This window comes from Paenibacillus jilunlii, from assembly GCF_900102965.1.
Taxonomy (GTDB): Bacteria; Bacillota; Bacilli; order Paenibacillales; family Paenibacillaceae; genus Paenibacillus_AQ; species Paenibacillus_AQ jilunlii.
Map to the genome: position 1 here is coordinate 167,896 of NZ_FNGM01000009.1, position 57,671 is coordinate 225,566.

52 protein-coding genes and 1 pseudogene (2 of these 53 only partly in view) are annotated in these 57,671 nt (G+C 51.2%); 17 read left to right on the forward strand and 36 right to left on the reverse strand.

The features are described from left to right. The 5 genes from BLQ82_RS16715 to BLQ82_RS16735 form a co-directional block, all read right to left on the reverse strand. Positions 1-378, reverse strand: partial view of an iron ABC transporter permease gene (locus BLQ82_RS16715; RefSeq protein WP_062523686.1) — the 5' portion only. It extends 1,680 nt beyond the left edge of the window; only the first 378 of its 2,058 coding nucleotides appear in the window; its start codon is at positions 376-378; the stop codon falls past the left edge of the window. A gap of 8 nt (positions 379-386) precedes the next feature. Next, positions 387-1,424, reverse strand: a complete 1,038-nt coding sequence (locus BLQ82_RS16720; protein WP_062523685.1) for an ABC transporter substrate-binding protein — start codon at positions 1,422-1,424, stop codon at positions 387-389. 225 nt (positions 1,425-1,649) lie between these two features. After that, positions 1,650-2,120 carry a C40 family peptidase gene (locus tag BLQ82_RS16725; protein ID WP_062523684.1) on the reverse strand — a complete coding sequence of 157 codons (471 nt, stop codon included), beginning with the start codon at positions 2,118-2,120 and terminating at the stop codon, positions 1,650-1,652. A 431-nt stretch (positions 2,121-2,551) separates the two neighbouring features. Beyond that, the gene (locus tag BLQ82_RS32980; protein WP_062521724.1) at positions 2,552-3,148 is read right to left on the reverse strand and encodes a sugar O-acetyltransferase; all 597 of its coding nucleotides are present in this window, start codon (positions 3,146-3,148) and stop codon (positions 2,552-2,554) included. 253 nt (positions 3,149-3,401) lie between these two features. Beyond that, positions 3,402-4,241 (reverse strand): sugar phosphate isomerase/epimerase family protein, encoded by an 840-nt coding sequence (locus BLQ82_RS16735; protein ID WP_062521726.1) that lies wholly within the window; start codon positions 4,239-4,241, stop codon positions 3,402-3,404. 440 nt (positions 4,242-4,681) lie between these two features. Between BLQ82_RS16735 and BLQ82_RS32690 the strand changes: the two are divergent. Continuing rightward, positions 4,682-4,906 (forward strand): annotated as a pseudogene (locus BLQ82_RS32690) (hypothetical protein); the annotation flags it as partial. Between the two features lie 99 nt (positions 4,907-5,005). Here the strand turns inward: BLQ82_RS32690 and BLQ82_RS16745 are convergent. From BLQ82_RS16745 to BLQ82_RS16775, 7 genes are all read right to left on the reverse strand, one after another. Further along, positions 5,006-5,659, reverse strand: a complete 654-nt coding sequence (locus tag BLQ82_RS16745) for a response regulator (RefSeq protein WP_062521728.1) — start codon at positions 5,657-5,659, stop codon at positions 5,006-5,008. Beyond that, a complete protein-coding gene (locus BLQ82_RS16750; protein WP_062521730.1) occupies positions 5,656-6,849 on the reverse strand; it encodes a sensor histidine kinase in 1,194 nt (397 codons plus the stop codon). The genes BLQ82_RS16745 and BLQ82_RS16750 overlap by 4 nt, the downstream gene beginning before the upstream one ends. Positions 6,850-6,920: 71 nt before the next feature. Then, positions 6,921-7,808 carry a diacylglycerol/lipid kinase family protein gene (locus BLQ82_RS16755; protein ID WP_062521731.1) on the reverse strand — a complete coding sequence of 296 codons (888 nt, stop codon included), beginning with the start codon at positions 7,806-7,808 and terminating at the stop codon, positions 6,921-6,923. 323 nt (positions 7,809-8,131) lie between these two features. Then, positions 8,132-10,339: an MMPL family transporter gene (locus tag BLQ82_RS16760; RefSeq protein ID WP_062521734.1), complete on the reverse strand. Its 2,208-nt coding sequence runs from the start codon at positions 10,337-10,339 to the stop codon at positions 8,132-8,134. Between the two features lie 718 nt (positions 10,340-11,057). Next, positions 11,058-11,687 (reverse strand): hypothetical protein, encoded by a 630-nt coding sequence (locus BLQ82_RS32390; RefSeq protein ID WP_074648313.1) that lies wholly within the window; start codon positions 11,685-11,687, stop codon positions 11,058-11,060. A 753-nt stretch (positions 11,688-12,440) separates the two neighbouring features. After that, entirely contained in the window at positions 12,441-13,235 is a 795-nt protein-coding gene (locus BLQ82_RS16770; RefSeq protein ID WP_074648315.1) for a TrmH family RNA methyltransferase, read from the reverse strand. 29 nt (positions 13,236-13,264) lie between these two features. Next, entirely contained in the window at positions 13,265-13,954 is a 690-nt protein-coding gene (locus tag BLQ82_RS16775) for a potassium channel family protein (protein WP_325175574.1), read from the reverse strand. 157 nt (positions 13,955-14,111) lie between these two features. On the opposite strand from BLQ82_RS16775, the gene BLQ82_RS16780 reads away from it, so the two are divergent. After that, on the forward strand, positions 14,112-14,348 hold the full coding sequence (locus BLQ82_RS16780; protein ID WP_062521738.1) for a small acid-soluble spore protein SspI: 237 nt from the start codon (positions 14,112-14,114) through the stop codon (positions 14,346-14,348). Between the two features lie 110 nt (positions 14,349-14,458). On the opposite strand, the gene BLQ82_RS16785 is transcribed toward BLQ82_RS16780, so the two are convergent. The 10 genes from BLQ82_RS16785 to BLQ82_RS16830 form a co-directional block, all read right to left on the reverse strand. Continuing rightward, positions 14,459-16,045, reverse strand: a complete 1,587-nt coding sequence (locus tag BLQ82_RS16785) for a peptide chain release factor 3 (protein WP_062521839.1) — start codon at positions 16,043-16,045, stop codon at positions 14,459-14,461. Positions 16,046-16,677: 632 nt separating this feature from the next. Beyond that, positions 16,678-18,228 carry a glucose-6-phosphate dehydrogenase gene (gene zwf / locus BLQ82_RS16790; RefSeq protein ID WP_062521740.1) on the reverse strand — a complete coding sequence of 517 codons (1,551 nt, stop codon included), beginning with the start codon at positions 18,226-18,228 and terminating at the stop codon, positions 16,678-16,680. Between the two features lie 458 nt (positions 18,229-18,686). Further along, positions 18,687-19,628 carry a YwmB family TATA-box binding protein gene (locus tag BLQ82_RS16795; protein WP_062521742.1) on the reverse strand — a complete coding sequence of 314 codons (942 nt, stop codon included), beginning with the start codon at positions 19,626-19,628 and terminating at the stop codon, positions 18,687-18,689. Positions 19,629-19,703: 75 nt separating this feature from the next. Further along, positions 19,704-20,360 carry a response regulator gene (locus BLQ82_RS16800; RefSeq protein WP_062521841.1) on the reverse strand — a complete coding sequence of 219 codons (657 nt, stop codon included), beginning with the start codon at positions 20,358-20,360 and terminating at the stop codon, positions 19,704-19,706. Positions 20,361-20,380: 20 nt separating this feature from the next. Then, complete coding sequence (locus tag BLQ82_RS16805) at positions 20,381-21,415, reverse strand: sensor histidine kinase (protein WP_062521744.1); 1,035 nt, start codon at positions 21,413-21,415, stop codon at positions 20,381-20,383. Between the two features lie 39 nt (positions 21,416-21,454). Further along, entirely contained in the window at positions 21,455-22,102 is a 648-nt protein-coding gene (gene liaF, locus BLQ82_RS16810; RefSeq protein WP_039835145.1) for a cell wall-active antibiotics response protein LiaF, read from the reverse strand. Positions 22,103-22,529: 427 nt separating this feature from the next. Next, a complete protein-coding gene (locus tag BLQ82_RS16815) occupies positions 22,530-23,234 on the reverse strand; it encodes a PspA/IM30 family protein (RefSeq protein WP_020430982.1) in 705 nt (234 codons plus the stop codon). A gap of 3 nt (positions 23,235-23,237) precedes the next feature. Next, positions 23,238-23,723 (reverse strand): PspC domain-containing protein, encoded by a 486-nt coding sequence (locus tag BLQ82_RS16820; RefSeq protein WP_062521746.1) that lies wholly within the window; start codon positions 23,721-23,723, stop codon positions 23,238-23,240. 4 nt (positions 23,724-23,727) lie between these two features. Further along, positions 23,728-24,405, reverse strand: a complete 678-nt coding sequence (locus BLQ82_RS16825; protein WP_039835143.1) for a PspA/IM30 family protein — start codon at positions 24,403-24,405, stop codon at positions 23,728-23,730. Between the two features lie 46 nt (positions 24,406-24,451). Beyond that, positions 24,452-24,754, reverse strand: a complete 303-nt coding sequence (locus BLQ82_RS16830) for an A22B family peptidase (RefSeq protein WP_039835142.1) — start codon at positions 24,752-24,754, stop codon at positions 24,452-24,454. 299 nt (positions 24,755-25,053) lie between these two features. On the opposite strand from BLQ82_RS16830, the gene BLQ82_RS16835 reads away from it, so the two are divergent. The 5 genes from BLQ82_RS16835 to BLQ82_RS16855 all read left to right on the forward strand — a co-directional run bounded on the left by BLQ82_RS16835 (position 25,054) and on the right by BLQ82_RS16855 (position 32,432). After that, the gene (locus BLQ82_RS16835) at positions 25,054-25,740 is read left to right on the forward strand and encodes a response regulator transcription factor (protein WP_062521747.1); all 687 of its coding nucleotides are present in this window, start codon (positions 25,054-25,056) and stop codon (positions 25,738-25,740) included. After that, complete coding sequence (locus tag BLQ82_RS16840; RefSeq protein WP_062521749.1) at positions 25,737-26,771, forward strand: sensor histidine kinase; 1,035 nt, start codon at positions 25,737-25,739, stop codon at positions 26,769-26,771. Before BLQ82_RS16835 ends, BLQ82_RS16840 begins: the two co-directional genes overlap by 4 nt. Positions 26,772-26,864: 93 nt before the next feature. Continuing rightward, complete coding sequence (locus BLQ82_RS16845) at positions 26,865-27,566, forward strand: ABC transporter ATP-binding protein (protein ID WP_062521751.1); 702 nt, start codon at positions 26,865-26,867, stop codon at positions 27,564-27,566. Then, the gene (locus BLQ82_RS16850) at positions 27,563-30,091 is read left to right on the forward strand and encodes an FtsX-like permease family protein (RefSeq protein ID WP_062521753.1); all 2,529 of its coding nucleotides are present in this window, start codon (positions 27,563-27,565) and stop codon (positions 30,089-30,091) included. The genes BLQ82_RS16845 and BLQ82_RS16850 overlap by 4 nt, the downstream gene beginning before the upstream one ends. Positions 30,092-30,236: 145 nt before the next feature. Beyond that, a complete protein-coding gene (locus BLQ82_RS16855) occupies positions 30,237-32,432 on the forward strand; it encodes an alpha-galactosidase (protein WP_062521754.1) in 2,196 nt (731 codons plus the stop codon). A 122-nt stretch (positions 32,433-32,554) separates the two neighbouring features. Here BLQ82_RS16855 and BLQ82_RS16860 read toward each other — a convergent pair whose 3' ends face one another. The 4 genes from BLQ82_RS16860 to BLQ82_RS16870 form a co-directional block, all read right to left on the reverse strand. After that, positions 32,555-33,094: an NADPH-dependent FMN reductase gene (locus BLQ82_RS16860; RefSeq protein WP_062521756.1), complete on the reverse strand. Its 540-nt coding sequence runs from the start codon at positions 33,092-33,094 to the stop codon at positions 32,555-32,557. A 132-nt stretch (positions 33,095-33,226) separates the two neighbouring features. Continuing rightward, on the reverse strand, positions 33,227-34,222 hold the full coding sequence (gene yedA / locus BLQ82_RS16865; protein WP_062521758.1) for a drug/metabolite exporter YedA: 996 nt from the start codon (positions 34,220-34,222) through the stop codon (positions 33,227-33,229). Positions 34,223-34,588: 366 nt separating this feature from the next. After that, a complete protein-coding gene (locus tag BLQ82_RS31515) occupies positions 34,589-34,927 on the reverse strand; it encodes a hypothetical protein (RefSeq protein WP_143013469.1) in 339 nt (112 codons plus the stop codon). Between the two features lie 113 nt (positions 34,928-35,040). Then, positions 35,041-35,607 carry a GbsR/MarR family transcriptional regulator gene (locus BLQ82_RS16870; RefSeq protein WP_074648317.1) on the reverse strand — a complete coding sequence of 189 codons (567 nt, stop codon included), beginning with the start codon at positions 35,605-35,607 and terminating at the stop codon, positions 35,041-35,043. A 219-nt stretch (positions 35,608-35,826) separates the two neighbouring features. Between BLQ82_RS16870 and BLQ82_RS16875 the strand changes: the two genes are divergently transcribed. From BLQ82_RS16875 to BLQ82_RS16900, 6 genes are all read left to right on the forward strand, one after another. Continuing rightward, positions 35,827-36,708: a carbohydrate ABC transporter permease gene (locus tag BLQ82_RS16875; protein ID WP_062521843.1), complete on the forward strand. Its 882-nt coding sequence runs from the start codon at positions 35,827-35,829 to the stop codon at positions 36,706-36,708. Positions 36,709-36,740: 32 nt separating this feature from the next. Further along, positions 36,741-37,583, forward strand: coding sequence for a carbohydrate ABC transporter permease (locus tag BLQ82_RS16880; RefSeq protein WP_062521762.1), 843 nt, complete (start codon positions 36,741-36,743; stop codon positions 37,581-37,583). Between the two features lie 34 nt (positions 37,584-37,617). Then, positions 37,618-38,964, forward strand: coding sequence for an ABC transporter substrate-binding protein (locus tag BLQ82_RS16885; protein ID WP_062521764.1), 1,347 nt, complete (start codon positions 37,618-37,620; stop codon positions 38,962-38,964). Positions 38,965-39,181: 217 nt separating this feature from the next. Then, positions 39,182-40,180 carry an HAD family hydrolase gene (locus BLQ82_RS16890; protein ID WP_074648321.1) on the forward strand — a complete coding sequence of 333 codons (999 nt, stop codon included), beginning with the start codon at positions 39,182-39,184 and terminating at the stop codon, positions 40,178-40,180. Further along, complete coding sequence (locus tag BLQ82_RS16895) at positions 40,177-40,518, forward strand: DMT family transporter (protein WP_062521768.1); 342 nt, start codon at positions 40,177-40,179, stop codon at positions 40,516-40,518. The genes BLQ82_RS16890 and BLQ82_RS16895 overlap by 4 nt, the downstream gene beginning before the upstream one ends. 137 nt (positions 40,519-40,655) lie before the next feature. Beyond that, the gene (locus BLQ82_RS16900) at positions 40,656-41,645 is read left to right on the forward strand and encodes a metallophosphoesterase family protein (RefSeq protein WP_062521771.1); all 990 of its coding nucleotides are present in this window, start codon (positions 40,656-40,658) and stop codon (positions 41,643-41,645) included. Between the two features lie 143 nt (positions 41,646-41,788). On the opposite strand, the gene BLQ82_RS16905 is transcribed toward BLQ82_RS16900, so the two are convergent. The 10 genes from BLQ82_RS16905 to BLQ82_RS16955 all read right to left on the reverse strand — a co-directional run bounded on the left by BLQ82_RS16905 (position 41,789) and on the right by BLQ82_RS16955 (position 52,903). Beyond that, positions 41,789-42,073 (reverse strand): hypothetical protein, encoded by a 285-nt coding sequence (locus tag BLQ82_RS16905; RefSeq protein WP_062521773.1) that lies wholly within the window; start codon positions 42,071-42,073, stop codon positions 41,789-41,791. After that, positions 42,045-42,890, reverse strand: coding sequence for a MetQ/NlpA family ABC transporter substrate-binding protein (locus BLQ82_RS16910; RefSeq protein WP_062521775.1), 846 nt, complete (start codon positions 42,888-42,890; stop codon positions 42,045-42,047). Before BLQ82_RS16910 ends, BLQ82_RS16905 begins: the two co-directional genes overlap by 29 nt. 69 nt (positions 42,891-42,959) lie before the next feature. Continuing rightward, positions 42,960-43,622 carry a methionine ABC transporter permease gene (locus tag BLQ82_RS16915; protein WP_062521777.1) on the reverse strand — a complete coding sequence of 221 codons (663 nt, stop codon included), beginning with the start codon at positions 43,620-43,622 and terminating at the stop codon, positions 42,960-42,962. Beyond that, the gene (locus tag BLQ82_RS16920; protein WP_083351111.1) at positions 43,615-44,376 is read right to left on the reverse strand and encodes a methionine ABC transporter ATP-binding protein; all 762 of its coding nucleotides are present in this window, start codon (positions 44,374-44,376) and stop codon (positions 43,615-43,617) included. The genes BLQ82_RS16915 and BLQ82_RS16920 overlap by 8 nt, the downstream gene beginning before the upstream one ends. A gap of 1,117 nt (positions 44,377-45,493) precedes the next feature. Further along, entirely contained in the window at positions 45,494-46,906 is a 1,413-nt protein-coding gene (locus tag BLQ82_RS16925; RefSeq protein ID WP_074648325.1) for an ADP-ribosylglycohydrolase family protein, read from the reverse strand. Between the two features lie 3 nt (positions 46,907-46,909). Further along, positions 46,910-47,866: a nucleoside hydrolase gene (locus BLQ82_RS16930; RefSeq protein WP_062521784.1), complete on the reverse strand. Its 957-nt coding sequence runs from the start codon at positions 47,864-47,866 to the stop codon at positions 46,910-46,912. A gap of 260 nt (positions 47,867-48,126) precedes the next feature. Beyond that, positions 48,127-49,065 carry an ABC transporter permease gene (locus BLQ82_RS16940; protein ID WP_062521787.1) on the reverse strand — a complete coding sequence of 313 codons (939 nt, stop codon included), beginning with the start codon at positions 49,063-49,065 and terminating at the stop codon, positions 48,127-48,129. After that, positions 49,062-50,108 carry an ABC transporter permease gene (locus tag BLQ82_RS16945; RefSeq protein WP_074648327.1) on the reverse strand — a complete coding sequence of 349 codons (1,047 nt, stop codon included), beginning with the start codon at positions 50,106-50,108 and terminating at the stop codon, positions 49,062-49,064. Before BLQ82_RS16945 ends, BLQ82_RS16940 begins: the two co-directional genes overlap by 4 nt. Further along, positions 50,101-51,663, reverse strand: coding sequence for an ABC transporter ATP-binding protein (locus tag BLQ82_RS16950; RefSeq protein ID WP_062521790.1), 1,563 nt, complete (start codon positions 51,661-51,663; stop codon positions 50,101-50,103). The genes BLQ82_RS16945 and BLQ82_RS16950 overlap by 8 nt, the downstream gene beginning before the upstream one ends. A gap of 103 nt (positions 51,664-51,766) precedes the next feature. After that, positions 51,767-52,903, reverse strand: a complete 1,137-nt coding sequence (locus BLQ82_RS16955) for a BMP family ABC transporter substrate-binding protein (RefSeq protein ID WP_062521791.1) — start codon at positions 52,901-52,903, stop codon at positions 51,767-51,769. 327 nt (positions 52,904-53,230) lie between these two features. Here BLQ82_RS16955 and BLQ82_RS16960 point away from each other — a divergent pair, with 327 nt between their 5' ends. From BLQ82_RS16960 to BLQ82_RS16975, 4 genes are all read left to right on the forward strand, one after another. After that, positions 53,231-53,989: an AraC family transcriptional regulator gene (locus BLQ82_RS16960; RefSeq protein WP_062521793.1), complete on the forward strand. Its 759-nt coding sequence runs from the start codon at positions 53,231-53,233 to the stop codon at positions 53,987-53,989. 170 nt (positions 53,990-54,159) lie between these two features. Continuing rightward, positions 54,160-56,391, forward strand: a complete 2,232-nt coding sequence (locus BLQ82_RS16965) for a helix-turn-helix transcriptional regulator (RefSeq protein ID WP_062521795.1) — start codon at positions 54,160-54,162, stop codon at positions 56,389-56,391. Between the two features lie 198 nt (positions 56,392-56,589). Further along, positions 56,590-57,099: a sigma-70 family RNA polymerase sigma factor gene (locus BLQ82_RS16970; protein WP_082722584.1), complete on the forward strand. Its 510-nt coding sequence runs from the start codon at positions 56,590-56,592 to the stop codon at positions 57,097-57,099. Positions 57,100-57,119: 20 nt separating this feature from the next. Beyond that, a protein-coding gene (locus BLQ82_RS16975; protein WP_062521797.1) for a DUF4179 domain-containing protein crosses the window boundary here: on the forward strand, positions 57,120-57,671 show its start. 972 nt of this gene lie beyond the right edge of the window; 552 of the gene's 1,524 nt are visible here — the first part of the coding sequence; its start codon is at positions 57,120-57,122; the stop codon falls past the right edge of the window.

The window sequence follows — 57,671 nt, forward strand, 5'->3', positions numbered from 1 at the left end:
CTGCTGCTGCATAGCCGGATAAGCGACCATCCCCAGAACAACCATAAAGTAAGCTCCGGCATTGATCCCCAGCGTATCTGAGGAAGCGAGCGGGTTTTTCGTTATCGTCTGCAATAAAGCGCCGGCCGCAGCAAGGGCGGCTCCGGCCAAAATACCAATCATTGTACGCGGCATCCGGATATCCCAGAGCAGATTATGCTCCATCACATCCTGGCGGTGTAATAGTCCGTTCCATACCGCAGCAGCCGGAATTTTGGCCTCCCCAAAGCAGAGGCTTAGCAGGGATACAACGAAAAGGGCGGCCAGGCCGCCCCCAAATATTCCTATCAGCCGCCAGGTCATCCCGGGTGTGGTTTCTTTGCCCGTGTTGATGTTCATATAGGTGCTCATTTCGTTAACGAATTTACAACTTCATCAACTAGGACTTTGGAGGAAACAGGACCGCCAAATACCCAAGTTGTGCTGGCCAATCCGAAGGTACGTTTCTCTTTTACAAAGGTAAGGCCGTTCCACACGGAATTGTCCTTCAGTTCATTGGAGAAAATATCATCATCCTTTTGGACGATATAGAGCAGATTGGTGTCCTTAACCGCAGGCAAGGCTTCAACTGTGGAGGTGGTAAATCCGTACATCTCGAATTTCTCCGGCTTCCAGTCGTTCTTCAGACCAATCCGGTCCAGCGTTTGTACGGCCAGCGAGTTATCTGTAAAAAGACGCAGGGTCGCTGCATTCTGATAGCTGTATGCCTGTGTCAGCACATAATTCAGGCCTTCCTTGCCTGCTGCAGCCAGCTTAGTCTTCGCATCCGCATAATGCGCATCCAGATCAGCAAGAATCTTGTCCCCTTCTGCTGTTTTGCCGACAGCGGCGGCAATGGTTTTGAAGATATTCTCCATCTCCGTATATTGGTCGCCTTGCCCTTCAGGCGGATACAGGCCGAAAATCAGTGTTGGCGCAATCGCCTTCAATTGATCATAAATCGCTTCATGGCTGTCGGTATTGGCAATAATCAGATCCGGCTTCAAGGAAGCTATCGTCTCCAGATTCGGCTCGGAGCGGGTTCCCACATCCGTCACGCCTGCATCGAGCGGTGCTTCAGACGTTACATACAGCTTATAGTTTTCGTTGTCTGCATTACCCACCGGCTGCACGCCAAGCGCAATAACATCTTCGGTAAAAGTCCACTCCAGGACTACGACCTTTTGTGCTGGCTTGTCCAGCTTCACCTCGCCTTTAGCATCCTTCAGCACAATAGGGCCTGCCGCAGCTTCACTTGGCGCATCTGTAGCAGCAGCATTTGTAGCAGCTGCGTTATTGGCTGCTCCCCCGTCCGCTGCTGAATTATTCGTGTTGTTTGATCCACAGCCTGCTGCAACCAATACGACGATGATAAGCATCATTAAGCTCAATAACCTTTTGTTCACTCCGAATATCCCCCTATATGTATAACATTTAATTGCGTTCCGTGATAACCGTTATCAGTTCATTGATAATGATTATCATTCATTAGTTATATTATACGGGATTTCGCTGAAAGTCAAAGTTAAAGTTAAAATTCAAATTAAATAGCCCCGCCTTATATTCAATCTTCTGAATACAGGCGGGGCAATAATAATAGCACTGTTTGAAGTTTTCTGTCCCAGAGGACTTTATTCACCGGCCATCTGGCGATAGCTGGTATCACTTACTACGCGGCGGGCTGTAACATAACGGTCACGGTAATAGGAATCCGAAAGTTTGCTTATTCTTACGCCTTTACTGCTTGAGGAATGTGCAAACTGGCCATCACCGATATAAATGCCTGCATGAGAAACCCCGGTACCGAAAGTATTAAAAAAGACCAAATCCCCCAGCCGCAAGTCATCCTTGGACACCTCAGTGCCGGCCTTGGCTTGAGATCCTGTGGTACGCGGCAGATCACCTGCATTAAACTTCTCCATAATATATAAAATGAAGCCTGAACAATCAAAACCAGCTGAAGTCGTTCCTCCCCATACATAAGGAGTCCCCAATACCCCGTTCACTTCATTCTCAAGACTTATTTCACTTGCGTATGTATTCGCTGGAATAGCTGTGAATAACAGCGCAGAACCTATCATCGACATAATGAACTTTTTCAGAACCCTTTGCTCCCTTCAATGCCTACGGAGTTTGAAATCCGGCAACAATTCATTAATTTTTTGTAACTATTTCTATAGTATTTTATCTAGTATCACTCTGTCAATCTTATTTCCTATTTTACCGTTTTCATTGTAAAATAATACAAAAATATACCCAGTTTATAGTATAACCTCCGCCAACAGAAGGCTAATAACCCGTTAAATAAACATTATTTATACTAAATTAATTTCTCCCTCTAGTAAGCCTATATTATAATTATATTATGAAGGTTACATAAATGTTACTCGATCTTCAATTGATGAACGAAACGAAGCACCGCAACCCGTTAGCGGTTTGCGGTGCTTCGTTTTTGAAGAGGACACTCTACGATGATGTTTAAATGACCAGCATGGCAAAATTTCAACTTTATTTTCCTAGTTAGATATTAGATTTATTCACTTGGCCTTCTCCAGGGATTGTCAGATTTTTTGATAGGTCTAATAACTTTACAAGGAACTCCTGCAGCAATAGTATTTGCCGGAATATCTTTTGTAACTACACTTCCTGCGCCAATAATACTATTTTCGCCAATGGTCACACCTTGTGTAATCTTAACATCACCGCCAAGCCACACATTGTCCTGTAAGATTATGGGGGCAGAATAGACCCCTTTCTCTGCTCTTTCAAAAGGATCTTCCGCATGATTTGCTGCGTATAGTCCCGCTCTAGGACCAATGAACACATTGTTGCCAATTTTCACTTCGTTACAATCAAGAATGATCATATCATGGTTAATATATACCTCATTACCAATAGAAATATTAAAACCGAACTCACACCGGAAATCGGATTCAATATATACATTCTCCCCGACTTCTGCAAATAAACCCTTTAGAATAGACATATCGTATTCATCATTTGTATTTACTTTGTAATTGTACTTCCTGCAAATAGATATTGCCTGTGTTCTAAGTGCAGAAATATCTGTGGCAGCATCATCATACATTTTTCCTGAATTTATCATCCGTTTGATTTCTGAAATATTCATATGGCCTCCTGAGCTTTGTAATTGTTTTAATGTTATCTTTTCAAATCTGGCAAACTATTAATATGATATACATTACCAAGTTATTCCCAAAAGTTGGTATCCATGCTGTGAGATCATTGAATTTGCCCAATTTCCTCCCTAAAAACCTGTAAAAGACCTTGCCATTTGGCAAGGTCTTTTGTTATGCGAAATCTATCATAATAAAAATTTTTGGAAAATGCCGGATATCCCCATTCCCGTTCAGCCTGCAGCTTCAATCCTTCCCGATATATTTCTCGAACGCTTCCATAATCCGCCGATCGGTTTCGTCCGGGTGCTCATAATAGCGGAAGTCGGTAATTTCCTGTCCCAATAACCCCTGATACCCATAATCGTTCAGCGTTTGGATCATGGACGCCAGCGGAAAGGTTCCATCGCCCCAAGCCAGGTGGCCGTAAGGATTCCCATCGATGAAATGGAGGTGGACGATCGACTCGCCTGCCGCATCAAACCACTGCTCCAACGTCTCTCCGGCAATGCCCATCGCCGTGGTGTCCACCATCAACCGGAAGGCCGGAGAAGCAATTTCATCCAGCATTCTTTTAGCATCAGCGAGCGTGGTCACAATCTGCGATTCTTCCGGGCGCAGCGCCTCCATGGCTATCACGACGCCTTCTTGTTCCGCTGTGCGTGCCAAATGGGAGAGCATGTCCGCGGACCTCGCCCAGGCTTCCTCTTTCGTTTCGTTCAAGTAACCGTAGCCCGAATTGACCGTCATCAACTTGCAGCCTAGCTCCGAAGTCGCCTTGACCGCATTGGTGAAATAGCTTTTGCTTTTGGCGAATTGCTCCGGGTCGGGGGCTGCGATATTATACGGATAAATAATTGATTCCGGCGTAAACGCGCCGATCGTCAAGCCGCGGGCCGCCGCCTTGCGCCGGACGCTTGTGCAGTCGGTGTAGCTTAGCGCATCCATATAAAAATGCGGCGCCCCTCCCCACAATTCGACCGTGCGCATGCCGGCCTTTTCCACCGAGTCCAAAAAATAATCCAAGGAGTAAAACAAGTAGTGAATATTCATTCCTGCAACTTGCTGACGCTGTATGCTGGGCATAGTAACAACTCCTTAATAAGAGATATAAACCATCTAGTCTGGTACCAGCATGAACCGGTAAACCCTGATCATCGCAAATCACTGTCTTCAAGTAATACGACTGAATCGGCGAAGGAGCGGATATAGGCCATGTTCTCTTCGTCGGGCTGAAGGGTAACTCCATTTTCCGTCTTTTTGTTAATCGTCCTGATCACTTTCGATACGTTCGTACTTTTCCTTTTTTGACATATCGTTATATAACGTATTATTTACAAGAACAATATAACCGCTTTCAAAACCGGTGTCAAGGCCAAAATGGTGAAATTTAGTAAGCGCTAATTAACGCGGAAAGGATGGTATCCAAAACGCTGACCGATTCAGCTTCGGGCGGCTTACAACCGTCCTTTTTAGAGACATTTTGTTTACATGTTGATCATGTCAAGAATAGACAAGGTAACTTGCGCGGAGCAAGGCGTCTGATCGCACTTGATGCTGCAAGAGGTTTGGCTGTAATCGGAATGTATCTGCAGCACTTTGCATTAAACGAATGGAATGCTTCGATTGTATCCGGAAACACGACGCTATTGTTTGTACTCTGCGGCGGCATATCCTATTCTATCATGGCACAGCGCATGAAAGAGCGTATCACGGAAGCGGCTTCATTCCGGGCAAAAATGCTTGCCCGTACCTGCCATGCGTATATTCGTCGCTGGCTGCGCAAAAACTGCAGGCTTGAAGCCTTCTTCACAATAAAACCGGCGGCTGTTAAATGGCAGCCGCCGGTTTTAAATGTCCAGGATGCCCCGCTCCAAGGCAACAGCTACTGCCTGAGAACGTGAATCCACTCCGAGTTTATTGTAAATAGTCGTTAAATGTGCTTTTACTGTACGCTCGGATATTCCCATATCAAAGGCTATCACTTTGCTTTTGAGCCCCCGGGCAACAGCTTGCAGAATAAGTGTTTCTTTGCCGGTCAAGCTGTTGGCTTCATTTTGAGATGGGACTGTCCCCTTCTCCTGCGGCCTTGCTGCAATTACGCGGTCCATAATATCTGCTGAGAGCAAGGTTTCCCCATGTACTGCCGACTCAATATTTCTGAATAGATTCTCACGGCTGGTATCCTTCAATAAATAACCCTTCGCCCCCATGGCCAATCCGCTGATCATTAAATCGTCTTCGTTATAGGTCGTGAGAATGATTACCGGAATCGAAGAGCCTTGTTTTTTTAACTCTTGCATGGTTTCCAGTCCGCCCATGACTGGCATATTTAAGTCCATCAGGATTACATCAGGATGCAGTTCCTTAATCATTGGCAGCGCCTCTGAGCCGTTTTCCGCTTCACCAACCACTTGAAATTGCTCGTTTGTCTCCAGAATTAGCTTCAATCCTTCCCGGACAACAAAGTGATCATCTACAATCAGAATTTTATATAAACTCATGTACGTTCTCCTTCAATGAGAGGTGTCTCCAACTTAATACTGGTTCCTTCTGAATTACTGTTCATATAAATTTCTCCCCCAATCAGTCTTACCCGCTCTTTCATTCCCAGCAACCCGTAATGACCGGCATCCTTGCCCATATCCTCTGTTTTAAATCCGATGCCATTATCCCTAATTCCAATAACTAGCTTATCGTTTTGCGCAGAAACGAGTACCCATACTTTATCAGCCTTGGCATGGCGGGCAATATTAGTCAGACATTCTTTCACAATATGCAAGCTGTGTTCCATCTGCAGTCTGGACAATCGTTTGTTCAAACGATAATCCTCGAATACGATGATACCGGTAGCCTGATTAAAATGTTCAATTTCATCGGCAATTGCCTCTTTGAAATTGATCTCCGGAGCTGACTTTAAACGTAAATTGTCAATCGCTCTTCGGGCCTCAGCCAGTGTCCGGCGTGCCTGCTGCATGGACTGCCTGATGATTTCATGTGCCCGTTCTGTATGTTTTTGTGACATATGCGCATCTGCAGCCTCAAGCCGCATAATGAGCCCGGCGACACCCTGTGCCAGTGTATCATGCAAATCGCGCGCCATACGCTGCCGTTCATTCGCAAGGGTTAATTCCTCCACCTTTTCATGCGCTACTCTCAAATCCTCCAGAAAGCTCTGAATTCTGAGCCGCTCTTGTACCTGCTTGAAGAACAATATTGCATAAGCCAGTACTATAATAAGCATCAGGACAAATATGGGGAGAAATACAATCATCTCCTTCTTATCCCCCACCGTCAAAGCGGAATCAAAAAAAACAATAATACTAATCAATGAAATAAATACTACTCTCTTCACACGGAATGAATAACTAAGGCTCTGAGCGATCAATATAGGCAGAAGCCCGATTAAGACGGCCTGATACCCGTCCCGCATTAAAATGGCACAGAGATAGACTAAAGCAGCTTGAATGGAGAAATAAATCCAGAATGTTTTGTGTGTGACTCTGTAAGAATTCCAATGTAAAAATACATGAAGTGTAAATAAACCGGTAAATACAGCACTCTCTAAAATCAAAGGGTCCTTAAGAAATTGCAATACAACTGTTCCAGCATATACAATGGATAACCAAATTAAAGTCGGCAGCCTTGAGGCGAATAATTCACTAATGTTTTGCATTCCTTTTTTTTCTTTCAAATTTACTCCCCCTTATCCGGGTAGAAGATAAGTTCAATTTCATTAACTATTTTTCCTGCTTCTATTGTTGTCTAAGCTATCTTTTTAGAGGGAACAATTATTGTAAGCCCTTGCGGGACAATTTTTATATTTTCAAATGAACTACTGCGCATCTCGCCATCAATACCCATCCGGGCTGCCTTCGGATCAAATTGGGTGATGCATAGCCGTTTAGTTTTAAAATACAGAACATCTGGACGTTTAATATGGGTGCGATTTTTAATATCTAATGAGAGCTGTATGGTGTTTAATAACGGACTTTTTTTGATAACAAGCACATGGAGATGTCCGTCATCCATTCTTGCATCCGGGACGATTCCTTCATGTCCGCCCACTACAGACGAATTAGTAACCAGGTATAGCAGCGCTTCTTGCTCGTTATGCAGTTCATCACTCTCTATCTTGATGCGGGTACCTTGAAATATTTTGGCAAGCTTAGGAACAGCAGATAGATAATAGGCTTTTTCTCCGAACATATTTTTGAAATACTGATTGGTAGTATAGCTGATCATATTTATCGCCCCCCCGGCAAGCACATAATGAAAATATTCATCTCCGGCTAAACCCAAATCAATTTTTTGGGTTTGCATTCCTTCCAGCATCCCGCAAAACTTATCTGCGGTATAGGGCAGACTCAAGCAATGTCCAAAATCATTTACAGTTCCTGTTGGAAGATACGCAACGGGTTTATCTATGCCAAGACGTTTTATAGAATTAACAGCATAATGAAGCGTTCCGTCACCGCCAGCTACCACAATTACATCGCATTGTTCCAAAAAAGTGCTTGTCACCGGCTTACTGTTCAAGGATGTGAAGAAAATATCTTTATCTTTTAGTGCATGCCTTCTTTTCAAACGGTCAATTACATCTGTGACAATGCTGCGTGTCTTACTATGTCCAGAAACTGGGTTGACGATCATTTTTAGTCTCATATATGTCGAAATCCCTTCATCTTTGATTTAAGGCCTCTTCTTGAATGTCATTTATATCTTTGCTCTATCCTCATCTTACATTACTGGAAACCGGGCAGCATCGTCCGAAAGGGAGCTTGATTTCTGCCCTTTTGGGCAGTTCGACCGAATGGTTCTCAACACATAAAGAAGGACAAGAGTTTATCACTCTTGCCCGGTTTTCAATATTCCGTTTCCGACTAGGCCGAATAAGCAGCCAAATATGAACCCGCGATCTATTGCTTCACTAAGAGACTAAGAGAAAAGCTGCATACCTGCGATCGTTAAACCCATTATTCTGATGGCTTAGCCAAAAATCTGATGTTAGATTCCAGCCGTTTCTTCTCTACTGCCTCCATCACTCCCTCACCTTCAACATCAAGATTCGGAAGCAGGCGGTCCAGCCACTTCGGGAAATACCAGGCTGACTTTCCAAGCAAAGTCATCAACCCTGGAACAATGAGCATTCGGACAATAAAAGCATCAAAGAGGACACCGAAGGCGAGTGCCAGTCCCATGACCTTTACCATAGGCTCTTCTGCCAGGACGAATCCGGTAAAGACAGCAACCATAATGAGTCCTGCTGCAGTTACGACTCCGCCACTGTGACGCATGCCGGCAAGCACGGACTTCTTGGCATTACCGCTCCTCTTGAATTCCTCACGCATCCGGCTGACCAGAAACACTTCATAGTCCATCGCCAGGCCGAACAAAACACCAACTACAATAATCGGCAGGAAATTGAACACAGGCGCCTCGGCATAGAATCCAAACAGATTCTGGAAATGGCCGTCCTGAACGACATAAGTTACGAATCCCAAGGTCGCACCAAGCGACAGAATAAATCCAAGTACGGCCTTAATAGGAACCAGAATTGAACGGAAGACCAACATAAGGAGTACAAAGGCAAGGCCGACGATGATCATACAGAACTTAGGCAAGGCCTGATTCAGTTTCTGAGTGATATCGATATTCACGGCAGTGCTGCCGGTGACCCCAATTTTGACATGATCCTGCTGCTCTATTCCCGGAGCCTTATTACGAATCAGATGGACAAGATCTACGGTTTCTGAATCATTGGGTCCCGTTGCCGGCATTACGGTGATCAGTGATATTTTTCCGGACGGTCCTGTAACTGCCGGGTTTACCATTACAACGTTCGGGTAAGCCTTAACCTCTTCAATCACTTTATTGAGATTAGCCGCAGCCTCTTTCCCGCCATCCGTTTCTGCTAAAATGACTAACGGTCCATGATATCCCTCTCCATAGGCTTCGCTTAGGAGATCGTAGGCACGGCGCTCCGTTTTATCCGGAGATTTATGTCCATCACTTCCAAGACCTGTCTCCATGTGGAAGAATGGCAGAGCAATGGTTGCCAGCAGCGCTACACCAAGCACAACAGCCACTAAAGGCTGCCCTGTAACAAATCTCCCCCATACATTGCCGCGGTCTGTATTCTTCTGCTTACTTCCGGTACTCTTGGAACGTTTAATCGGTGCTTTGATCCGGCCTCCCAACAACTCCAGAATCGCAGGGACTACAACAATGGACGTCACTATAGCGGTGAATACACAGAGCGCCCCCGCCATGCCCATAGCTGTAAGGAAGGGTACCCCAACAAAGGAAAAGCCGACCAGCGCAATAATGACGGTTACTCCGGCAAACACAACCGCACTCCCAGCCGTTCCGTTCGCAATAGCAATGGCTTCCCGGCGTTCATAACCTTCTGCAAGCTGCTGGCGGTATCTGGCAATAATAAACAGCGCATAGTCAATACCTACGGCTAATCCAAGCATCCCCGCCAGTGATAAGGCGAACGAAGGAATGTCCAAAAAACTGGTTCCGATGATAATCAGCATAATACCAAATCCAAGGCCTAGAGCCGCCGTAACAATGGGCAGGACACCGGTAAGGATGGAACCCAGTGCTACTGCAAGGATTACCAGGGCCAGCAATACCCCGAGTCCTTCCGTCGGACTGCTGGTTGCCATCTTCACGTAGCCGTCGCCGATCAATTCAGCCTGCCAGCCGTCATCCCGCAGCTTTTCCGTGATTTGGTCAAGGGAATCCTTCGATTCCTGTGTTACTTCATCACCAGGCACTTTATAAGTGATTGCAGCATAGCCGATGGTGCTGTCAGCATTTAACGAATGGTTATCATAAGGACTTACGACTGAGGCAACCTCCGGATCTGCTTCCACTTCCTTGAGTTTGGAGATAATGAGCCGCTGCGCGGCTTCAGAGGATAACGTTTCATTGTCCGGAGCCTTCAGCACCAGCTGAGTTTTGCCGAGTCCATTCTGCGGGTTGGGAAATTCTTTTTCCATAACCTCAAGTGTCTTTTGTGAAGCAAGCCCGGGAATGGAGGTTTCCTCACCAAAATGTATTCCCATCGACAATGCCACGATCGCTGCTGCCACCAAAAGTGTAATGCTTCCCAGAAGGACCTTAAGCCGGTTCTTTGCCGACCAAAACCCCAGTCTGTATAATATCTTTGCCATTTCAGTATCGTCTCCTCTTAGCTATATGTTTTTTCTATGCCTTTATCTTATAGCTCGGGAAGACTTCGAACATCGTCCGAAAGGGAGGAGGGGCCTTGCCCTTTTGGGCAGCCACAATTGCCCTGTAAAGGGTAAAGTGAAGCCAGACTTAAAATTAAAAAAGCATGCGAAGGAATTCTTCGCATGCGAAATTACATATATAACTTCATACCGCTATCGGGATGTGTTTTTACGCTTCGTGGCCAACGGGTCAATATTCACTTGGCCTAAACTATTAATCAGCCAGCCTATCGCCGCCATTTCAAGTAGAGCTTCACCATCTGATAATCGATTTGTCACTACGCTTACAACTGCATGGGTTTCTCGAACCGAATGCTGCTTTGATTAAGCCAGTTTTCAAAATCTATTGACCATTGGACTTCCCCCTATGTGAGTTGTAGTTCAAGTTGACATTAAAAAGGCCTGATTTCAGCGATACTGTAACGTAGTTTTTCCATAACTTGTAACTATCTTCGGCATAAATCGTTGTTTTCTGTACTATTGATTGACACAAATCGTCCTGTATCATGAATACCGGATTAGGTGAAAGGAGGTGTCCGGCTGAATCTGCTTCCTCGCTACTGCCAATTTCGCTCCCCGAATTCGCTTCTAACTCCAACTGGACCGAGTGGCGAATGCCCCGATGCGTGAATATGGTGTTATCGGAAGTTCAGTTCTTCTATGTGTTACCTTCAAATAATTCAGTTTGCGGAAAGTGATCCTTCCAGTATTCTTTCATGGTTAAAAGTACTTCAAATTTCATTTCTTCAGTTATTCCATAATCAATAAAATCAATCTTCTTCCAGTATGGATAATTCATAAAAATATATTTCCAGTGTTCTTTGATTTCACAATAGAAATCCATTGAGTTGTAATCCAATATTTCTTTCCAAATAACGAATTGTTCTATTGGATTCTTATCTTCAAAAATGGTTAACTCAGGGGTAAGCCCTTTATAGTCATAGCCATAGAACACATTAACTAACTTAATCTGACCATCAATATTATTGTTAAGTTCGTCTATATCTTCGGCAGGAATCCATAACTCATTATGATTTCTTGATCCTACAATTTGTACTTCATATCTATCAATAAAAGGGCTGGCAACAATAAACTCTGTTACGAATCCAACGTTACCTGAGAATTTATCCTTAGTATTCCATTCCAATGCAATCTGGTCTGCATAGGTTTGATTTAGAACTGGATAGAAAATTGGTTGCTCAGGTAGCCTTGGAGGAAATCCCCTTAGGTTTATATCTAGTATCAATTTCATTTCAGCAAGTCCGACAGGTCGAAATAGAGTTTTCATGTTTATTATCCCTTCAACTGAATTTCCGATAACGTTACTGTATTCAAGATATCAAAAGACTTAAGGGCTGAATAGGATGAGCGAAGCCACCCATGCCACTGGTTCGCGTAGCGAAATGAGTCTTGCAGATGTGTCCGCTGATTTCGCTTCTTCGACTACTGAATTATCTTCCCTGTATCTGCTTCTTAGCTTCCGACGGACCGAGGGACGAATGCCCCGATGCTTGAATATCCGCTAGAAGCCGTAACGAACGAACAAGACCGGCAGCGCATCCAGAAAACGATTCAGCCATCGAGGGATTCGTGATGTGCCAGTGCATTGCGATGGGACTCCTACAACTCGTCGCCTTACCGTTTTCAAGCCGAACATCGGGGCTGTTTTTCCGCTATCTGCGAACGCTCTCCCATGCCGTGGTCTCAGAGGCCAGCGTTACCGCTTATTTATGCAAGTCTATTTTTCGCCTGTTTGCTTAGAATCCTCACTTATCCATAACGAAAATAATTAAATCCAAGCAGGAAAACGCTGATGTGGAGCGCGATTCGCTGGTTCTTAGCGCTATATAACTTTTGACTGTCCAGATAATAAATAATTAAATAATTCACTAAAAAAAGAAAACAAAAAAATCCCGATGTACCAAGGCTTTCAGACACATCGAGACTGACTTTGTTGTGACAAACAACGTTCCAATTCGGTGACAAACTAAATTACAAACAGTGCCAAAGTGAATTACAACTCACACTAAAAATGGGTTTATTACCGGTGGATACCCCGCTGCCGCATCCCCTCAAACAGCAGGATGGTAGCCGCCATAGCAGCGTTGAGCGATTCGGCCCGGCCGGCCATCGGGATGATAATGCTCTTGTCGACGAGGGCGGCCGTCTGCAGCGAGATGCCCTGGCCTTCACTGCCGATCAGCAGCCACTGGCTGCCGTGAAAATCATGGGTGTAGCAGGATTCCACCCCCGTCAGCGAAGTGCTTACCACAAGAACACCCCGCTCCCGGGCCTGCGGCAGAATATCGCTTAGGACCCCCTCCACTACCGGGAGATGGAACATAGAGCCCATCGTGGAACGTATGGTCTTGGGGTTGTACAGATCGGCGCAGCCTTTGCCGAGGATTACTCCGTCCGCGCCTGCGGCATCCGCGCTGCGGATGATCGTTCCCACGTTGCCGGGGTCCTGGACCCCGTCCAGCACCATAACCCAGCTATCCGGCTTCCCAAGGATGGCTTCCAGTCCCTGCTGCTCCTTGCGCACAATGGCAAACACTGGCTGCGGTGTGCCCGTGCTGCTGCATTTAGCGATGACCGCCGCCGAAACGCCGATCACTTCCATGCCCTGCACAGTCTGAAGCAGCGGCTTCAGTTCCGCAGGCATACCTTTATCCAGATCATAGGCCAGGCATTCCACATCGGCTTCAGCCAGCAAAGCCTCCTGCACGAGGTGGATCCCTTCGATGATATACTTGCCCGCTTTGTCGCGGTGCTTTTTCTCCTGCAGTCCGGCCCACTCTTTTACCCGCGTATTTTGGGGTGACATAATCTCCATAAAGTCCTACCTTTCTGTTCCTGCCCTGCCTATTGATACGCCATTTCCAGCTTGGTCAGATTGTCCTTCCGGCCAACGATAACCAGTACATCCCCTTCGGCCAGCCGGTCCTCGGCTCTTGGAGAGATATTCATTTCCTCGCCCCGGCGGATCGCCATGACATTACAGCCGTATTTGGCACGGATATTCAGCTCCTGCAGATTTTTGCCCAGCATCGTTCCGGAGACCTTCATATCCAGAATGCTGTAATCCGGCGACAGCTCGATATAATCAAGAATATTGGGCGAAGCCAGATGATGCGCCACCCGCATGCCCATATCCCGTTCAGGATAGATTACTTTGTCTGCGCCAATTTTGCTGAGCACCTTGCCGTGCAGCTCGCTTTTGGCCTTGACCAGAATCGCCGGTACGCCCAGGTCCTTCAGAATCAGCGTCGTTAGAATGCTGGCTTGAATATCTTCCCCAATCGCCACCACAACCACATCAAAGTTGCGGATGCCCAGTGCGCGCAGCGCCTCTTCATCGGTGGAGTCTGCGGATACGGCATGGGTTACAATGCCCGAGATTTCCTGCGTGCGCTGCTCGTCAGCATCGATCGCCAGCACATCGAACCCCATACCGCTGAGTGCTTTGGCGACACTTGAGCCGAAACGTCCCATTCCGATAACGGCGTATTGTTTTTTTGCAGCCATATCTGTACCTCCCGTAGCAATTTGCATCTCACACAGTATAGCATAAGCCCACCCAAACTTGAATTTCCCCTGCACTTTCAGGGCACATTATAACGAGGCAATAGAAGCTGATCTGTAGAATGTAATCTGGGCGGCCAGCAGCCTCTCCGGATGAATAACCACTATATTGAAGGAGGCACGACTCATGCCGGTTACCATTGATTTGCGCCAGGCGATTATCCATAAGGTGCACGGACAGTCTGAAGCCGACCTGCGGGAGATGATTGAAGGCTCGGTAGACGGGCCGGAAGCGGCGCTCCCTGGACTTGGCGCTGTATTCGAAATGATGTGGAAGGACCTGGATCACGCCAAGCAGGATGCACTGGTCTCGATGCTGCACAGGCATTTAGAGAAAATCACCCCCGGGTCCATTACCTCCTGAGGAAGCGGGAACGTATGGAACCAGAAAACCTCCGCTATCTACGGTGCAGCCGTAGGGCGGAGGTTTTTTCGCAAAGCTTATTTCTTATTCGCGGCGAGATGTCCGGTTACTCAAGGAGCAGTTTCCAGGAACTTCGCGGACGGGTTTTTCTCCATGGCGGTACGCATCGCGTATTCGTTCTCGAAGAGCACCACATAGTTGCCTTTCTTATCCGTAACAAGTGTGGAGTTGATGCGGAACTTGCCCGGGTCCGGCTTGTTCTCATCCACAATCCAGCGTGCAAACTGGTAGCTCATCCGCTGCAGCTGCACGTCCACGCCATACTCGCCTTTCATACGGTATTCGAAGACCTCGAATTGCAGCTGTCCGACTACGCCCAGCAGAATATCGTCGAAGTTGACCGTGCGGAACACCTGAATCATGCCCTCCTCGGTCAGCTGGTCGATCCCTTTCTGGAACTGCTTCGATTTCAGGGCGTTTTTGATGCTTACTTTGGAAAAAATCTCCGGCGAGAACGTCGGCAGCTCGTCGAACTCAATATCCCCGGCCTGGCTCAGCGTATCCCCAATGCGGAAAATACCGGGATCGAACAGCCCGATAATATCCCCCGGAAACGCCTCCTCAACAATATCCCGGTCCTGGGCCAGGAACTGCTGCGGCTGGGACAGCTTAATATCCTTGCCCGCACGCACATGCTTGACACTCATCCCGCGCTCGAACTTCCCCGACACAATCCGCAGGAAGGCGATCCGGTCGCGGTGGGCCGGGTTCATGTTCGCCTGAATTTTGAACACATAGCCGGTAAATTTCTCGTTCGTCGGTTCTACGGAACCGGCAGTACTGCGGCGCGGCTCCGGCTTCGGTGCCAGCTCCAGGAAGTTGTCCAGGAAGGTCTGCACGCCGAAATTATTAATCGCACTGCCGAAGAATACCGGTGTCAGCTCACCGCGCAGCACCTTTTCATAGTCAAAAGCATCTCCTGCCACGTCAAGCAGCTCCAGATCCTGGCACAGCTGGTCATGCAGGTATTCGCCGGCCATCTCGCGGATGATCGGGTCATTATAGCTTTCTACCTTTTGAACCTTAATTACAGAGTGGTCGTCGCCCTGGAACAGCTCTACTTGATTTTTCATCCGGTCATATACGCCGCACAGCTCGCGTCCGCCCCCGATTGGCCAGTTCATCGGTACGGAGCGGATGCCCAGCACATTCTCCAGCTCTTCCATCAGCTCGAACGGACTTTGGCCTTCGCGGTCGAGCTTGTTGATGAATGTAAAAATCGGGATGCCCCGTTTGGCGCAGACCTGGAACAGCTTGATCGTCTGGGCTTCCACACCCTTTGCAACGTCGATCAGCATGACCGCACTGTCCGCAGCCGTTAAGGTACGGTAGGTGTCCTCACTGAAATCCTGGTGACCCGGAGTATCCAGAATATTCACCCGGTGACCCATGTAGTCAAATTGCATCACGGAGGATGTTACCGAGATTCCGCGCTGCTTCTCAATTTCCATCCAGTCACTTGTCGCATGCTTGCTCGCTTTACGGGCCTTAACCGACCCCGCCAGGCGGATCGCGCCGCCGAACAGCAGCAGTTTCTCCGTCAATGTTGTTTTCCCCGCATCCGGGTGGGAAATGATCGCAAACGTTCTGCGTTTATCCACTTCCTGTTGCAGCTTCTGATCCAGTGCCTTATTCATTGCACATATCCCTTCATATATAAATTCATGCTTCTCTTCCATTGCCGGTTACCCATCAAATCGGTGCTCTGCTCATTTGTACAAATCCCTTCGTCGGTGAATTTGCCGTTGCCACAGTACCTTTATCGTTACATTTCCGCTTCTGTTGAAAGCATCCTTTTCAGTATAACAAAATCCGGGGAAGATTATCTACATCTAAGCGGGGGAAGGTAAATTATCTTGAGCTGTATTAAGGTGGATTAGGTCTTATAAAAAATAGGCTGGAGCTGCTACGGAGAATATTTGGACTTTCGGCCGCTCTTACGCCGATTTGCAACTCATTCAAATCAAAGTTCGAGCGTGTTCAATTGCATTTTGTACAGCAGATCTCCCCTAAATCGGACGAAAAACTGAAGCTATTGCACTTTGTACAGCAGAATTCCGTGAATAAGGTGTCATTTGACCCCCTCTCCCGAAATCTATTGCACGAAATACAGCAGAATGCGATTTGCCGCAGATAAATGAACTTTCTATTGCACAAAGTACAATCATACAGCCCAAAAAGCAATATAGTTTTTCATTATTCGCTCAGAATCCCCCTGCAGCCTCTGCAGGGGGATTCTTTGCACACTATATATTATTTACACAATGAATTAAATGTTAGCCTGCCACACCACATTGTCCTCATCCTGTCCGTTGACAGGCCACCAGTGGAAGCCTTCACGGGCCAGCAGCTGATCGGCTTCAACCGGACCCCAGGAGCCAGCCGGATAGGAGGCCAGATCGCCGGTGCCTTCCCTCCAAGCCTGAGCAATACGGTCCACAAAAGACCAGGCCGACGAGACTTCATCCCAACGGGTGAAGTAGGTCGAATCGCCGCGTGCCGCATCATGCAGTAGACGCTCATAAGCCTCTGGCGAGTTAATGCCTACCATGCAGCTCTGGCAGAAGTCCATGGCGAGCGGCTGGATTTCCGACTCCGAGCCCGGCTTCTTGGCGTTGATCTTCACGTAAATGCCTTCCATCGGATTCACGCGAATGACGAGGAGGTTTGGTTCGAGCTTATGCTTTTGACCTAAATAGACGTTGGTCGGCATACCCTTGAACTCCACTACCACTTCCGTTGTCTTCACAGGGAGACGTTTGCCGGTGCGGATATAGAACGGTACACCCGCCCAGCGGAAATTGTCCACAAACACACGGGCCGCAAAATACGTCTCCGTATTCGACTCCGGATCAACCTTGTCTTCCTGGCGGTAAGCCGGGAGGGTTTTGCCTTTGTAGAGGCCTTGCGTATATTGTCCGCGCACCACATTCTCATGAACTTCCTCCGAGGAAGCGTAAGGCCGCAGTGAACGAAGCACTTTGACCTTCTCATCACGGATATCTTCAGCCAAGAGACGGCTTGGCGGTTCCATCGCGATCATTGTCAGCAGCTGCAGCATATGGTTCTGCCCCATATCGCGCAACGCACCGGCATGGTCATAATATCCGCCGCGTTCTTCTACACCGACGGTTTCACCGAGAGTAATCTGGATGTTGGCAATATGCTTGTTGTTCCAGAGCGGCTCGAAGAAGGCATTGGCGAACCGGATGACTTCAATGTTCTGCACCATTTCTTTGCCCAGGTAATGGTCAATCCGGTAAATTTCTTCTTCCTTAAACACCTGCCGGATCTGCTCGTTCAGCTGTTCTGCGGATTCCAGATTGTAGCCGAACGGCTTCTCGATGACGAGACGGTTCCAGCCCCGGGTCTGCAGCATGCCGCCAGCCTTGAGGTTGAACGAGACACTGCCGAACAGCTCGGGAGCGAGGGCGAGATAGAACATCCGGTTGCCCGGAATCCGGAACTTCTCTTCCAGTGCTTCAGTCTGCGCGTTCAGCTCACGGAAGCCTTCAATATTGTTGATGTCCAAAGACTTGTATTCAAAATGCTGTACGAACTCATTCCATTCGGCTGCATCTCCCGCTTGGTAGCGGCAGAATTCCTGAATCGATTCCTTCACATCTTCACGGAATTCTTCTTGGGTACGGGGACGCCGAGCCACGCCAATGACCGCGAAATCATGGGTTAGCTTGCCTTCACGGTACAAACTGTAAATCGCCGGGAAAAGCTTGCGGCGGGCCAGATCTCCGGTTGCCCCAAAGATAAAGAATACAGCACCGGGTGTATGCAGTGCATCAAGGGTTTGATTTTCAGCCATGGCTCCTCATCTCTCTGTATGTAATATAGTTGACAATCATTCTCAACGCCGGACAGTTCATAAAAAACGTATGACGGCGTGATGTCATTTTATCATATTCGCTCTAAGGATGCTATCACATTTCTGACAGTTTTTCTCGGGATTTCGCAAATTTCCATTACTCTTTCTTATCTGTTTATGCGCTCCCGCTTATAGGACTATGAAGCCTGCCACTCACACACATATTATAACCTCCTGCCAAAGGCTCCGCAACGCAGAACCCGCTTGTAGAGTTTTCGACCGGAATACCCGCTCTAACCTCTAAAATACCACAACACAGTATGCCTAACTTTCATCAATTTGCATTACAAGCATAACTAAAGCCGTCCACAGGATATTAAATCCGCGCAACGGCTTATCTGAAAATTATAGTCTGGCACAAGTTCTGGCAAGATCCCTTCAGCTTGTATTTTACATGCTCAATATTCAATCGTGATCAAAGGCAAACCTATCGTTACCCGGTTGGTATTATTGTTCCCGTTCGTATGAACCGCAAGCTGGAGAGCAAGGGCATGGCTGCCGCTGCGGACGGTACGTTCAAGTCCCGGCACACTGTAGGAGCGGCTGTATGTATTGTCATCTTCGTAGCTCTCTTCCGGGTTCATACCGGGGAGCTGTTCTTGAATCGTCTGCTCTATGGAAAATAGTGCATTCTCCGCGCCGCCCTGCTCCTTCGCGGCACCCTGCAGCGAGGCATTCCACTCCGCCGCAATTCCCGCTTGCAGCAGCTTCTGTCCGGCAGACGCCGCAGCGGCCGGAAGCTCCGGCGTCTGCCGCAGATCTGCCGTCTCGAAGGTTACGATCACATAGCTGCGTCCGCCTCCCAGCTCGCTCCAGAACAGCGAAACCTTCGCTCCGGCAAGAGCCGCAGCTGCGCGTGAAGTCATATGCCCGTCTTCGTCAGACGTGCTGACCGTCCCAAGTCCGAGCTTCCCGGCAAGGCGCTCTGCCGCAGCTCCAGCAGATGCACCGGATACGCCGCTGGTTTCACCTTGCCACTTCAATACGAGCCGGAGCGGTGAATCCGGCAGAGTGGCTGCGCGGCCAAGAGTTGTTAACATTGAGAGCGAGCTTGTAAGGCCTTCATCATCGGACCCTGCCGGGGATGAAGCTTCATCGGTTACGGCGGAAGAGGGGCGGATTTGCGCCTGAACCAAGTTGGAGGAACCTGCTTGGCGGAACACCGGATGAACGGCTGAACCTGAGCCTGCATGTCCTTCATCCGCTGCAGCAGACAGATGTCCGGATGAACCGGCTCCCTCCGGACTGCGGAACCCGGCCATAAGCACCGCTGCCATACCGAGCCCGATCAGCAGTATTGCTCCTTTGCCTGCACCTCTGCTTGTCCCTCTGTTCCCCATCTTCCATCTTCCTCTCTATCCGGTCTAGTAATCTACTAAACAGGATAACCAGGAAGAAAGATTATATACCTTCAGCTATTCTGCAAGTCCGTTTTTATAGGCATAAATAGCCGCCTGGGTGCGATCCTCCACACCCAGCTTGGCGAGAATATTCGTCACATGGAATTTCACAGTCTTAATGCCGATGATCAGCTGGTCGGCAATATCCTGGTTGGATCTGCCCTGAGCCAGCAGCTTGAGCACTTCCATCTCGCGTTCAGTAAGCTCCTTGTAGGCTGGTGCTTCACTGCTTTTGGCATTGGAGCGGAACCGGTTCATCATTTTGGAGGCGACCTGCGACTCCAGCACGGACTGGCCTCTTGCGGCTGCACGGATCGCATCCGCCACTTCGCTGGCCCGCGAGGTCTTCAGCAGATAGCTGAATGCGCCGGCCTCAATCACCGGATACATTTTCTCATCGTCCAGATAGCTGGTCAGCACAATGACTTTGCAGTCCGGGTACAGCTTCAGAAGCTGCCTCGTTGTTTCAATCCCGTCCATGCCATCCATCACCAGATCCATCAGGACCACATCTGGGTTGTATTCCTGGGCAAGCCGGATGCCTTCTTCTCCGCTTCCGGCCTCTCCTACCACTTCTATTCCATCCTCGGTGCCGAGCACCGCGGCAAGACCAATCCGGACCATTTCGTGATCGTCTACAAGCAGTACTTTAATCGCTTCCGCTTCTTCCATCTCCATGGCACCCGTTCCTCCTATTCATTGACTAATGGTACAGTAATCTCGATCCGCATGCCTTTACCCGGGGCGGTAATGAACTGGATCGAGCCCCCGGTCTCGTTAATCCGCTCCTGCATGTTCGACAGGCCGTAGGATGTCTGCTTGCTCTCATCCATCTCGAAGCCGACCCCGTCATCCCGCAGGGTGAGCCGGACGGTATCGCCCCGGCGGTGCAGCCGGATCTCCATCTTTTCCGCCTTAGCGTGGCGGAGGGTGTTGGAGATCGCTTCCTGCACGATGCGGAACAAGTGATTCTCCACACCCTTCAACAGCTGCACATCCGGGTCCATTTCGAATACGATGTCGATCGGAATCTTGATCTCCAGCTCCTTGATCAGCTCCTGAAGTCCCTCCCGCAGCCCTTTGCCCTCCAGATAGACCGGACGCAGGTGCAGCAGCAGCGCGCGCATCTCGGACTGGGCAACGGCCGACATCTCTTCAATCAGCGCAATTTGCCGCTGTGCCTTGTCAAAATCCTTTTCCAGGGTCCGTCCTACCGCTGTTGCCGTCATGGAGATGGCGAACAGCTGCTGGGACACGGCATCGTGCAGTTCCCGGGCCAACCGCTGCCGTTCTTCCATAATTGCGGATACACGGGCCTGCTCGGCCAGCTTGGCATTGTTGGTGGAGAGCCGCTGCAGCGTGTTCACCTGGTTCTCCCATTTGCCGCTGATCCGGCTGAGCTGCCCGCTGAGCCTGCCCAGCTCATCATTGCCAAGATCCGGCATAGCCGGAGTCAGATTTCCTTTTTCCCAGGCCACCAGGGTAGCCCGCAGCCGCTCCAGCTTCCGTTTGGTGCGAAACCCCTGGTAGAAGCCAAAAACAATACCGAACACCACAGGCAATAGAATCAGCGTGACCGCTGTTCTTACGCCGATTTTCCAATCCTCAAACGGCTGCAAATATCCATATGTATACATAATGTACAGGATAACGAGCAGCATGACCAAAGAGAACAGAGCCCCCTCACCCATGCTGCGCGTAACCATATTGCTGCTTTTTTTGCCCATGCCGGGAAGCTCTCCTTCTTGGTTAAGTGTCAGGGCCGCTTAGTCTGCCCGCACATCCAGGTCACCCATTAGATAAGAAATATTAAATTTCACTTTCTGCTCACAGCTGTCGTAGTTAGCCGACTTCCAGTTCAACCGGTTCAGCATACCCGTATCGCGGTGGCTCCCGAACTCAATAGAGCCGAACAGCACGAAAGCCTCGATCTCCACCCCGTAATCCTCGGACAGATGAATATCCGTGTCGCCAAAAATCCCCTGGAACAGCATCACCGTCTCCCGGTCCTCTGCCATTGCCAGCGACAAATCAATATCTGCCTCCCCCAGCACATGCCAGGCACTCAGGCTGCGCATGACCCAAGGTGACAGATCCCAGTCAAATCTGGACGAGAAGCTTTGCTTCTGCATAAACCCGCCCCTGCGCTGCATCCGTCTGGATTTCACAAAAAACATCCCCAGAGAGATCAGGCAAATTCCGAGCACCAGCAGCAGATGATCCAGCATCAGCAGCACGGCCCCAACCCCCAGGAGCTTATACCCCTGTTTGACCTTGCCCGACGTTGTCCGGTAAATCCCGAGCAGCAGGAACAGAAGCGCGACAATGGAGAAAAATCCGAGCCATCTGCCAAATATCATTAAGCAGCCGACGCCGATCAGTCCAATGGCAATCATACGGTTCCGTTTATCCATTTCGCACCTCCTATATGTTTTGCGGAGCAAAACTCTCTTCGTAAGCATGTTATAACTGTATTTCCTACCATTAAAAAGTCCCAAATTTGCTCAAAAGTCAAGCTAATTGTACTCTCTACACTTAAAAAGACTGCAATTCAGTAAATAAGCGATTTTAGCCGATTTTAACTGCACAAAATACATTTTACGTTAAAAGCACAGGGTTCCCCACCCTTTTAACTGCAGAAAATACAATTAGCTAGGATGTCTTAAAAGCTAGATGGGGTCTATCTGTGGTTCAACCTAACATTGAATTGCAGGGTTCATAAGGTTCTGCAGCGTTGCCCGCATCCCGCTATAAAAGCCATACCGGTATGGAAGATCCATACCGTATGGCTTTACCTTGATCAGCATATCATATCTGCCTATTGTTTAGGAACAGGCTTTATTACTCTTTTTTATCCAATGAAGGAGAAGATGGAGTAGTGTTCAGCTTGCTCTTCAGTGCGGCGAGCTGTTCTTCCACTTTCAGCTGCTTTTCGGCATCAACCGGTTTGCTGTATGCTGTTGCCGAAGGGCTGTAAGGTGCACGCAGCACATCTGCTTCTGCTTCAAGCTGCATGATTTTTTCTTCCATGCGGTGGAAGCCCAGGGACGCGCTGCCGCTCTCGATGGCATGAACACTGCTGATTTGCGACATTTGCTTTTTGGCCTTGGCCATTTGGGCACGGGATACCAGCTCGTTGCGTTTGTTGCGCAGCTTGTAGAATTCATCCTTCATATCATGAAGCTGCTGCACCAGTTCCTTAGCTTGAACCTCTGCCTGAGCGTGAAGCTCGCTGTATTCGGCATGCTTCTGGTCAAAGTAGATTTTTTCTTCCAGCAGCTTGCGGGTAACTTCCTCCTGGCCATTCTTCAGTGCCAGTTCAGCTTGAGCGGCACGTTGTCCGGATACTTTTGCCGCTTCCTCAACACGCTGCTTCATGCGGCGCTCATTGGCCATCTGCTTCGCTACGGTTACCTCAGCTTCGTGAATTTCAGCCTCCATATCGCGCAGATATTGGTTCAGCATTACGATTGGGTCCTCTACCTTATCCAGCAAGTCATTTACCGACGCCTTTGTCATATCCTTAATCCGTTGAAATACTCCCATAATTTACACTTCTCCCTTCTCGTATTTAGAAAGTTTTTGTTTGAGTTCTTCTACTTCTTTTTGCAATGCCTTCTTCTCAATGTCCTTCATCATGGCATCAATACCGGAGTCTTGTGCCGAATAAGCTCCCGCTTTGTCATAACCGGGGTTGTAGCCCGGCTGGCTGCCGTAAGGGCCGTAGCCGCCTTGTCCTTGAGGACCAAAAGGTCCTTGCGGTCCGCGTCCATGCTCAGGTCTGCCTGCGTATGGGCCGCCATAAGGGCCCCCCGGTGCGCCGGGTCCAGGTCCGAAAGGATTATACTGGGTCGGCTCCTTGGGAATAATAAACGCTGCGATGAAGTACACCAGAATGGTGGTTCCGCCGGTAAAAGGAATGCTGACCAGCAGCAGAATCCGGAACAGCGTGGAGTCGATGCCGAGCGTCTCGGACAATCCACCTGCCAGCCCTGTCATCACCTTGTCTCGGGTTGAACGATACAATCGGGTCATAGAACTACTCCTTTCCATCGTTGTTCAGCTTCTCCTTCAGGCGGGCCATCTCTCTTTCGAGTACAGTCGCCACGGTTTCTCCAGCCTGAATAGCGTATTCCTGCCCCATGCGGCGCAAATCGCGCAGGCTCTTCGCCTCCAGCTCCCAATCGCTCATCCGGTCTTCCAGCCGGCCGAACATCTTGGGAACATCACTGCCATTGCCATAAGCTGTGGCTCTTTGGTTCATGCGCTGCTGCAGCCGCAGCGACTCCATCCGTGCTGCATAATACTGGCGTTTGCTGTAGACCGTCTGATACTCCATTTTCAGCTCGTTGAGTTGGCTCTCAAGCTCAAAAAGTGATTGCTGGCTCTGCTCCAGCAGTCCGCTGTACTGCTCCAGCTTTTCCTCGTGAATGATCTTCTCCTGCAGCGCCAGCTTGGCCAGATGATCCTCGCCCGCCTTCAGCGCCAGCAGTGCCTGCTCTTCACGTTTGTTCTTCATGGCTGTCGCCTGATTGACCTGCTGCTGCAATTGCTTCGTATGGGCTGCATATTGCTGGTACAACCGCTCAGCTTCGGTGATTTCCTCACGGGTTGAATGTAGAAATTGATCGATCAGCTTCACCGGGTCCTGGCTTTGTTCCAGTCGTTCATTCAAGTTAGCTACGGTAATATCCCTCATGCGGCGAAAAACACTCATGATTTCCTGCTCCCTCCCTGCTTCTTATTAAGTAATCTTCAGATGCTTAATATGTTCCATTTCTTCTGCCCTTCAGCACCGAGATGCCCCAAACCACCAGCGCGATACCGAGCAGCGGTCCGATGATCCAGGCAAGCTTGGCGATCAGGGACATGACACCGATGAACATTACCACCCAGCCGATAATCTTGCGTCCGCTTTTAATTCCGTAGTACCCGAGAACAACCAGCAATACCGGGAACAAAATTCTGAACATTCCATGGATCAGCGGAAGGGCAATCCCCATCAGCATAATCGCTCCAAGCACGATCAGAACAATCGCAAGTCCGTTACCTTGTCTTCTTTGCATTTTTTCTCACCGCCTTTCGTTAACCTTGAACCTTATAGCCTTATTCTAGGGCAATCCGCAGACTTCTAAAACAGACCGGGGACGGTTTTGTGTACTGGACCTTAGTCGGGGAGGCTATGGGACTGCAGGCTACCGGGCTTACGTTAGGCAGGAGTTTCACATTACTCTCCGCACTGTCAACTTTCAGTTTGCGTAATACTTCACCGTTGTACATAATTATGGAAGTAAAGAGGCCTCATCTTTAAACACCCCTTAATCGGACTGGCAGCAACATGCGGCTGAACAAAGGAGCATAACCTATGAAAACGCTATTGATCGTTGAGGACGACCGCAGTCTCAATAAAGGCATCGCCCTGACCCTTGCCCAGAATGATCTGGCTATACAGCAAGCCTATGATATCACCTCAGCGGAGCAAATCCTCTCTTCTAATAAGATTGATCTTATCATCCTGGATATCCATCTTCCCGACGGAAGCGGACTGGACTACTGCGAGAAGATCCGCAGAACCTCCCAGGTGCCGATTATCTTTTTGACTGCGAATGATATGGAACCGGATATCGTTACAGGGTTTGAGCTTGGGGGCGATGACTACATTACGAAACCTTTCAGCCTGATGGTCCTCCGGGCCAGGGTTATGGCCGTCCTCAAACGAACTGCCTCCCGCGGCGAGGTCAAAATAACACTCGGTCCCTTAAGCTTTGATTTTGGAAAGCTGGAATTTTATAAGAATACGGAACAACTAATCCTTAGCAAAACTGAAATGAAGCTGCTGAAAATACTGGTTGGGAATCCCGGCACGATTTTAACCAGAGAACAGCTAATCGACAAGATCTGGTCGCAGGAGGCCGAGTTTGTGGATGAGAACGCACTGACGGTAGCCGTCAAACGGCTGCGTGCCAAGCTTGAGGACGAGCCCTCCAATCCAAAATACATCAGAACAGTCTATGGCCTGGGGTATATGTGGGCGGAAAGGCCAAAACCATGACCAACAGTAAATATGTACAGAGCTCCAAAAGGTGCAACTTCGTTTTTTCAACAATCTTTTTGCTTCTGGTATTGGGTTACGCCGGAATGGTCGCCTTTCTGGAAGGAGGGCACCCTGGACTCACGGAACTGACGGTCCTTTTCGTGTCCTGCATGCTGATCTTGGGAGGCTTATGGAACTGGACGCTGCGGCAGCAGATTACAAGCTTCATGGATTCTGTTGATGAAATGGTGGACCGGGCGATTCATGGGCGGGAGAAAATGACCCATTTCGACGAGACCAGCCTCTCTTCCCTGGAGCATAAATTATGGCGCTACATTGAGATCAACAAAGCGAATGAGCAGAATCTGGAAACCGAAAAGAATACCATCAAAGAGCTGATCTCCGATATCTCCCATCAGACCAAAACCCCTCTCTCCAGTATCATGATGTACAGCCAATTGCTTGCCGAAACGCCGGAACTCAGCGGCAATACCCGGCTTCTGCTGAACGAGATCGAATCACAATCGGAAAAGCTCGAATGGCTGATTACCTCTCTGGTCAAACTGTCGAGACTGGAAACGGGCATGATCACGCTGCAAAGCACTGTCAGTCCCGTGATTGAGACGATTACCCGAGCTGTGTCGCATATCTATACCCGTGCAGAAAGCAAAGGGATCGGCATCCAGATTGAATGCGATCCGCTGACGAGAGCCCGCCACGATCATAAGTGGACCAGCGAAGCACTGTTCAACCTGCTGGAGAATGCGGTCAAGTATACGGAAGCAGGCGGCAGCATCATGATTGTAGCCGAAAGCAATGAAATGTTTACACGAATTGATATTTCCGATACGGGGATGGGGATTCGGAAGGATGAGCTTGAGCATATCTTCAAACGGTTTTACCGGGGATATAGCGCCAGGGATTACGAAGGCATCGGGATCGGACTCTATTTGACGCATAAGATTGTCAGCATCCAGGGAGGTTTTATTACGGCAGCATCCGAGGTTGGTAAAGGAACGAAGCTCGTGGTCTTTCTCCCCCAGATCTAATTGTGTCAATACCGACAGATTTCAGACACTGGAGGGTTAGAATTGTCTGTTATCTTAAGGAACAACCAAAGATGATGGAGGAATGACATACCCATGCCTATTTTGAGAATCGAGCATCTGAAGAAATATTACGGAAAAGATCCGCAGACGACGGTAAAAGCGCTGGACGATGTATCGTTATCCGTGGAGAAAGGGGAGTTTCTGGCCATTGTCGGCACCAGCGGCAGCGGAAAAAGCACTTTACTGCATATGCTGGGCGGCCTGGACCGGGCTACATCAGGCAAGGTTTTTGTGGATGGCAACGATATTTTCGCGATGAGCGATGAGAAATTGACGATCTTCAGACGCCGGTCGGTCGGCTTCGTCTTTCAGAGCTATAATCTTGTGCCGATTCTGAATGTGCTCGAAAATATTTTGCTTCCTATCGAACTCGACGGCGGCAGAATCGATCAGCAGTATCTGAACGAGGTAATCGGGGCCTTGGGCCTTCAGGAGAAAATCCACAATCTGCCCTCCAATCTCTCCGGCGGCCAGCAGCAGCGGGTGGCTATTGCCAGAGCCCTGGCTACCAAGCCTTCCATTATTCTGGCAGACGAGCCCACAGGCAATCTTGACAGCAAAACCAGCCAGGAAGTGCTGATTCTGCTCAAACAGATGAGTAAAAAATTTAATCAGACCATTGTCATGATTACCCATAACGAGTCCATCGCCCAGACCGCCGACCGCATTATCCGCATTGAAGACGGACGCATCTTTTCAGGCAATGCCGCCTCCAGTGGAGCAAGCCTGTTATGATCAGCACTAACAACCGCAAAATCGTAACCCGTCTCTCCCTGAAAAGCCTGAAGGCCAATCCGATGCGCAATCTGGCTGTGATCTGCGCTGTCATCCTGACAACCCTGCTTATCACCTCCATTTTCACAATGGTCTTAAGTCTCAACAAATCCATGGAATTGACCCAGATGAAAACCTCAGGCACTGATTTTCACGGAGGCTTCAAATATCTTACCCGGGCGCAGGTGGAAACGCTGAAGAAACATTCCTCCATACGGGAATACGGCGTGATGCTGAATGCAGGCGATCTGCGGAATGAAGTGTTCAAGGACAGCCCGGTAGAGGTGAAGCGGATCGACGAATCTTCCGCCAGGCATAGCTTTGTTGACTTTATCGAAGGCGGGCTGCCATCCGCTGAGAATGAGATTGTGCTAAGCACCTGGGTGATGGATAAGCTCGGCATCAAGCATGCGCTGGGCCAGAAGGCCAGTCTGGACATTGATATCGGGGAGCGTGTGGTTCAGCAGGATTTTATTGTGTCAGGGTATTATGAGGCGGACAAAAATTTGTCGATGGCAGGACTGGCTTTCGTCTCCGATGCTTGGGTGCAGAAGAACCTGTCCTCTATTGATCCGGTAAAGTCCAAGGCCAGCGGTTCCTATGTGAATACCGCAGAGCTGAGTGTAATGTTCAGCAATGCCGTGGATATCGAAAAAAAACTGAACAAGGTGCTTGCGGATACAGGGCTGGATGTGCCAACCGGGATTAATTGGGCCTACACCACTTCGTCTCTCTCGGAAAATATCATCAATCTGGTGCCTTATCTGGCTGTCATTCTGATCATCATGCTGAGCGGGTATTTGCTGATTTATAATATTTTTTACATCTCGGTCGTGCGGGATGTCAAATTTTATGGCCTGCTGAAGGCCATCGGAACTACGCCGAGACAGCTCAAAAGAATCATCACTATCCAGTCTCAAATGCTGTATCTGGTTGGGCTTCCCTTCGGGCTCGCTTCCGGTTACGGGATTGGCCGGGCACTGACTCCGCTTCTGGGTACCCTTTCAGACGAGCCTGTTGAAACTTCCTATTCCGCCAGTCCATGGATCTTTATCGGGGCTGCCGCATTCGCCTACCTGACGGTTTGGATCGCTGCAAGCAAGCCAGGCCGGCTGGCCGCGCGGATTGCTCCTGTAGAGGCCGTGCGGTTCGCAGGCGTAAGTGCAAAGCGCAAGATGAACAAACGTTCGAAACGCGGGGCAAAGCTGTACGGCATGGCCTTCGCCAACCTCTTCCGCAATAAAAAGAAGCTGTTCCTCATGCTGACCTCGCTCTCCTTAAGCATGATCTTGTTCAGCATTATTTTTACCGTCATCTCTTCACTGGATGTCAATAAGTACCTGAGTTCGTATATAGCCGGGGACGTTGTTATCCGCAATAGAGCTATCGTGCAGTCCGCAGGCGAGCAGCCCGGTGATCCCTATAAGCTTTCGGGGCCTTTCATAGGCGCGCTGGGGAAGATTGACGGAGTCAAAAGGGTGGACAGTGTCTATTATAAATTTGAAAACTACACTATAGATGATACGATACGCGCAGCACTGAAGCCTCTGGCAGAGACTGCTTCACCTGAACCGGCTCTTACTTGGGTTCTTAAGAATAATTTCATTCAGCTCAATCTGTACGGCATTGATGCCGGGTGGTATGACCTGGTGCAGAAAGATGTCATTGAAGGCAGCTTTGATCCACAGAAATTCGCCTCCGGAAGCTATGTGCTGGTGACTGAGTCCACAATGGTAGGGGATACTTATGAATCGTATTATCATCCAGGTGATCATATTGAGTATAAGGGTCTTGGAAAGAGCTATGAGGTCATGGCCGTCTTAAATTATAATGCCCTATATGCTGCAACTACTCATGTTTTTTCACCTTATGGCTATAATGCTTTCTTCCCCTCATCAGAATTGACAAGAAAGCTGCCTGCGGGAAGCAAGCCGCCTATGGCTCTGTCAGTAACGCTTCACGTCGATCCGGCTAAGCTGGACAGTGCAGCTCAGACCGCCAAATCCCTGGCGGCTTCAAGCGACGAACTGGTCTACAAATCAAGGGAAGATTACAGGCAGGAGCTTGGCGGATTTATCCGCATTTTTCAGACGGTAGGCTACGGCCTCAGCTTCGTCATAGCGCTGATCGGTGTCCTTAATTATATCAACACAGTGATTACCGGAGTCATTACCCGAAAGAATGAGTTCGCTCTGCTCGAAAGCATCGGCATGACCAAACGGCAGCTGAAAAAAGTTCTGGTCTATGAAGGGCTGTTCAATGTCCTTTTAACAGTGTCCATCACCTCCACGTTAGGCGTATTTTTGACATACAGTATTTCCAAAAGTATCGCGGACAGCATGGCCTTTACCGTCTTCCATATGGGCTGGCTGCCTTTCATTCTGGCCGTTCCGGTCCTGGCTGCTATTGCGTATACAGTCACCTTATCCTCCTACAGAATGCTGAGCAAGGACACGATTGTAGAAAGATTGCGGCAAACGGAATAACCATTAGCTTCTTCATCTTGCAAAATTAACGACATTCGTCCATATGGACTCTGCTTTTCTCCATACGCTTGGCCGCCAAACGGACTTATAATGAAGCTGTCTCTCCATTTTACGCTTTCACTGCATATTCTAGGAGGTTGTTTCCTTGTCCATTATTTATGATGCCGAGCAACAGATTTTTCATCTGCAAACGACAAATACAAGCTATTTATTCGGCCTTGCCCGCGGCTCCTATCCCGTGCACCTGCACTGGGGCCGGAAAATCCGCGGCTCCGCCATTTCCGATCTGTACGGTCCAGGAGCCATGGGCTTCAGCAGCACTGTTAACCCCAAGGAGCCAGCGTTCTCTCTGGACACACTTCCCCAGGAATATCCGGGGTACGGCTCCGGGGACTTCCGGGAGCCTGCTTATGAAGCCGAGCTGATAAACGGCACTTCAGTTACAGAGCTTGTCTATGTTTCCCATAGTATTCTCAAGGGTAAACCTGCACTGGAAGGGCTTCCTGCCGTATATGCCGAAAGCGGCGATGAAGCCGAAACCCTGCAGCTGGTGTTGGAGGATGCCGCAGCAGGCCTGCGCGCTGAACTGTCCTACTCCGTAATGAGCGGCTTCGACGCTGTTATCCGCTCGGCGCGGCTGACCAATACAGGCAGCAGCCCGCTGAAGCTGAACCGCGCCTTGTCGGTTGCCCTGGACTTTCCGCATGCCAACTACGAGCTGATTCAGCTGTCCGGGTCCTGGGCCCGCGAACGCCATCTCGTCCGCGCTCCCCTGCACAATGGACGGCAGGGTATTGACAGCAAGCGCGGGGCCAGCAGCCATCAGCAGAATCCGTTCCTGGCCCTTCTGGCCCCGCAGACCGTAGAAGACAGCGGAGAGGCTTACGGCTTCAGCCTGGTCTACAGCGGCAGCTTCAGTGCGAATGCCGATGTGGATCAATACGGAACTACACGCGTAACGATGGGCATCAATCCGTTCGGCTTCCGCTGGCTGCTTGCGCCCGGCGAGAGCTTCCAGACCCCCGAAGCGGTGCTGGTCTACTCGGACCAGGGCATCGGCGGCATGTCCCGGATCTACCACCGGCTGTACCGGACCCGGCTGGCAAGAGGATTATACCGCGACGAGCCCCGCCCGGTGCTGATCAACAACTGGGAAGCTACCTACTTCAACTTCGATGCTGACAAAATAGAAGATATCGCCCGCGCCGGCAAGGCACTGGGCATTGAGCTGTTCGTGCTTGACGACGGCTGGTTCGGCCGCCGCGATGACGATACCACTTCGCTGGGCGACTGGTTCGTGGATACCCGCAAGCTGCCGCAGGGTCTGCCTGATCTGGTGGAACGCGTCAGACGGCTCGGCATGCAGTTCGGCCTCTGGTTCGAACCGGAGATGGTGTCGCCGGACAGCGAGCTGTACCGCGCCCATCCCGACTGGTGCCTGCATGTGCCGGACCGCAGACGCAGCCAGGCCCGCAACCAGCTGATTCTGGATCTGTCGCGCCCGGAGGTATGCGACTATATCATTAATTCCGTTAGCAGCGTTCTGGCATCGGCACCGATCACCTATGTCAAATGGGATATGAACCGGCATATGACCGAGATCGGCTCTGCCGCCCTGCCGCCGGAGCGCCAGGGAGAAACAGCCCACCGCTACATGCTGGGGCTGTACCGGGTCATGGAGGAAATTACCTCCAAGTTCCCGCATGTACTGTTCGAAAGCTGCTCCGGCGGCGGCGGCAGATTTGATCCCGGCATTCTTCATTACATGCCGCAGACCTGGACCAGCGATGATACCGATGCCGTGGAACGCCTCAAAATCCAGTACGGCACCAGCATCGTCTATCCGGCAAGCAGCATGGGCTCCCATATCTCCGCAGTGCCGAACCATCAGGTACACCGCAGCACCTCCCTCTCCATGCGCGGCGACGTGGCCATGTCGGGCAACTTCGGGTACGAGCTGGATCTGACCCTCTTTACACCGGAGGAACAGGCGGAAGCGGCTGCCCAGGTGGCCTTCTACAAGGAAATCCGTTCCCTCGTCCAGCAGGGCGATATGTACCGCCTGCTCTCACCGTTTGAAGGCAATGAAACGGCCTGGATGTTCGTCGATGCGGACCGTTCCGAGGCACTGGCCGGCTACTTCCGCGTGCTGGCCGGACCAAATACGAGCCGTCCGCGCCTCCGCCTTCAGGGGCTGGATCCGGAGAAGGACTACGTGCTGAAGGAAACCGGAACTCTATACGGCGGCGACCGGCTGATGTATGCCGGGCTGCTCCTCCCGGAGCTGCATGGTGACTTCCAGAGCAAGCTGCTGCATTTTGTGGCGGTGGATAGAGAGTAGGCTTATGTTTAGTTTCTATGGTTAGGAATTACGTTCTTAACCCAAACACCCCTCACACCAGGACTGCCTGGATGTGAGGGGTGTTTGGGTTATTGGGTGGCCTGATCTTTTACACAGGTGCTTCAGCGGAGTGTCTTCAGCGCACCGCTCCAGGCAACGACCTGATCCAGCATGCCGTTTACGTTCGTAAGATGAAGCTCCGCCGGCTTGAAGGTCTGTCCGTTCTCAAAGTCAGTGAAAAGGGATAACGCCGGATGAATACGGACATCCGCGATAGACAGCTCGCCCAGAATGCCGCGCAGATGTTCAGCCGCGCGGGCGCCTCCGACAGAGCCATAGCTTACAATCCCTGCAGCTTTATTGTTCCATGCTTCCCGGGCATAATCCAGAGCGTTCTTAAGCGCGCCGGTAATGCTGTGATTGTACTCCGCTACGATAAAGACAAAGCCGTCCAGTGCATTCAGCTTGTCATTCCAACGCCCGGCTTGTTCCGAAGCATCCGCTTCGCCCAGTAATGGCAGCTTAAAATCCGCAATATCCACAATTTCATAAGCAGCGTCGCCGCGCTGGTCGGCAATGCCTTTTACCCATTCACCCACCTGCGGGCTTAAACGGCCTTGGCGCGTGCTTCCCAGAATAATACCAATATTCAATGCAGACATGATTGATCCTCCTCAAAAATAATGTATTCTCAATCTTATTTCCATTATATACTTCGAAGGATTAATTTATCCTGATAAAACGGCACGCCTCCCCGCAAGCGCCAGAGGAAAAAAGGAACTTTATGGGATTATTTATTTTGGCAGGGAGCTGCGCAGCAGCTGGCTTTTATTCTTAACGTTCACTTGCTCTGTTCCCTGCTCCTGACTGGCCGGTACCGCCCGGCTGCGGAAAATAGTAACCAGCACTACTGAGGCAATAATGATCACGGCGGCTGTCAGCGTATTGAAGGTGAGCTCCTCGCCAGCGAGCAGCCAGCCTAAGAACACGGCAACCACCGGATTCACGAACGCATAGGTTGAAACCAGGGCAGCATCGGCGTTTTTGAGCAGCCAGATGTAGGCGGTGTAGCCTATTATCGAGCCGAAGACGATTAGATAACCCAGAGCGGCATACGACCGGAGGGAAATGGCTGGAACGTCCATCTTGGACCAGTCACCGGTAAAATAGGAGAAAATCAGCAGCAGCGCGCCACCTGTCAGCATTTGCGCAGCCGTTGACATCAGCGGAGAATCCGGCATCCGGGCGCTGCGCGAGTAGATGGACCCTGCCGCCCAACTAAGGGACGCTGCAAGCAGAGTAATAATGCCGGTCAGGTCTGTTGCCGTGCCATTATCCCTCTGCCCCGGCTGAAAGACCAGAACGGCGATGCCCAGCAGTCCAAGCACAATGCCTGCGATAACGCCGGTAGTTGGACGCTTCCCACTGCGGCTAAGCCAGCCGAACAGCATCATCCAGACGGGAACAGCGGCGACAATCAGGGAAGCAATCGATGAAGAGACTCTTTGCTCCGACCAGGCCACCAGTCCGTTCCCGCCAAGCAGCAGCAGCGTACCGACGATAGCTGAAGCTCTCCATTCACGCCCTGCCGGGCGCTTGGCCCCGCTTAATCTGGAAATGACATAGAGTACAGCTCCGGCCACAAAAAAGCGGATTCCCGCCATCAAAAAAGGCGGCATCGTCTCAATGGCAATCTTCATGCCGACATAAGTGCCTCCCCAAAACAAATAAACGGACAACAACGCTATGCCAACCAAGTACACTGAATTCGCCTTGGCCCTTTGCTTCATGCACACTCACCCTCTCTGTAAATAAATATGTACCTGCACAATTGTTAGATCCGTTAAGTAAGCTTAGTGGGCCGGAATTTTGCACGTTGTACAATATTATGTGCCAAAGCACGCTTAAACGGTGAAAAATCATGCCTATTGTACAATGGACGGGGCTTCGTAGGCTACAAGCCTTATTCACCCCCAAGTTGAATTTGTTCTTTTTAGAAAGTGCTTGCGAAGAAACAGATGAGATAATGTAAGTTGGAAAAAAGGGAGCTTAATTAGGCCATATTCCTCTGTCAGGGGCGAAAAAGGATGAATTAGTGTACCTTTTTCCACTTAGAATTCACAGTGTTCACAGAGGGTCCTCCAGACAACGTTAAACTAAAAACCAAAACGGCTGCATTGTCCATTGATGGGCGGTATAGCCACTTTGTTCGGAACAACGGCAGAAATACCGTTGTTCATCGCCCGCGGACCGGTTTGCCCAGAAACAACGCTAGAAACGCCGTTGTTCAACATCCGCGGGCCAGTTTGCCCTGAAACAACGGCAGAAATGCCGTTGGTCAACGCCCGCGGACCGGTTTGCCCAGAAACAACGGCAGAAATACCGTTGTTCAACGTCCGCGGACCGGTTTGCCCAGAAACAACGGCAGAAACGCCGTTGTTCAACATCCGCGGGCCAGTTTGCCCTGAAACAACGGCAGAAATGCCGTTGGTCAACGCCCGCAGGCCGGTATACTCTCAAAGCTCAACATATAGCTCACTTTTCGCTTACTTGCCGCCCAGTTGAGGCTCACCCGCAGCATAACTGCCGTACAGCTCCGGCTCAGCCTTTACTCCCTGCCGGGCAGCCCGGCCCCGCCGAAGAACTCCCCTTCCTCCAGTCCCGACACAAACCGCTGCAGCCAGGCATAATATTCTACCGCATGCTGGAGCTTATCCAGATCCCGCAGGCAGGCCTGCCGCTCTTCTTCGGGAGTGTCTGCCGCCTGGGTCAGCGCCTGGAGTTCAGGCATCACCGTGCCCATCGCCTCCTGCATGACATCGATTTCCCGCTGAAGCTTCAGGCTGAAGAAGTTTTTGAATGCCTGAAAAAAATCTGTTTCAGCAACATACAGCTCTTTCCGCTCGCGTTTCTCGTCCAGCCTGGTCACCATCCGGGAAGCGATCAGGGAACGGACACCGTAGCTCATATTGCTTTTGCTCATATTCATGACCTGCTTCATTTCCTCCAGCGTCATCGGCTTGTCCTCAAAGAACATGATCCCGTAGAGCTGCCCAAAGGAATAATTGGCTCCATACAGATCCATCGTCTGCGCTATCGCATCAATCATGGGACGCAGCAGCTGCTCCCTTGGTGATAAATGCTGGTTGTCCCCGCCAAATGCGGCCTGTTTCATTCGCTGCACCTTCACTCTTTTTAGAATCGTTCCCTCTACATTACACAATTCTGATGCTTCATTGCAGCTTCCGTGCAAATTTTACACAATTTCCGAACGATGTTTACCTCCGCTTGACCACAAGGCCGTGTCATGAGTGTACAATTTTTTTTGAACAGAGAGCTTTCCTCTGCATTATACCGCAAAACAAAGCTGATGGAATGGGGTATCGGAACAAAAATGACACGCTCAAAGTTTATTAGCGGCTTAAAGCCCGTGCTGTTCACGCTGCCGGCGATGGTACCGTTCGTTCTGTTCTGGCTGGCGCCGCTGTTGTATGTGCTGTATCTCAGCTTCACGGAATGGGATTTTATGAGCCCGGAGAAGACTTTTGTCGGATTACAAAATTATGCCGATCTCTTCAGCAATCCGGCCTTTTACAAAGCACTGAGAGTAACCTTGCTCTTCTGTGCGGGCAGTGTGCTGCCGATCATCCTGCTGGGACTCGGACTTGCGCTGCTGATGAACCGCAAGCTGAAAGGCTCCGCCATTTATCAGGTGCTGCTGTTCTCGCCATGGGTCACGCCAACCGTCGCTGTATCCATTGTCTGGTCGTGGATCTATGAGCCTGAGGTCGGCCTTGCCAATACAGTGCTGGATGTCCTCGGGCTCGAAAAAATCGGCTGGCTGCAGGACCCCAAATGGGCGCTTGCTGGAGTCCTTCTGGTCACCATCTGGAAATCCATGGGCTGGGCGATGATCTTTTATCTGGTGGCGCTGCGGAATGTGCCTTCAGATCTGCTTGAAGCGGGGGACCTCGATGGCGCAAGCGCAACACAAAAGTTCTTTCGCATCACCCTGCCGCTGATCTCGCCAACCACCCTGTTTCTGTTCGTGGTTCAGCTTATCCAGGCGCTTCAGGCCTACGATCAGATTAATGTGCTGACCCAAGGCGGCCCCTCCGGCTCTACCCGCACGCTGCTGTATCTGTATTATCAATCCGCCTTCGAATCCTTTCAGATCGGAGAGGCTTCCAGTGTAGCTGTCGTTCTTGTCATCATCTGCATGCTGCTGTCCGTATTCTCCTTTGGCGTCAGCAAGCGGACGACGCATTATCAATAACCCTTACATTTTGCAAAAGGAGGTCTCACCGCTTGCGTATACTCACACGGCTGGGCGGCCCGGTCCGCCATCTCTTTTTTGCCGCGCTTGCCCTGCTGATGGCTTTTCCCTTCTATTGGATGGTCACCAGCGCACTGAAAACCAATGATGAAATCTGGCGCTCCCCGCCTACGCTCTGGCCTGAAGTGCCGCTCTGGGGCAATTTTGCCGCAGCCTGGAATGAGGCTCCGTTCGCAAGATACATGGGCAACAGCGTTTTCGTCGCTGCTTCCATTGTCATTCTGCAGATCATCAACTCCGGCATGATGGCTTATGCGCTGACACATATGAAATTCCGCCTGAAGGGACTTTTTGCCGGAGTCATTCTGTTTGGTTATATGGTTCCGGCTACCGCAGTTTACCTGCCCGGCTATCTTGTGCTGTCCGAGCTGCATCTGCTGAATTCCTATGCCGGCCTGATTCTCTCCAACTGTGTAAGCATCTTCGCGATCTTTCTGATCCGGCAAGCGTTCCTGCAGGTCTCGCATGAGCTGGTGGAGGCCGGTGAAGTGGATGGCGCCTCGCATATGCGGATTCTATGGACCGTGCTGGTGCCGATCACCAGATCCTCCTTTGCTGTGCTGGCACTGATTACCTTCATTGATCAGTACAACAATTATTTCTGGCCGATGCTGATTACCAAAGATCCTGACCTGCAGTTGGTTTCGGCTGGTCTGCGCAGCTTTTTCGTGGAAGGAGGTGCATACGGATTACAATGGCCGCTGATCATGGCCGCCAGCGCCTTCACCATCGCCCCGCTGCTGCTTGTCTTCCTGCTGGCGCAGAAAACGATTATGCAAAGTGTCAATATGACGGCAGGTTCAAGTAAAGGCTGAAATCTTACATTTATGAACAAAGAGGAGAATGATGATGAACGTATTAAAAAGGTTGTCGGCGGTATCCATGATTGCAGGATTCACAGTGCTCACAGCGTGTAGCGGGAATTCTGCTTCGAATAACGTTACGGCGGGAGGCGGTGCCTCCGCAGCTCCTGCGGCAGATGCCGCCCCAGCCCAAAACGGACCGGTAACCATTGAATTCTGGTATGGACTCGGCGGTAAGCTAGGCGAAAATATGGAATCGCTCATTCAGAAATTCAACGCCTCGCAGCAGGAGGTCATCGTCAAAGGCATCGTGCAGGCGGACTACAGCGAAACCGAACAGAAGCTTCAGGCGGCCATTGCTACCGGCCAAGTTCCTGCAGCCGTGCTCTCCTCCAATATTGACTGGGCGCGCAAGGGGTATTTCGCTCCGATGGATGAGCTGATTGCAGAGCAGCCGGATTTCAATAAAGAGGATTTTGTCCAAACCTTCCTGAAGCAGGGCCAGGTTGACGGCAAGCAGTATTTCCTCCCGATGTACGGAACGACACAGGTTATGTATTACCGTAAGGATGCTTTTGAGAAAAGCGGGATTGACGCCAGCCAGCTGAAGACTTGGGAAGACCTCGCCGCAGCCGCTAAGAAAATGGCCGTCCAAGATGGCGGCAAAACAAGCTTCTTCGGCTGGGAGCCGATGTGGGGCTCCGGCAATATGATCGATGCCGTGATGAGCAAGGGCGGCAGCATTCTTAGCGAGGACGGAACAAAAGTCACCATTGACTCTCCTGAGTGGGTAGAGACCTGGGACCTGTTCCGCAAATGGATTCATGAGGACAAAATCATGCGCATTCACTCCGGCGGACAAGGCTGGGAGTACTGGTACAAGACCATTGACGATGTGATGAAAGGCCAGGCGGCAGGCTACACCGGCTCCAGCGGCGACCAGGGCGATCTGGATTTCAGCATCGTCTCGGCCATGGAGCAGCCGGGCTGGGCCGGAGCGGGTGAAGGGAAGCCGGTGGCAGAGGCCATTATGGCCGGCATTCCGGCCAAGGCTGGCGATGCTGAGAAGCAGGCAGCTATGAAGTGGCTGACCTACTTCACGAATTCCGAGAACACCGCCTTCTGGTCGATTAACACGGGATATATTTCTGTCCGCCAGTCTGCGCTGAAAGATCCGGCATTCGTCTCGTTCAGCGAGACCAATCCGCAGATCAAAGTTCCATTGATGCAGGCATCCCACGCCTCCGCCCCGTTCCAGGACCCTACCGGGGGCAAAATCAGCGATGCGCTGAAAATCGCTGCCGACAAGGTGCAGATTGAGAATATTCCGGCGGCAGAAGCGCTTAAGGAAGCACAGCAAACCGCCCAGGCCGCGCTGGATAAAGTAAAATAAGCGGTATATCGTATCAGGTGGAAACGGCTTAGCCGTCCTTAAAAGGACGGTATCCGTTTCAGCGAGAAATAGAAGGATAATTTATAGCGTGAAGCATATAAATTCTTATATTTTCGAGAAAGGGAAACTTTGCTATCCTGCATTAAGGAATAGCAAAGCTTCCCTAACTACTTAAATAATATATGACGTGAATTATTAAATCTGAGGGGGTGGCAGCATGCCTGAACTCATCACACCGCAAGGCGAACATTCCATATCCGCGATTCTGTTCGACAAGGATGGCACGCTGCTCCAGTTCATTTCCCTCTGGGGAAGCTGGGGCGAGTGTTTCCTGGAACAATTCACCCGGCAGCTGGCAAAGCGCGGTCTTGAATTCCCGGTTCAGCATCGGGCCTCCCTGCTGGGGACCGTTCACGATGCCAGGGGAAGAATTACCGGCTATGACCGCAATGGGCCCTTGGCCATGGGGACGATGAGCGACCTGTACGCCATCCTGTCCTGGCAGGGCTACCTGCTCGGCTTATCCTGGGCCGAGTCCATGGAGCTGGTGGAGCTCTGCCGTCAGGAAGCGGATGCGCTGCTGGAGCGGAGCCGGCCGGTGCTCCCTCTTCCCGGTCTGCTCCCCTTCCTGGACCAATGCGCAGCGAGTGGTATAGCCCTCGCCGTAGTAACCGCCGACGAAACGGCGGCGGCGGAAAACCACCTCCGCTGGCTTGGCATCCGCGGATATTTCTCCGCCGTGATCGGCACGGATCAGGTTGAACGGGGCAAGCCATTCCCCGATATGGCGCTGCTGGCCTGTGAGCGGCTGGGGGTACAGCCTGCCGAGGCTGCCGTGATCGGCGATACGAACGGCGATATGCGAATGGCCAAAGCTGCCGGGGCGGCTGTGGCCGTTGGGATTGCCGGCACGGCTAGCGCTGCAGCAGATCGCGGAATTACCAGCACGGCGGGCACAGTGGTGGATGCCGGGGTTACTAGTTCGGCGGACCCCGTGGCGGGGATTACCAATGCGGTGGACGCAGCCGCGTATGGCGGGATTACTAAGGCGGTGGACACAGCCGGGTATGGCGGGATTACTAACACGGTGAACACGGCTGAGCATGGCAGGATTACTAAGGCGGTGGACACAGCGGCGGCGGGCTATCTTTTGCCGGATGCTGATTCTATTGTGCAGTCCTATGCAGAACTAAGTATCGGAAGGAAAGCAAGATGAGGGCCGAAGGCGCATGGGCGTGGATTTTTCTGGCACTGGCGATTCTGTTCGAACTGTCTGGAACCATCTCTATGAAAATATCCCATGGCTTCACCCGGCTCTGGCCCTCTGTGCTGATGTTCCTGTTCTACGGGATCAGCTTCACCTCGCTGAATGTGGCGCTCACCTCCATCAAGGTCGGGGTAGCTTATGCGGTATGGTCAGGCGCGGGAATCATTCTGATTTCCCTAGTGGGGGCGGTGTATTTCGGGGAACGGCTGACCCTGTCCTCCCTCTTGTGGGTATCTGTGATTGTGGCTGGGATTGTGGGCCTGAACATTAGCGCCAAGGGGCATTAAAAGTTAACATTATTAACGGCGGCCCCTCTCCACCCAATCTGATCCGTGAACCGGACGATCCATGACGAAGCGGGCTGAAAATGTACAGAGTTGCTTTTATTCAGTTGATCATGCAATCCAAGGAGGCTCTTTCGCGAATGAGTACAAACGATTCTGGCGGACAACAGCCGCTGCTCACCTTCCAAATCATCACAGATACCCATGTCACCGCAGATCCATCGCATGAGTATAATCTGAATTTCGAGCGGGCGCTGCATGATCTGGCGCTCCATGCCAAGGGCAGCAGCGGAATTATGCATATTGGGGACATTACGGACCATGGCTTCCAGGAAGAATATGAGGAAGTCCACCGCATTCTGAAGCTGCATCAGGAAGCACTCCCGGAGATCCGTTACACTTTGGGGAACCATGACGTGGGTCTCGGCCATTGGGAATCCCGCCTGGCGATGTACACTTCCCGCATGGGAATGCCCGGCCCCTATCATGACCACTGGATCGGCGGGTATCATTTTATTTTCCTTGGAACAGAGGAAGGTTTACCGACATTCTGCAATCTTTCAGAAGAACAGCTCCGGTGGCTGGACCGGAAGCTTGGGGAGCGGGCGGCGGAAGCCCGCGGGCTTGGCTGGCCGATGGCAAATCCTCTTGAGCTTGCCGGGCTGACGGTGGCTGATCACGAACCTGGAAGGCTGCCAGTGAGCGTTCAGGCATTTGACGATACTGCAGCGCAAGAACAGCCTATATTTTTGTTCCTGCACCAGCCGCTGAAGGATACAGTAGCAGGTTCGCTCGAATCACAGGAATGGTACGGGGTGACACAGGATAAGGAACTGCGGGCCATCCTGTCCAAGTATCCGCAGACGCTTCTCTTCACCGGTCATACCCACTGGGAGCTTGAGGTCGGCAACACCATGTATCCCGGCAACGGAGAGACGGCAACTATGTTCAATGCCGCTTCTGTTGCTTACCTTTGGACTAACGCGGATGAGCACAAGACCGGCAGCCAAGGGTATTATGTAGAAGTCTACAGCGATAAAGTGCTCGTCCGGGGACGAGACTTCACTACGGGGAGCTGGATTGAATCGGCGCAGTATGAAGTGATTACGCCCGTAAATGTACGCGGATAATACCTTTGCAGCTGTATGTTTGCAAATAAGAGATATGCCTTCCAGGTGCCGGAATATCCGGTTACATTGACAAAACAGCTATCACAAAAGCAGCCTTCTCCTGTAGTGGAGAAGGCTGCTTTTGCGTGTCGGCATCATACCATTTATCTCAATAGATCGCTGGACCAAAACAACGGCATTTCTGCCGTTGTTTCTAGCTCTCTGCCTCCCGCGGCCTTAACAACGGCATTTCTGCCGTTGTTTCCAAGCTCACTGCCTCCCGCAGCCTTAACAACGGCATTTCTGCCGTTGTTTCCAAGCTCACTGCCTCCCGCAGCCTTAACAACGGCATTTCTGCCGTTGTTTCGGACCCTCCAGGCCGGATTAACCCACAGCGGAGCTTGCAGCGGCTGCCTTGCCTTAAAACGCAGGCAAAGCAATCTCCGCATAGTTGTCCTCAAGGAACTTCTTCACTTCCGGGCCGCTGATGCGCTTTGCCAGCTTTTGGATGGCGTCAGAATCCTTGTTGTCCTCGCGGGCGACCAGGGTGATGGTGAATTCGGAGTCGGTCCCTTCGGTGATCAGCGCGTCCTTCTTCGGTGTCAGTCCGAGCGGGCTCGCATATGCCGGAGTCATTGCCACCAGGTCGGCGTCATCCAGCATGCGTGCCAGCATCAGCAGGTCAACTTCCTGGAACTTGAACTTTTTGGCGTTCTCGGTAATGTCGGCCTGGGTTGCCTGAATGCCCACGCCTTCCTTCAGCTTAATCAGTCCGGCCTTTGCGAACATCTGCAGCGAGCGTCCGGTATTGGAGGGGTCATTCGCCATGACCAGCGTTGCCCCTTCCGGCAGATCGGCAATTGCCTTATAACGTTTGGAATAACCGCCGTAGATCGCATCATATACAGGCTGCACCTCTACCAGCTTGGAGCCCTTGCTGGCATTGAACTGCTCCATGTAAGGAACATGCTGAAAAAAGTTCGCGTCCACTTCCTTATTAGCCAGCGCCTCGTTAGGCTGGACATTATCAGACAGAATGACGACTTCCATGTCTACGCCGTCTTCCTTGAGCAGCGGCTTCACGATATCAAGGATATCGGTCATTGGCGGAATGAGCGAGGCTACTTTAATTTTAACTGGCTCGGTGGCAGTTGCTGCCTGTGTAGTGGCTTCCGGTGTGCTTTCAGCCTCCTTATTGTTTCCGCAGCCTGCGGCAATCATAACCAATACGAGCAGCATAAGTGTGTATTTCAACGTTTTTTTCATTAGTGCGGTGAACCCCCATTTTTATATGTTCTTGTTCTATTGCTCATAAGCCTAAGACTTCCCGTCCGCTCAGCGTTTGTCCAGCAGTCTTGCCAGGGTGCTTCCGGCAAACTGGATGATTTGCACCAGCAGTATCATTACGAGAATCGCGTAGACCATAACTTCGGTCTCAAAACGCTGATACCCGTAGCGGATGGCGAAATCGCCAACCCCTCCCCCGCCAACCACCCCCATAACGGTAGAAAAGGAAATGAAGCTGATCGTCGAAGCCGTCAGTCCAAGTACCAGACCTGAACGGGCTTCTACATACAGAAACTTGAAGATTAGTCCCGCTTTTGAGGCTCCCATGGACAGCGCGGCTTCAATCGTACCCTTCGGCACCTCCAGTAAGGATTGCTCCACCAGCCGCGAATAATAGGCGATAGCGACAATGGATAGTGGCACAGTAGCCGCCATCGTACCGATGGCCGTACCCACCAGGAAACGGGTGAAGGGAATCAATGCAACCACCAGCAGCAAAAACGGAAAAGATCGGACCACGTTGACAATGCTGTTCAGTACAAGCGACAGCGTCTTGTTCTCATAGAGCTGGCCCTTGCGGCAAAAATACAAAATAGTCCCCAGCGGAAGCCCGAGCAGCACTGCTGCACCTGCCGAAATGCCCACCATGACAAAAGTTTCCCCGATGGACTGCCACATCTGATCCTGGTATTTCAGCAGATTCTCAAACATGCACTTCCCCCGCTTTGCCTGTAATCCGCTCACGGTAGCTCCCCGCATGGCCTTCCGGTGCCAGAAAACCGCCGTCTCCGCGGGAAAAGGAATCGACGATCCGACCGCCTTCCATGACAGATACGTCGGTGCAGATCCTCCGCACAACATCCAGCTCATGCGTAACGATGACTACAGTTACCCCCAGCACATCATTGATATGCTGGAGCACACCAAGGATATCTGCCGTTGTCCCGGGGTCCAGCGCTGAGGTCGGCTCATCGCACAGCAGCAGCTTCGGGCTGTTTGCCAGCGCCCTGGCGATCGCCACCCGCTGCCGTTGTCCTCCGCTGAGCTGGGCGGGATATTGGTCTGCTTTGCTCTCCAGGCCAACAAACTGCAAGCATTCCCGGACCCGCTCCATCCGTCCGCTGCGCGGCGCTCCGGCCAGCTCCAGCGGAATGGCCACATTCCGGCTGACGGTGGCATTGCCTACCAGATTGAACTGCTGGAAGATCATGCCGATCTTCTGCCGCTCCTTGCGCAGCAGCTTCTCCGGCATTTCTGTCAGCAGTCTGCCGTCTAGCGTCACAGTGCCTGCGTCTGGACGTTCCAGCAGATTGATCAGCCGCAGCAGGGTGGATTTACCGGCACCGCTGGCCCCGATAATGCCGTGAATAGCCCCGGCCCGAACCTCCAGCGATACCTTATCCACCGCACAATAGCCCTCTTTTCTCAGGTTGAAGCTCTTGCTTACTCCACTCAGTGCCAGAATATGAAGCCCTCCCTTCCAGACTGCCTGGACTTTCCAGATCGCAGCACCAAGACTCGCAACAAAGTGTATTACAATTATTTAAAAACTGTTTTATTAAAAATCTCTTTAAATAATAAGGTATTTTTTTCGCTGTGTCATCATTTTTCTGAAAATGATATATCGAGGTTGTGGAAGCATTGTCCGTAAAAGAGCAGCAGCCTTCTTTCTCAGAATGATTCACAAAGCTGTCCCAATACATACATTGCCTAAGCCATCTTGCAAAATGCTTCCTCAGAACTCCAGCCCGCCAGCAAAAACAGTACTTCGCAGCACTGCAGCAGGGCTATAGCAGCACACAACAGAAACGGCTTCGCCGTCCATTAAAAGGACGGTACCGGTTCAGCGAGAAATACAAGGATGGTTTATGGCTTGATACATTTAAATCCTTATATTTTGAGCAAAACGGCACGCCGTCCTTGACTGAATAAGGTAACCATTTTGGATTTCAGTTAGCGCCGCCTGGAGAACCCTGCTGGAGAACCCTATGTCAATCCTTCAGCAATTCCAAGTGGAAAAAGGGTCACTAATTTGCTGGGCCACCCTATTCCCCGCAGGTGAAGTGGAAAAAGGGGCTCTAATTCAGCTCATTTCGCTCCTGACAAAGGAATATGGCCCAGTTAAGTTTCCTTTTTCCACCTAACTCTCACAATTGTTGATTTTAGTGAAAAATAAGTTCACTTTCCCCAACTGGATGGACGCTTGCCCTGGAGATTCCGCCGCTTGTGCCATGGATGCACTGCTCACCCGCTTCTTCGCAAGCGCCAGTTGCAAAAAAGGAGATCGAATCCGGCTGATCTCCACGTAAAAACGCTCAATTCACGTCTACTTATCCCCGGCTTTATACATACCTTATCCTCAAAAAAGGGGAAGCATAATTTCCTAAACATAACATGTACAAAACACCGCTGACCCGAGATCAGCGGTGTACTCTTTGAATCCCCGGCTTCAGCCCGCACAGCCGTTCAAAAGCAGCCTTCGGCCGGTGTCCCAACGTCCTAACAGGAAAGTCCGCAGCCGTGAATCAGGCTGCGGACTTCTCAGTTGTACTAAAGATGCTTCGTGCTGTTGTGATCTGCTTCTACTTCCGTTGATGCGAATTCCCGTTCTCAAGCTCCGCGCGAATCTTCAGGAACACCTGATAGCTCCGCTCGGCAACCTCTGAAATCGCAATCGGATGGTATCCGGGCAGATCGGCATACAGCGTGTCATTCAGCGGCGCCGTCCAGCTGTCCGGCAGCTGTGCCGCCCCCAGCTTCGCTCCCATAATGGAGCCAACGGTAGCACCATTGCAGTCCGTATCCATTCCGGCATATACCGAAGCCACTACAGCCTTCTCAAAATCATCACCGCCGTACACCAATGAGGCGGCGACAATGGCGGCATTGTTATTGGTATGCACCGGATCATAATGGCTGAACCGGTCCCACAGCCTGCTGACAAGCTCCCGTTCACTGCCTGCCTTTTGCGCGATTGCAATCCCCTGCAGCACATCACCGGCCAGTCTGCTTGTCTGCGGAATCTCGCTCAGCCCGATTTCCACAATCCGCTCATTATCCAGCCCGGCGAACGCGGCGGAGATCATCGCGGCATAGAACATCTCGCCGTAGATTCCGTTCTTCACATGGGAAAAGGAAGCATCCCGCCAGCCCAGCTCGGCGGCCAGCTCGGGGTAGCCGGCAGCCCCGTAGGCCAGCCCGTCCGCGCGGATGGCTGCGCCAATCCACTCCCGGTACGGATTGAGGTGCATCCGCACCCGCTCCTGCCGCAGCGGCCAATCCTCCGGCTTCTCGCCGTGCAGATGGGAGGTTTCCCGGGCAAAATTCATGTAGGCCTGCGTTTCGGCCGTGCATACCTGGCTGTACGTCAGATGCCCGTGCCACAGCTTGCCGATATCCCACGAATCCCAATCCAGCCCCTTCTGCTCCAGCAGCATCAGGCCCAGCAGGGTGTAGCGGATATCGTCATCGCTCTCCATGAACCGGATCGTTTCCCGGGTGCTGGCATACGACCAGTTGCTTAGACCCAGGCCGTATTCCGTCTCAGCCCGCGAATGCTCCGGAGTGTAGCCGGTAATCGGCCAGGCATCCGCCCCGCGGAACCACAGCTCAATATTTTCCCAGCCCGGACGCCCGTCCTTGCCGTATAGATAATCCCAATACTCCAGCGGCTTGCCCAGCGCACAGCCGACACTCCTGCCCAGCCAGGCTCCGTAGAAGCGGTCCCTCCACTGCCCAGGAGTCCACTCCACCTCCAGCCTGCGCGGCCCTTCGGGGCGCAGCCGCCGGATCGCCGCGAGGTCCGACGGCTCCTCATACGGGAAGTCTTCCGCCACATTAAGTGACATCAGCTCCCGGTAAACTTCCATAAGCTTGCCTTCATCACCTCCAGCGGCGGCAAGCTTCTCTGCCAGACTGCCGGTCCGGCAGCCCTCCTCCATACGCTGCAGCAGCTCCAGCCGCACCGTCTCCTGAAGCCGTTCCCAGCCCGCCATGCGTTATTGCACTCCCGCCGCAAGCTTATGCTCCCGGTCAAGCCTGTCCAGCGAATCGAACAGCAGCTTCATGAAGGCTTCGCGGTCCACTCCGAGCAGCACCTCTGTATTGGCCGGATGCTCCGGCTTCTTGCGACGGTCGGCAACCGTCATGCCCCGGGTCAGCTTGCCTTCGGTCTCCACAGTAACGTACAGATGCTCACTCTCGAACAATTCCGGATGCAGCAGCCAGGCGATGGCACACGGATCATGCAGCGCGCTGCCGACATAGCCCATTTTTTTGCCATAGATCGAATAGAAATCCAGCAGCTCGCCCACCATCACGGACACAGGTCCCCGGGATTTCAGCTCCAGAATCTCCTCTTCAAAAATAGCCGCTTTATCCGTCACATCCAGCCCGCTCATTACAATGGGAATCCCGGATTCAAAGACAATACGCGCCGCTTCGGGGTCCACATAAATATTGAACTCTGCCGTTGTAGTCACATTTCCATAGGCCAAGCCGCCGCCCATCAGCGAAATCTTCTCGATCTTTTCTTTTACTTCGGGATAAGCTGTAATTAAAAGGGCAATATTCGTAAGCGGCGCGGTCGGCACCAGAGTAATTTTCTCCTCCGATGACCGGATGATCTCCAGCATGAATTCTACCGCGCCCTGCTCCACCGGCTTGAACCTGCTGGCCGGAAGCGCAGGGCCGTCCATGCCGGATTCACCGTGCGCTTGTTCTCCGGTTACCAGCTTGCCGAGCAGCGGTGCCGCCGCTCCTTTGGCTACGGGGATGTCGGCATTGACAAAGCTGAGCACTTTGAGCGCATTGTCCGTTATTTTATCGAGAATCTGGTTGCCGCCAACCGTGGTAATCCCCCGGATCTCCAGCTGCTCCGGATGAGCCAGCGCAAGCAGAATGGCAATCGCGTCATCATGCCCCGGATCGCAGTCAATAATGATAGGTGTTGGCATCGTCGTCGCTCCCTTGTAGGTTTAACTTTAAAATAAAACGAAATTGAACCTGCTCCAATTGTGGTGGATCGTAACTGCGGGGAATGTTTGGACTTCCGGCCGCTGTTGTCTGCAGATTTCTTAATTTATACCGTTGTTTACGGTTGAAATCCGCAGACAAAGGCGGTCGCTATCGCTCCTCCAGTTCCAAACTTCCCCTCCGTTACTCACATCTGCTTGTCTTTCTATTTATTTCGTTGTATATAGGCGGCCTGCCCCAACTATTTGGTAGTAGTAGTCTTCAGCTTCTTGTTCTTCTTCCGCGTTTCGGATACGGCGTAAATGATCAGACCGATGACGGTCGCCACATAAGGAAGCGTAGCAATCAGCTCCGCCGGAATCTTCAATACCTGGAGGGCATTGGCGAGCGCGTCGGCGGCTCCGAACAGGAGAGAAGTTAACGCCGTTCCCACTGTCGTGCTCCGGCCCATCGATTCGGCGGCAATCGCAATCCAGCCCCGGCCGGCCACCATATCGCGGGTGAACAGTGACAGATAGCCCATCGACATGTAGGCTCCGCCCAAGCTGGCGAAGAACCCGCTGAGCAGGAGCGCGGTATACTGGATTTTGATCACACTGACTCCGACCGACTGGGCCGCATGCGGGTTTTCGCCTACCGAGCGGATACGCAGCCCAAGCGGCGTGCGGTTCAGCAGATAATAAACCACAAGCACAGACAGAATCGAGAGATAGGTCAAAATATGATGGCCTGACAGAATCGGGCCCAGCACCGGAATATCCTTCAGCAGCGGAATCTGCACACTCGGCAGTACCTTGCTCGCTAAGGAAGTGGATGAGCCCTTATCTCCGCTAAGCAGATACAGAATGAATACCGTACCGCCTGATGCGAACATATTAATCGCCACACCGCCAAGAATGATATGGGTCTTGAATTTCAAGGTGAAAAAAGCCAAAATCCCCGCAATAAGTGTTCCCGATAATACCGCTCCGAGCAGTCCGACCCAGGCGCTATGCGTATAGGCGCTCACAATGACACCAGTCAAAGCGGAGACGAGCATAATCCCTTCCATCCCGATGTTGATGATGCCGGCGCGGTTCGAGATCAGCGCACCCAGCGCGGCGAACAGGATCGGCGTCGTCACCCGCAGCACCGAAAAGGCAAAATCCGTCGTCAGAATGACGTTCAGCAGACTGTTCATGCTTCCTTGGCCTCCTTCAGCAGCATCCGGTTTTTCCAGAACTTGAGGAATTGCTCAGCGGAAATCAGCAGAATAATAACGGCTTGAATAATGGAGATCATCTCGGACGGCACATCGGACAGACGCGCCATCAGATCGGCGCCAATCCGGATATAGGCCAGAAAGAGCGCGGAGGCGATAACGGACAGCGGGTTGTTTTTGGCCAGCATCGCTACCAGTGCACCATCCAGGCCATACCCCGGCAGGGAGGTCCACTGGAACCGGCTGTACATCCCGAGCACTTCTACCGAGCCGCCCATACCGGCAATAAAACCGGCGATCAGGTGGACCAGAATAATCACCTTGGCCGTCTTCATTCCCGAATAGCGGGCGAATTCGCGGTTGGCCCCTGTCATCCGCAGTTCATAACCCCACTTGGTCCGGTAGAGAAACAGGTGGGCCAGCACAATCAGCACCAGCACAATAATCAGTCCGGTATGAATCCGCGTGCCAGCAAATAGCTTGCTGAGCTGCGCGGTCTTTTCAAATTTAAAAGAGACGTTGGCGAAGGCCTTGGCATCCCGCAGATGGTAGTTCAACAGGTACAGCCCCACGCCAAACAAAATATTATTGAACATCAGCGAGGTTACCAGTTCATTGGCGTTCCATTTGGCTTTGAGAATGCCGGGAATCGCCGACAGCAGCGCGCCCGCGATGGAGCCTGCGGCAATCGCCGCCAGCGGATGCAGCCATCCGCCCAGACTGAGGTGAATCGCCAGTACAGAAGCAACGACACCGGAGAAATAAAAAATCCCCTCCGCCCCCAGGTTGAACATATTGGCCCGGAACAGGAGCGAGACGGCCAGCCCCGTGAACATCAGCGGGATCGCCATCTCAATGACGTTGCCGATATGCCCCTTGGTGGATAACGGCTCCAGCAGGAAGATGCCGATGGTCTTCACCGGCTGGTCGCTGACAAGCGAGATGATCAGAAAGGCAATAATCAGCGCTATGACGATAACCGCCGCCGTCCGGATGGCCTCGAAGTATTTGACTTTAAACATGGTTTACGGCCCTCCCGGTCTGCTCTTTGTCCTGCCGGTGGATTCCCAGCATATACAGTCCCAATTCCTCCTCGCTTACCGCAGAAGGTTGATCAAAATAGGCGACAATTTGACCTTCATACATGACAAGGAGGCTGTCGCTAAGCTCCAGAATTTCATTCAAATCCGCCGATACCAGCACAATGGCGCAATGATCCGAGCGAAGCTCCAGCAGCTTCCGGTGAATGAATTGCGCAGCGCCGATGTCAACGCCCCGGGTCGGCTGCTCGGCAATGAGCAGCTGCGGATTCGTGGAGCATTCCCTGGCAACAACCACCTTCTGCATGTTGCCCCCGGACAGCATGCCGATGGGCTGCTGCGGGCCGGAGCAGCGCACCTTGAACTCTTCTACCAGCGAAGCGGCCAGAGCGGCAATCTTCGAACCATTGAGAAATGGCCCCTTATTCATATCCTTCGAACGATACCGCGTAGAAATCAGGTTGTCGGCAATGCTGGCCTCTCCAGCAGAGCCCTGGCGCATCCGGTCTTCGGGGATATAAGACACCCCCAGACCGCGGATGTCCAGGATATCCGCATCACGGATATCCGTCCCTTGTACAAGCACTGATCCGCTGGCGGATACTCCGCGAAGGCCGCCGGTCAGCGCCTCGACCAGCTGTGTCTGCCCGTTCCCCTCGACACCGGCGATGCCGACAATCTGTCCTTCGCGGACCGAGAAGCTGACCTCGGACAAAAGCGCTTTTCCCAGACTGTCTGTGACTCCCAGCCGATCCACCGCAAGCACCGGCTTACCGGGGGAAGTCTTGTCCTTCTCATATTTCAGCACCACATCCCGGCCGACCATCAGCCGTGAGATTTCCTGCTCGCTCACTTCGCTGATCTGGAAGACGCCCTCACTCCGGCCCCCGCGCATAATGGTAATCCGGTCGCAGATCGCTTTGACTTCCTTCAGCTTGTGCGAGATGAATACGATCGTGTGGCCCTGTTCCTTAAGCTGCTGCAGCTCATGGAACAGCTCCTCCGTTTCCTGCGGGGTCAGTACGGCCGTCGGCTCGTCGAGGATCAGGATTTGGGCGCCGCGCACGAGCGCCTTCAGAATCTCCACCTTCTGCTTCATGCCGACGGTCAGGTCCTCCACCTTCGCTTTGGGATTCACTGCGAGATTATATTTGCGCGCCGTCTCCTCCGTCAGACGCACTGCTTCGCTATAATCGAAGCCCACGCCTTTTCGCGGCTCCATGCCCAGCACCATATTTTCCGCCACGGTAAAAGAAGGCACCAGCATGAAATGCTGGTGAACCATGCCGATGCCGCGGTCTATCGCATCCTGCGGGGACTGGAGCTTCACTTTGTCTCCCCGGATATAGATCTCGCCGTCACTTGGCTCTTCCATCCCGAACATAATCTTCATCAGCGTGGATTTGCCGGCACCGTTCTCTCCTGCAATCGCATGGATTTCTCCTTCGCGCAAAGAAAATTCAACGTTCTTGTTCGCAACAACGCCGTTCGGATACACTTTGGTGATTCCCCGCATCTCCAGCAGAGCATTTGCCATGGGTCATCAACGCCTTTCAACTTGGGTAGTCTGCAAAAATAGGCAGCTGGAATTCTTCACTAAGGAAAAGATTCCAACTGCTTAGCCGGCTTACCGGTATGATTTAAGGTTTAACGGCATTACGGATGGCTTCAACTTCGGAGGTTTCCATGCCCATCGCGTTGTCGACCTTAATTTCCTTGCTGATCAGCTTCTGCTTCACTTCTTCCACTTTGGCCTGCAGGTCTGCCGGAAATACATTCTTGTAAATGTCATTTTCAGCGATGCCTACGCCATCTTCCACAAAGCCCAGCACATCGCGTTTGCCCATCTCCAGCGTGCCGTCCTGCAGTTTTTTCACGGCGCCGAGAATGGCCATGTCGATCTTTTTAATGGCGGAGGTGACAATCAGATTGGCTTTTGCACTATCCGTGTCCTTGAGCAGCATTGCCTGGTCGGAATCGACGCCGATCGCGTATTTGGTCTTCTCTTTCGCTGCATCAAAAATCCCAAGTCCCGTACCGCCCGCGACGTTGAAGATCACATCCACGCCCGAGTTGTACTGGATCAGCGACAATTCCTTGCCCTTCGCCGGGTTCACAAAGTCGCCCGCATACGATACGGCCACCTTCACTTCAGGATCAACATACTGCGCTCCCTGAATGTAGCCGACGAGAAAGGCGTTGATTCCGGGGATATCCATTCCGCCCACGAATCCGATCACGTTCTCCTTGTTGGCGTTTGGCATATTGGACTGTGTAGCAAGCGCCGCTACCGCACCTGCCAGAAATGAAACCTCATTGGTCGAGTAGGACATGTTATACATATTCTCCGGCGCTTCCTCGATGTCGGTGTCGTAGTTGATGAATTTTTTGTCCGGATTTGCTTCCGCTGTCGCATTGAACATTTCAGTAATTTCCGATCCGCCGGAGATCACAACATCCCAGTCTTCAGCAGCAATATCGTTAAAAGTCGGCTCCCATTTCGTCTTGTCCGCGCCCATTTCCACGACTTTCGTCTCCGCGCCAAGCTCGGTCTTCACCTTTTGCAGGCCGCTGTTGGCTGCATCAAAAAACGACTTATCCCCCAGCGTTCCCGGAATCAGCAGAACAACCTTCAGCTTGTCCCCTGCGGCTGCTTCTCCGCCCTCCGCATTCGTTCCTGTGTTGGCAGCATTTCCATTGCCGGACGAATTGTTTCCGCAAGCTGTAACCAGTACCATTACCGCCAGCAACAATAAAGCGAGCACATTCTTTTTCATTGTCTAAGTTCACACCCCTGTTTGTAATGGATTAACGCTGAACCAATAGCATAATGTCCCAATTGCACGTTTTGTTTATCGGGCAGCAGGGAGCAGCATTCATGAAAGACGGTTGAAATTCTGAAAACAAGCAAATTACTATGAAAAGCAAACATTACATGTTACATTTCGACCTTAAACCGGGTAAATTCCGAACAAGATGGCCAGTCCAGTTGTGAATCTTCGGTTTAATTGATAAGATCATAACAAATGAAAGCATAAATATTTATATATTTTCGGTCAACTTTTTGTACGATTCGGCTAAATGACGATAAACGGAGGTTCATCATGGATCGGGTCCTATATATTGTAAATGCAGAGCATGAAGCGAATACTTATATTCCGCCGCATCAGCATGAATGTTTTGAGCTGGTCTATTATATTCACGGCCATGGGACTACGAGTATTGGACCGCGCAGCTTTCACTTCCGCCCCTTCACCTTTGCCCTGATCCCGCCCAATTTCAAGCATGACGAAAATCATCAGCCCAGACCGGAGGTTCTCTTTGTTGGCTTTCACTGCGGAAATCCGATTATCAATACACTGTCCGGTGTCTACGATGACGATAAGGAACATACTGTGCTGCAGACACTGCTGCGGATGAACGAGGAGTTCAAGCGCAAGCGCGACGGGTTCGCCGAGCTGCTAAATCTGCAGATGAGCGAAATCACCGTGTATCTCCAGCGGCTGCTTGCCGCATCGGATTTTCATTCCCCGGCAGAAGATCAAATGCAGTATGTACTGAATTATATGAATGAGCATTACCGCCACAAGCTTTCGATCACATCGCTGGCTGAAATGTCCGGCTACAGCTATGACCGGTTCCGGCATCTGTTCAAGGAAAGATTTGGCCATTCCCCCCACCGTTATCTTTTACTGAAGCGCCTGGATTATGCCAAGTCCCTGCTGCTGCACACCCAAATGCACATCTCCGGGGTATCTGCGGCTGCCGGGTTCGTGAACGATGCCCAATTCTGCAATATGTTCAAAAGAGAGATCGGCCTCTCCCCGCGCACTTTCCGCATCCGGAGCAAGGTCAATGAGTAGCTTTTGTACATAAAAATTGGATTTGTTCACTCCCTTGAACTCCGTCCTGTGCACTATTCTCATTTTGCTCCACTGTTCTGTTCACGATGTGAAGCTTATACTGATACTATGAACAATAGAGAAAAGCCGTGACCGTACACACGTGTACACAGTGAATTAGGGGGATGCTTATGAGACTGAACAAGGCCGGCAATAAAAGAGCGCTGTACAGCAGAATATTGGTCAGTATGACGTTATGTGTGTCCTTAACCTTCCTTGCCTCCACCATCATCTATTACAACTATTATATTGGCGTAGAAAAGACGCAGGCTTTCCGCTCCGACCTCGGCAATCTCACGCAGACGAGCAAAGAGGTGGTCAACATGACCGATGCGGCGCAATCGCTTTCATTCCAGATCTACCGCAACAGCACCGTTTCCAAAATCGTATTCTACGACAAGCCGGATATCTATGATGTCACAGCCGCCATGTCTGAACTGGGGAATTACCTCAGCTCTATGCCTTATATTGAGTCCATCTATGTCTACAATCCCAAAAGCGCCAAGCTGTACATCGCCTCCTCCCACGGCCAGAACGGTGTCTTTGCCGAGCAGGAGCTGGTGGACAGAAATATCCTGGATATTCTGAACCACTACCGGGATTACAAGCCGTTTACGCCCATTCCACGCGTGTATTCCAATGGTGCTGCGGAGAACGATCAGGTCCGGGCTTATACCTTCCTGTGCTACGATGCGATTGGCTGGGATAGGGCCATTAATTCAGCCGTAATTGTCAACATTTCCGCTCCCTGGATTAACAAAGAAATCACCAGTCCCGTGGACTCCAAGAGCGACACTTTTATTCTTGCAGATCAGGGCAAGCTGCTGTCCGTTGGCAGTCTGGAACCACACGGCTTATCTCCGCTGGAAGCAGCTTGGGTCCAGCAGCGGATTCAGGGCCGGGAGGCCGGTTATTTTATCGGCGAATTCGGCGGGGTTAACTCGCTGATCTCTTATACGGCGCCGGATGATCTAAGCTGGCAGTACGTGCGCATCACACCCTATGATATCATCACCAAACAGACCAACAGCATCCGCAACGCTACCTTACTGATTGCTGCGCTGATTTTCGTAGGAGGCCTGGCCTTTTCCTGGCTCATGTCGCGCAGAGTGTACCTGCCGATTGACCGGATTGTCCGGGAAATGAATATTCTGGAATGTGAAAAACGCGACAGCATGTTCACCATCCGGCAAAATACGCTGCGCGATCTGATCCTCGGCCTCAAGCCGCTGCAATCGATCCAGCAGGTAGAGAAGCTGCGGCAGCTTGGCATTCATTTTACCTTTAACGATGATTACCGCCTGATTCTGCTGCGGATTGACAATTATCAGGAGTTCAGAGAATCCCGCTCCTCGTATCTGCTTGCCTATAAGTTCGCTATTATGAACATTGCTTCAGAGATTTGCGGCCAGACCTACCGTGTAGAGACCGTAGATATGAATGATGACGGCATCCTGGTGCTTCTGAATATTGTGGACCCCAAGGAATACACGGACACAGAACTGATTGAGACACTGCTCCGCCAGATTCAGCAGGCCTGCTCCGATTATTTGAAGGTCAGCCTGACTCTTGCCTACAGCCATATTGACCGCAATCCCGTGCAGCTGCACCAGCTCTACAAGCGGGTTAGAGAAGCGTCGAACCACAGACTGTTCTACGGCCATGGCTGCATCATCAGCGCCCAGTCCATCTGTGCCCTACAAGCTAACCTCTATCACTACCCTACCGAAAAAGAGAAAAAACTTACCGACGCGCTGATGAGCGGCAAAATAGACGAGGCCCGGGAGCAGTTCAGCAGCATTATCCGGGAGACGGCAGACTACCCTTTTCCATCAGTGCAGCTGGCTGTATCCAGACTCAGTGTGACCATCAAGGAGATCATCATCAATATCCAGAAACGTAACCGTTTACAAAACGATGGAACGGCTGAACTGCCCGCTTTGGATTCGGTAGAAACCGTTGATGCCCTGGAGCAGGCCTTTTTCGCTCTCTTTAGTGAAATGCATGAACAGCTGGCTGAGAAAAAAAGCTCTAAGCAGCATGACCTGGTCCGCCAGATCAATCAGAAGATCAACGATGCTTATATGGAGCCGGGTCTAAGCCTGAACCAGATTGCTGATGAACTGGATATGTCGCCGATCTACATCAGCCGCCTCTATAAGCAGCAGACACTGACCAGTATCGTGGATGTCATTCTGGAGGTGCGGATGCGCGAGGTCTGCAGCCTGCTGGAGAGCACCGCTCTGCCGGTGACCACCATCGCCGAACGCTGCGGCTTCACCAGCAGCTCCTATCTGCACCGGATGTTCAAGCGCAGCTTTGGCACAACGCCCACCGACTACCGGCGTTCCAGGCAGGCATAGTATCATCTTAAGACACCTTTAGGGTTGTCTTTGTATTATTAGGTCAGCCAGAAACTACTGGTTGGCCTATTCTTGTATGTGTTTTAAATTAGTAAAAAAATCAATCGTTTTTCGGGTCAGCTCCGTCTTACTTGTGAAAACATATTTCGAGGCGACTTCTTCCAGAGATCGACACAAACAAGGAAGAGGGGGCGGTGAATGGTGGAGAAAACAATGAACAAGGCCAATACAGCGGATTTTACGCTAACGGATGAAGAGGTATTCTTTCAGCAGCTTGCGGGCGAGCACCGTAAACTGTATGCAATCGCGTACAGCTATCTGCGTTCCGAAGCGGATGCCCTGGAAGCGGTGCAAGAAGCCTCGTGCCGGGCCTGGATAAAGCGCAAAAAGCTCAAAAACGAGCAGGCCTTCACATCGTGGCTAATCCGGATTATCATCAACTGCTGCATGGATGAGCTGCGGCGCAAAAAGCGCGTCGTTCCGGCGGAGAAGCTGGAGGAGAAGGAAGCCCAGGAGATGAGGAGCAGCGATCGTCTCGATCTGGAGCGGGCGTTGAACCGGATGAAGCCGAAATACCGGCATGTCGTGATGCTCAAGTATTACCAGGATATGACGACCGCCGAAATTGCCAAGGTACTGAATAAGCCCGAAGGCACGATCAAAACCTGGCTGCGTGAAGGACTCAAGCTGTTGCGGAACTATTTGTGAGCATATGGGAGGTGGCTGAAATGTTGGAAAAAGAAGAACGTATCCTGAAACAGGATGCCCAGGAGGTCAATCTAAATGCGGAGACGATTCGGGAAATGAAAATTTATAATGCAATGCGCAGCGGAATGGCGCAAGGAAAAACACGCAGCAAACGGCGTTTCTATTCCTATGGGGCGGGGGCCGTATTAGCCACGGCCGCAGCTATTTTTCTGGTTTTCTTCTCCATCGGCCTGCCAGCCGGAGGTACAGATGATTCCGACCTCGGCGGTTCAGTGCAGGCGGCCAGCACCAAAAGCTGGAATGATTTTGCGGCCTATCGCAAACAGCCATTAAAGAATCGACTGGTTGCCGACATACTGGAACGAAATCTGGTCAAACCGGTCCGTCAAAGCGCAACAAACAAAGGATACCGCATGGATGTGGATGGCGCCGTCACAGATGGCCGTAAAGTGTATATCCTGTTCAGCGTGCAAAACGATACGGATAAAGAAGTTGAGCCTGCGGATACGAAAATTCAATTCGGTGACTTCGAGGTTCCATATCCGCATCGAGGCGCAGCCCTGGAAATGGCA

Bases quoted from the DNA above. Each gene is read 5' to 3' on its own strand.
- BLQ82_RS16970 (WP_082722584.1), top strand. From the start codon at position 56,590: ATGGTGGAGAAAACAATGAACAAGGCCAATACAGCGGATTTTACGCTA.
- BLQ82_RS16955 (WP_062521791.1), bottom strand. From the start codon at position 52,903: ATGAAAAAGAATGTGCTCGCTTTATTGTTGCTGGCGGTAATGGTACTG.
- zwf (WP_062521740.1), bottom strand. From the start codon at position 18,228: ATGGCTGAAAATCAAACCCTTGATGCACTGCATACACCCGGTGCTGTA.
- BLQ82_RS16965 (WP_062521795.1), top strand. From the start codon at position 54,160: ATGAGACTGAACAAGGCCGGCAATAAAAGAGCGCTGTACAGCAGAATA.
- BLQ82_RS32390 (WP_074648313.1), bottom strand. From the start codon at position 11,687: ATGAAAACTCTATTTCGACCTGTCGGACTTGCTGAAATGAAATTGATA.
- BLQ82_RS16755 (WP_062521731.1), bottom strand. From the start codon at position 7,808: ATGATCGTCAACCCAGTTTCTGGACATAGTAAGACACGCAGCATTGTC.
- BLQ82_RS16915 (WP_062521777.1), bottom strand. From the start codon at position 43,622: ATGTTTGAGAATCTGCTGAAATACCAGGATCAGATGTGGCAGTCCATC.
- BLQ82_RS16905 (WP_062521773.1), bottom strand. From the start codon at position 42,073: ATGCGGAGATTGCTTTGCCTGCGTTTTAAGGCAAGGCAGCCGCTGCAA.
- BLQ82_RS16745 (WP_062521728.1), bottom strand. From the start codon at position 5,659: ATGAGTTTATATAAAATTCTGATTGTAGATGATCACTTTGTTGTCCGG.
- BLQ82_RS16910 (WP_062521775.1), bottom strand. From the start codon at position 42,890: ATGAAAAAAACGTTGAAATACACACTTATGCTGCTCGTATTGGTTATG.
- BLQ82_RS16940 (WP_062521787.1), bottom strand. From the start codon at position 49,065: ATGAACAGTCTGCTGAACGTCATTCTGACGACGGATTTTGCCTTTTCG.
- BLQ82_RS16870 (WP_074648317.1), bottom strand. From the start codon at position 35,607: ATGAAACAGGCCGCATTTGGCGGGGACAACCAGCATTTATCACCAAGG.
- BLQ82_RS16805 (WP_062521744.1), bottom strand. From the start codon at position 21,415: ATGGGCAAAAAAAGCAGCAATATGGTTACGCGCAGCATGGGTGAGGGG.
- BLQ82_RS16785 (WP_062521839.1), bottom strand. From the start codon at position 16,045: ATGAATAAGGCACTGGATCAGAAGCTGCAACAGGAAGTGGATAAACGC.
- BLQ82_RS32980 (WP_062521724.1), bottom strand. From the start codon at position 3,148: ATGAATATTTCAGAAATCAAACGGATGATAAATTCAGGAAAAATGTAT.
- BLQ82_RS16760 (WP_062521734.1), bottom strand. From the start codon at position 10,339: ATGGCAAAGATATTATACAGACTGGGGTTTTGGTCGGCAAAGAACCGG.
- BLQ82_RS16815 (WP_020430982.1), bottom strand. From the start codon at position 23,234: ATGGGAGTATTTCAACGGATTAAGGATATGACAAAGGCGTCGGTAAAT.
- BLQ82_RS16840 (WP_062521749.1), top strand. From the start codon at position 25,737: ATGACCAACAGTAAATATGTACAGAGCTCCAAAAGGTGCAACTTCGTT.
- BLQ82_RS16825 (WP_039835143.1), bottom strand. From the start codon at position 24,405: ATGAGTGTTTTTCGCCGCATGAGGGATATTACCGTAGCTAACTTGAAT.
- BLQ82_RS16930 (WP_062521784.1), bottom strand. From the start codon at position 47,866: ATGCCAACACCTATCATTATTGACTGCGATCCGGGGCATGATGACGCG.
- BLQ82_RS16830 (WP_039835142.1), bottom strand. From the start codon at position 24,754: ATGCAAAGAAGACAAGGTAACGGACTTGCGATTGTTCTGATCGTGCTT.
- BLQ82_RS16770 (WP_074648315.1), bottom strand. From the start codon at position 13,235: ATGGAGATTATGTCACCCCAAAATACGCGGGTAAAAGAGTGGGCCGGA.
- liaF (WP_039835145.1), bottom strand. From the start codon at position 22,102: ATGGATAAACGGAACCGTATGATTGCCATTGGACTGATCGGCGTCGGC.
- BLQ82_RS16895 (WP_062521768.1), top strand. From the start codon at position 40,177: ATGAGGGCCGAAGGCGCATGGGCGTGGATTTTTCTGGCACTGGCGATT.
- BLQ82_RS16845 (WP_062521751.1), top strand. From the start codon at position 26,865: ATGCCTATTTTGAGAATCGAGCATCTGAAGAAATATTACGGAAAAGAT.
- BLQ82_RS16835 (WP_062521747.1), top strand. From the start codon at position 25,054: ATGAAAACGCTATTGATCGTTGAGGACGACCGCAGTCTCAATAAAGGC.
- BLQ82_RS16885 (WP_062521764.1), top strand. From the start codon at position 37,618: ATGAACGTATTAAAAAGGTTGTCGGCGGTATCCATGATTGCAGGATTC.
- BLQ82_RS16960 (WP_062521793.1), top strand. From the start codon at position 53,231: ATGGATCGGGTCCTATATATTGTAAATGCAGAGCATGAAGCGAATACT.
- BLQ82_RS16820 (WP_062521746.1), bottom strand. From the start codon at position 23,723: ATGACCCGATTGTATCGTTCAACCCGAGACAAGGTGATGACAGGGCTG.
- BLQ82_RS16875 (WP_062521843.1), top strand. From the start codon at position 35,827: ATGACACGCTCAAAGTTTATTAGCGGCTTAAAGCCCGTGCTGTTCACG.
- BLQ82_RS16735 (WP_062521726.1), bottom strand. From the start codon at position 4,241: ATGCCCAGCATACAGCGTCAGCAAGTTGCAGGAATGAATATTCACTAC.
- BLQ82_RS16780 (WP_062521738.1), top strand. From the start codon at position 14,112: ATGCCGGTTACCATTGATTTGCGCCAGGCGATTATCCATAAGGTGCAC.
- BLQ82_RS16800 (WP_062521841.1), bottom strand. From the start codon at position 20,360: ATGGAAGAAGCGGAAGCGATTAAAGTACTGCTTGTAGACGATCACGAA.
- BLQ82_RS16950 (WP_062521790.1), bottom strand. From the start codon at position 51,663: ATGGCAAATGCTCTGCTGGAGATGCGGGGAATCACCAAAGTGTATCCG.
- yedA (WP_062521758.1), bottom strand. From the start codon at position 34,222: ATGAAGCAAAGGGCCAAGGCGAATTCAGTGTACTTGGTTGGCATAGCG.
- BLQ82_RS16945 (WP_074648327.1), bottom strand. From the start codon at position 50,108: ATGTTTAAAGTCAAATACTTCGAGGCCATCCGGACGGCGGCGGTTATC.
- BLQ82_RS16860 (WP_062521756.1), bottom strand. From the start codon at position 33,094: ATGTCTGCATTGAATATTGGTATTATTCTGGGAAGCACGCGCCAAGGC.
- BLQ82_RS16925 (WP_074648325.1), bottom strand. From the start codon at position 46,906: ATGGCGGGCTGGGAACGGCTTCAGGAGACGGTGCGGCTGGAGCTGCTG.
- BLQ82_RS16795 (WP_062521742.1), bottom strand. From the start codon at position 19,628: ATGGGGAACAGAGGGACAAGCAGAGGTGCAGGCAAAGGAGCAATACTG.
- BLQ82_RS16890 (WP_074648321.1), top strand. From the start codon at position 39,182: ATGCCTGAACTCATCACACCGCAAGGCGAACATTCCATATCCGCGATT.
- BLQ82_RS16850 (WP_062521753.1), top strand. From the start codon at position 27,563: ATGATCAGCACTAACAACCGCAAAATCGTAACCCGTCTCTCCCTGAAA.
- BLQ82_RS16775 (WP_325175574.1), bottom strand. From the start codon at position 13,954: ATGCAAATTGCTACGGGAGGTACAGATATGGCTGCAAAAAAACAATAC.
- BLQ82_RS16900 (WP_062521771.1), top strand. From the start codon at position 40,656: ATGAGTACAAACGATTCTGGCGGACAACAGCCGCTGCTCACCTTCCAA.